General features: G+C 46.6%; 54 protein-coding genes (2 of these 54 only partly in view). 8 read left to right on the forward strand and 46 right to left on the reverse strand.

The features are described 5' to 3' along the window. From AC0YN3_RS06110 to AC0YN3_RS06130, 5 genes are all read right to left on the reverse strand, one after another. Nucleotides 1-523 carry the start of a Ger(x)C family spore germination protein gene (locus AC0YN3_RS06110; RefSeq protein ID WP_475774173.1) on the reverse strand. Its footprint begins 560 nt before the window's first position, so the window shows 523 of its 1083 coding nt (coding positions 1-523); its start codon is at nt 521-523; its stop codon lies beyond the left edge, outside the window. Further along, nucleotides 516-2036: a spore germination protein gene (locus AC0YN3_RS06115; RefSeq protein ID WP_475774174.1), complete on the reverse strand. Its 1521-nt coding sequence runs from the start codon at nt 2034-2036 to the stop codon at nt 516-518. The genes AC0YN3_RS06110 and AC0YN3_RS06115 overlap by 8 nt, the downstream gene beginning before the upstream one ends. Nucleotides 2037-2351: 315 nt before the next feature. Further along, nucleotides 2352-3098 carry an SDR family NAD(P)-dependent oxidoreductase gene (locus AC0YN3_RS06120; protein WP_475774175.1) on the reverse strand — a complete coding sequence of 249 codons (747 nt, stop codon included), beginning with the start codon at nt 3096-3098 and terminating at the stop codon, nt 2352-2354. Nucleotides 3099-3357: 259 nt separating this feature from the next. After that, nucleotides 3358-4110 (reverse strand): YjjG family noncanonical pyrimidine nucleotidase, encoded by a 753-nt coding sequence (locus tag AC0YN3_RS06125; RefSeq protein WP_475774176.1) that lies wholly within the window; start codon nt 4108-4110, stop codon nt 3358-3360. A gap of 108 nt (nt 4111-4218) precedes the next feature. Further along, a complete protein-coding gene (locus tag AC0YN3_RS06130; protein ID WP_475774177.1) occupies nt 4219-4662 on the reverse strand; it encodes a carboxymuconolactone decarboxylase family protein in 444 nt (147 codons plus the stop codon). A 228-nt stretch (nt 4663-4890) separates the two neighbouring features. Between AC0YN3_RS06130 and AC0YN3_RS06135 the strand changes: the two genes are divergently transcribed. After that, on the forward strand, nt 4891-5397 hold the full coding sequence (locus AC0YN3_RS06135) for an Rrf2 family transcriptional regulator (protein WP_475774178.1): 507 nt from the start codon (nt 4891-4893) through the stop codon (nt 5395-5397). Between the two features lie 129 nt (nt 5398-5526). On the opposite strand, the gene AC0YN3_RS06140 is transcribed toward AC0YN3_RS06135, so the two are convergent. The 6 genes from AC0YN3_RS06140 to AC0YN3_RS06165 form a co-directional block, all read right to left on the reverse strand. Next, a complete protein-coding gene (locus AC0YN3_RS06140; protein WP_475774179.1) occupies nt 5527-6510 on the reverse strand; it encodes a glycoside hydrolase family 43 protein in 984 nt (327 codons plus the stop codon). Between the two features lie 151 nt (nt 6511-6661). After that, nucleotides 6662-7432, reverse strand: a complete 771-nt coding sequence (locus AC0YN3_RS06145) for an arylamine N-acetyltransferase family protein (RefSeq protein WP_475774180.1) — start codon at nt 7430-7432, stop codon at nt 6662-6664. A gap of 462 nt (nt 7433-7894) precedes the next feature. After that, nucleotides 7895-8503 carry a DUF3221 domain-containing protein gene (locus tag AC0YN3_RS06150; RefSeq protein ID WP_475774181.1) on the reverse strand — a complete coding sequence of 203 codons (609 nt, stop codon included), beginning with the start codon at nt 8501-8503 and terminating at the stop codon, nt 7895-7897. A 262-nt stretch (nt 8504-8765) separates the two neighbouring features. After that, nucleotides 8766-10124: a hypothetical protein gene (locus AC0YN3_RS06155; RefSeq protein ID WP_475774182.1), complete on the reverse strand. Its 1359-nt coding sequence runs from the start codon at nt 10122-10124 to the stop codon at nt 8766-8768. Nucleotides 10125-10147: 23 nt separating this feature from the next. Continuing rightward, nucleotides 10148-10918, reverse strand: coding sequence for a dioxygenase family protein (locus AC0YN3_RS06160; protein WP_475774183.1), 771 nt, complete (start codon nt 10916-10918; stop codon nt 10148-10150). A 6-nt stretch (nt 10919-10924) separates the two neighbouring features. Then, nucleotides 10925-11584 carry an alpha/beta hydrolase gene (locus tag AC0YN3_RS06165; RefSeq protein WP_475774184.1) on the reverse strand — a complete coding sequence of 220 codons (660 nt, stop codon included), beginning with the start codon at nt 11582-11584 and terminating at the stop codon, nt 10925-10927. A gap of 163 nt (nt 11585-11747) precedes the next feature. Here AC0YN3_RS06165 and AC0YN3_RS06170 point away from each other — a divergent pair, with 163 nt between their 5' ends. From AC0YN3_RS06170 to AC0YN3_RS06180, 3 genes are all read left to right on the forward strand, one after another. Next, nucleotides 11748-12299: a helix-turn-helix domain-containing protein gene (locus AC0YN3_RS06170; protein WP_475774185.1), complete on the forward strand. Its 552-nt coding sequence runs from the start codon at nt 11748-11750 to the stop codon at nt 12297-12299. Between the two features lie 20 nt (nt 12300-12319). Continuing rightward, nucleotides 12320-13174 carry a helix-turn-helix domain-containing protein gene (locus tag AC0YN3_RS06175; protein WP_475774186.1) on the forward strand — a complete coding sequence of 285 codons (855 nt, stop codon included), beginning with the start codon at nt 12320-12322 and terminating at the stop codon, nt 13172-13174. 136 nt (nt 13175-13310) lie between these two features. After that, on the forward strand, nt 13311-14234 hold the full coding sequence (locus AC0YN3_RS06180) for a haloalkane dehalogenase (protein ID WP_475774187.1): 924 nt from the start codon (nt 13311-13313) through the stop codon (nt 14232-14234). A gap of 125 nt (nt 14235-14359) precedes the next feature. Here AC0YN3_RS06180 and AC0YN3_RS06185 read toward each other — a convergent pair whose 3' ends face one another. Continuing rightward, entirely contained in the window at nt 14360-14641 is a 282-nt protein-coding gene (locus AC0YN3_RS06185; protein WP_475774188.1) for a hypothetical protein, read from the reverse strand. Nucleotides 14642-14875: 234 nt separating this feature from the next. Then, the gene (locus AC0YN3_RS06190; RefSeq protein ID WP_475774189.1) at nt 14876-16843 is read right to left on the reverse strand and encodes an alpha-amylase family protein; all 1968 of its coding nucleotides are present in this window, start codon (nt 16841-16843) and stop codon (nt 14876-14878) included. Between the two features lie 162 nt (nt 16844-17005). Between AC0YN3_RS06190 and AC0YN3_RS06195 the strand changes: the two genes are divergently transcribed. Further along, nucleotides 17006-17875 (forward strand): helix-turn-helix transcriptional regulator, encoded by an 870-nt coding sequence (locus tag AC0YN3_RS06195; RefSeq protein WP_475774190.1) that lies wholly within the window; start codon nt 17006-17008, stop codon nt 17873-17875. 188 nt (nt 17876-18063) lie between these two features. On the opposite strand, the gene AC0YN3_RS06200 is transcribed toward AC0YN3_RS06195, so the two are convergent. The 4 genes from AC0YN3_RS06200 to AC0YN3_RS06215 all read right to left on the reverse strand — a co-directional run bounded on the left by AC0YN3_RS06200 (nt 18064) and on the right by AC0YN3_RS06215 (nt 22833). Further along, the gene (locus AC0YN3_RS06200) at nt 18064-18831 is read right to left on the reverse strand and encodes an IucA/IucC family C-terminal-domain containing protein (protein WP_475774191.1); all 768 of its coding nucleotides are present in this window, start codon (nt 18829-18831) and stop codon (nt 18064-18066) included. Nucleotides 18832-18866: 35 nt separating this feature from the next. After that, nucleotides 18867-19880, reverse strand: a complete 1014-nt coding sequence (locus AC0YN3_RS06205; protein ID WP_475774192.1) for an ABC transporter substrate-binding protein — start codon at nt 19878-19880, stop codon at nt 18867-18869. A 224-nt stretch (nt 19881-20104) separates the two neighbouring features. Continuing rightward, on the reverse strand, nt 20105-21886 hold the full coding sequence (locus AC0YN3_RS06210; RefSeq protein ID WP_475774193.1) for a helix-turn-helix domain-containing protein: 1782 nt from the start codon (nt 21884-21886) through the stop codon (nt 20105-20107). A 308-nt stretch (nt 21887-22194) separates the two neighbouring features. Beyond that, entirely contained in the window at nt 22195-22833 is a 639-nt protein-coding gene (locus AC0YN3_RS06215) for a nitroreductase family protein (protein ID WP_475774194.1), read from the reverse strand. A 116-nt stretch (nt 22834-22949) separates the two neighbouring features. Here AC0YN3_RS06215 and AC0YN3_RS06220 point away from each other — a divergent pair, with 116 nt between their 5' ends. Further along, entirely contained in the window at nt 22950-23309 is a 360-nt protein-coding gene (locus AC0YN3_RS06220) for a MerR family transcriptional regulator (RefSeq protein WP_475774195.1), read from the forward strand. A 233-nt stretch (nt 23310-23542) separates the two neighbouring features. Continuing rightward, nucleotides 23543-24643, forward strand: a complete 1101-nt coding sequence (locus AC0YN3_RS06225) for a GerAB/ArcD/ProY family transporter (RefSeq protein WP_475774196.1) — start codon at nt 23543-23545, stop codon at nt 24641-24643. 230 nt (nt 24644-24873) lie between these two features. On the opposite strand, the gene AC0YN3_RS06230 is transcribed toward AC0YN3_RS06225, so the two are convergent. The 20 genes from AC0YN3_RS06230 to AC0YN3_RS06325 form a co-directional block, all read right to left on the reverse strand. Beyond that, entirely contained in the window at nt 24874-26028 is a 1155-nt protein-coding gene (locus tag AC0YN3_RS06230) for a Ger(x)C family spore germination protein (protein ID WP_475774308.1), read from the reverse strand. Between the two features lie 58 nt (nt 26029-26086). Further along, the gene (locus tag AC0YN3_RS06235) at nt 26087-27607 is read right to left on the reverse strand and encodes a spore germination protein (protein WP_475774197.1); all 1521 of its coding nucleotides are present in this window, start codon (nt 27605-27607) and stop codon (nt 26087-26089) included. Between the two features lie 137 nt (nt 27608-27744). Then, nucleotides 27745-28248 carry a MarR family winged helix-turn-helix transcriptional regulator gene (locus tag AC0YN3_RS06240; RefSeq protein WP_475774198.1) on the reverse strand — a complete coding sequence of 168 codons (504 nt, stop codon included), beginning with the start codon at nt 28246-28248 and terminating at the stop codon, nt 27745-27747. A gap of 541 nt (nt 28249-28789) precedes the next feature. Further along, a complete protein-coding gene (locus AC0YN3_RS06245; protein ID WP_475774199.1) occupies nt 28790-29029 on the reverse strand; it encodes a tautomerase family protein in 240 nt (79 codons plus the stop codon). A 58-nt stretch (nt 29030-29087) separates the two neighbouring features. Further along, nucleotides 29088-29825 carry an SDR family NAD(P)-dependent oxidoreductase gene (locus AC0YN3_RS06250; RefSeq protein ID WP_475774200.1) on the reverse strand — a complete coding sequence of 246 codons (738 nt, stop codon included), beginning with the start codon at nt 29823-29825 and terminating at the stop codon, nt 29088-29090. A gap of 42 nt (nt 29826-29867) precedes the next feature. Continuing rightward, the gene (locus AC0YN3_RS06255; RefSeq protein ID WP_475774201.1) at nt 29868-30503 is read right to left on the reverse strand and encodes a DsbA family oxidoreductase; all 636 of its coding nucleotides are present in this window, start codon (nt 30501-30503) and stop codon (nt 29868-29870) included. Continuing rightward, the gene (locus AC0YN3_RS06260; RefSeq protein ID WP_475774202.1) at nt 30503-31042 is read right to left on the reverse strand and encodes an NAD(P)H-dependent oxidoreductase; all 540 of its coding nucleotides are present in this window, start codon (nt 31040-31042) and stop codon (nt 30503-30505) included. Before AC0YN3_RS06260 ends, AC0YN3_RS06255 begins: the two co-directional genes overlap by 1 nt. A 59-nt stretch (nt 31043-31101) precedes the next feature. Beyond that, the gene (locus AC0YN3_RS06265) at nt 31102-31425 is read right to left on the reverse strand and encodes an NIPSNAP family protein (protein WP_475774203.1); all 324 of its coding nucleotides are present in this window, start codon (nt 31423-31425) and stop codon (nt 31102-31104) included. A gap of 422 nt (nt 31426-31847) precedes the next feature. Further along, a complete protein-coding gene (locus tag AC0YN3_RS06270; protein WP_475774204.1) occupies nt 31848-32417 on the reverse strand; it encodes a TetR/AcrR family transcriptional regulator in 570 nt (189 codons plus the stop codon). Between the two features lie 135 nt (nt 32418-32552). Continuing rightward, entirely contained in the window at nt 32553-33326 is a 774-nt protein-coding gene (locus tag AC0YN3_RS06275; protein ID WP_475774205.1) for an SDR family NAD(P)-dependent oxidoreductase, read from the reverse strand. 152 nt (nt 33327-33478) lie between these two features. After that, the gene (locus AC0YN3_RS06280) at nt 33479-34246 is read right to left on the reverse strand and encodes an SDR family NAD(P)-dependent oxidoreductase (protein ID WP_475774206.1); all 768 of its coding nucleotides are present in this window, start codon (nt 34244-34246) and stop codon (nt 33479-33481) included. 124 nt (nt 34247-34370) lie between these two features. Beyond that, complete coding sequence (locus AC0YN3_RS06285; protein WP_475774207.1) at nt 34371-35435, reverse strand: Atu2307/SP_0267 family LLM class monooxygenase; 1065 nt, start codon at nt 35433-35435, stop codon at nt 34371-34373. A 36-nt stretch (nt 35436-35471) separates the two neighbouring features. Then, entirely contained in the window at nt 35472-35957 is a 486-nt protein-coding gene (locus AC0YN3_RS06290; RefSeq protein ID WP_475774208.1) for a MarR family winged helix-turn-helix transcriptional regulator, read from the reverse strand. A gap of 204 nt (nt 35958-36161) precedes the next feature. Continuing rightward, on the reverse strand, nt 36162-36515 hold the full coding sequence (locus AC0YN3_RS06295) for a DoxX family protein (RefSeq protein WP_475774209.1): 354 nt from the start codon (nt 36513-36515) through the stop codon (nt 36162-36164). Between the two features lie 486 nt (nt 36516-37001). Then, nucleotides 37002-40088 (reverse strand): glycosyl hydrolase, encoded by a 3087-nt coding sequence (locus tag AC0YN3_RS06300; RefSeq protein WP_475774210.1) that lies wholly within the window; start codon nt 40086-40088, stop codon nt 37002-37004. A gap of 500 nt (nt 40089-40588) precedes the next feature. Then, nucleotides 40589-44125 carry a GH36 C-terminal domain-containing protein gene (locus tag AC0YN3_RS06305; RefSeq protein WP_475774211.1) on the reverse strand — a complete coding sequence of 1179 codons (3537 nt, stop codon included), beginning with the start codon at nt 44123-44125 and terminating at the stop codon, nt 40589-40591. A gap of 359 nt (nt 44126-44484) precedes the next feature. After that, nucleotides 44485-46095: an extracellular solute-binding protein gene (locus AC0YN3_RS06310; protein WP_475774212.1), complete on the reverse strand. Its 1611-nt coding sequence runs from the start codon at nt 46093-46095 to the stop codon at nt 44485-44487. A gap of 168 nt (nt 46096-46263) precedes the next feature. Continuing rightward, nucleotides 46264-47136: a carbohydrate ABC transporter permease gene (locus AC0YN3_RS06315; protein ID WP_475774213.1), complete on the reverse strand. Its 873-nt coding sequence runs from the start codon at nt 47134-47136 to the stop codon at nt 46264-46266. A 46-nt stretch (nt 47137-47182) separates the two neighbouring features. Then, entirely contained in the window at nt 47183-48103 is a 921-nt protein-coding gene (locus tag AC0YN3_RS06320; protein WP_475774214.1) for an ABC transporter permease, read from the reverse strand. A 31-nt stretch (nt 48104-48134) separates the two neighbouring features. Beyond that, nucleotides 48135-49142: a glycoside hydrolase family 130 protein gene (locus AC0YN3_RS06325; protein ID WP_475774215.1), complete on the reverse strand. Its 1008-nt coding sequence runs from the start codon at nt 49140-49142 to the stop codon at nt 48135-48137. 145 nt (nt 49143-49287) lie between these two features. Here AC0YN3_RS06325 and AC0YN3_RS06330 point away from each other — a divergent pair, with 145 nt between their 5' ends. Then, the gene (locus AC0YN3_RS06330) at nt 49288-50148 is read left to right on the forward strand and encodes a helix-turn-helix domain-containing protein (RefSeq protein WP_475774216.1); all 861 of its coding nucleotides are present in this window, start codon (nt 49288-49290) and stop codon (nt 50146-50148) included. A 72-nt stretch (nt 50149-50220) separates the two neighbouring features. Here the strand turns inward: AC0YN3_RS06330 and AC0YN3_RS06335 are convergent, their stop codons facing one another. The 9 genes from AC0YN3_RS06335 to AC0YN3_RS06375 all read right to left on the reverse strand — a co-directional run. Continuing rightward, nucleotides 50221-50661: a GNAT family N-acetyltransferase gene (locus AC0YN3_RS06335; protein WP_475774217.1), complete on the reverse strand. Its 441-nt coding sequence runs from the start codon at nt 50659-50661 to the stop codon at nt 50221-50223. A gap of 422 nt (nt 50662-51083) precedes the next feature. Then, nucleotides 51084-52004 carry a sensor histidine kinase gene (locus tag AC0YN3_RS06340; protein ID WP_475774218.1) on the reverse strand — a complete coding sequence of 307 codons (921 nt, stop codon included), beginning with the start codon at nt 52002-52004 and terminating at the stop codon, nt 51084-51086. Between the two features lie 11 nt (nt 52005-52015). Beyond that, nucleotides 52016-52699, reverse strand: a complete 684-nt coding sequence (locus AC0YN3_RS06345) for a response regulator transcription factor (RefSeq protein ID WP_475774219.1) — start codon at nt 52697-52699, stop codon at nt 52016-52018. An 18-nt stretch (nt 52700-52717) separates the two neighbouring features. Continuing rightward, entirely contained in the window at nt 52718-53461 is a 744-nt protein-coding gene (locus AC0YN3_RS06350) for an ABC transporter permease (protein WP_475774220.1), read from the reverse strand. After that, nucleotides 53458-54378, reverse strand: a complete 921-nt coding sequence (locus AC0YN3_RS06355) for an ATP-binding cassette domain-containing protein (protein ID WP_475774221.1) — start codon at nt 54376-54378, stop codon at nt 53458-53460. The genes AC0YN3_RS06350 and AC0YN3_RS06355 overlap by 4 nt, the downstream gene beginning before the upstream one ends. A 353-nt stretch (nt 54379-54731) precedes the next feature. Continuing rightward, entirely contained in the window at nt 54732-55328 is a 597-nt protein-coding gene (locus AC0YN3_RS06360; RefSeq protein WP_475774222.1) for a YdeI/OmpD-associated family protein, read from the reverse strand. A gap of 138 nt (nt 55329-55466) precedes the next feature. Further along, entirely contained in the window at nt 55467-55799 is a 333-nt protein-coding gene (locus AC0YN3_RS06365; protein WP_475774223.1) for an ArsR/SmtB family transcription factor, read from the reverse strand. A 325-nt stretch (nt 55800-56124) separates the two neighbouring features. Next, on the reverse strand, nt 56125-57039 hold the full coding sequence (locus tag AC0YN3_RS06370; RefSeq protein WP_475774224.1) for a glycoside hydrolase family 43 protein: 915 nt from the start codon (nt 57037-57039) through the stop codon (nt 56125-56127). Nucleotides 57040-57058: 19 nt separating this feature from the next. Then, nucleotides 57059-57671, reverse strand: the 3' end of a protein-coding gene (locus AC0YN3_RS06375; protein ID WP_475774225.1) for a glycoside hydrolase family 127 protein. The gene runs 1226 nt beyond the window's last position; the window shows 613 of its 1839 coding nt (coding positions 1227-1839); the start codon falls outside the window, past its right edge; its stop codon occupies nt 57059-57061.

Consider the following 57671-nt stretch of genomic DNA (forward strand, 5'->3'; position numbering starts at 1 on the left):
GTCCCGTTCCGTAAAAATCAAACAGTACGGTTGACAGATTCGAATATGGAATCATTTTTTCCTTCATATTTTGTTCGATTAATTGATAGGGGTAATTTTGACTCCCTTTCCCTGCAAGGCTTTCCGCTACAGTAGCAAATGGTTCGTCAAAAACAGCCAGGATCACATAGTTGCTGATGACAGGGTCCCGGCAGATCGTTTTAAGGAAATTAGTAATTCCTCCTTCGGCTACCTCCCTGCTGAAAGCTAGCATTTTCAGCTTCTCCATCCGGACCGGCTGCGCGGATTCGAAAGCCATTTCGTTGAAGATTTCCCGTGATTGCTTCCCTTTTCCATAAAGCACCTTTATTTTCCCTTTGTCCTCATAATCTGAATATAAAGCCGATCCCGTATAACCGGAATCATTTTTGTCAATCCCAAGTACGGTTAAGCTGCGTATATGGTCGACAACGCCATCACTGCCGCATCCGGCAAGAAAACACAATGCTAACCAAGGAACCAACAGACGCTTAACGTTACTCATCGTTAATATCCTCCTTGTCTTCCTTTGGATGATACCTTGTAAGCACCTTTGGCTTTAAATACTTGCTTCTGCTTGTCATATAGGCATACGATGCCCGTATGATACTGTCTGAGAAGTTGCCCGTACGGAACGGGAATATCGGCACCAAATAAGGCGTCCCTAACGATTTTAATCGCAATAAATGCCCGATTAACAATAGAAACCCAGCGGTTATGCCAAGCCCTCCCCATAAAGCGGCAAGCAGGATAAAAGGAAACCGCAGTAACCTAATCGTGTTAGCCATTTTGAATATAGGAGTCGTAAACGAGGCTAGCGCCGTTAATGCGACAATGATTAACAAAATATTGCTCGTCAGCGCTGCGTGAACCGTTGCCTGCCCGATTACGATACCGCCAACGATGCCTAATGTTTGTCCAATTTTCGTAGGGAGCCTCGCACCAGCCTCTCTCAGCAGCTCAATCGTGATTTCCAGAAAAATGGCTTCTATTACTGGAGGAAAAGGAACATGGCTCCGAGACATGATCAGCGGTTCAAGCAAGGCTTCAGGCAGCACTGCGAAATGATAGGTTAATATGGCGACATAAAGCGGGGTCGCGAATACTGAGAAAAAAACACTCATTATCCGAATGATGCGAAAGAACGAACCGACGATCCATGGTACGTAATAATCTTCGGGCGATATAAAAAAGTCCAAAAAAGTAGACGGCCCGGTAATGACATAAGGCGAGCCGTCGGAGAATACGGCGACTTGCCCGGATGAAATGGCATAGATGACGCGATCCACTCTTTCGGTGGAAAGAAACAACGGAAAAGGCGTATTGGTGTTGTCTGATATGATTTGATCAAGAAATGAACTGTCATATATAATATCAACGTCTATCGCCTGAAGCCGCTGCCGCGCAGTCTGCACATGCTGATCGTTCGTCACTCCATCCAGGTACACAATCATCACCTTTGTGTTGGACATAGAACCGACTGTTACTTCTTCAAACACTAACTCCGGTACCGCCATTTGTTGCCTAAGCAAATGAATGTTGAGGTCAATGTTTTCCACGAAGCCGACTTTTGGCCCGACGACGCTAAATTCATTTTCGGTGTCATTGCTCAAGCGATGGCCGCGTTCCGATATATTTACATTTACTAGTATGAATGCCTCAACCGTTTCGTTTAGCTGAATGAGCACATAACCTTTAATCAGCTTTTTCTCCACTTCTGCGGCATCATGCGTCACTTTTATTTCTTCAAAGGGGATGATATTCTTCATATCCTCGATGCCATTTATATGTTCGATATTTTTTTGGATTTCCGAAACGAGATAATGGTTTATTTTCAAATTGTCCACTAGACTTTGAAAATAACTGATTTGAATTCGAACGGGAAAATCGCCCTCAACCGGGGAAAATTGATGAAAGTCACTAGATTTGCACGCCAACCGAAAAACCTCAGTGATCGTTTTGCGAGCATCTTTATTGGGTTTAGTTGAATCCTTCGCAGGTTCATTATTCCTCTGCATGGTCTACTCCTTGCCTGCACCTGTAGTATGAGTTAACACCATTATGTTCGGTGATCCCCAAAACTATACATTTCCAGTGGCGCAACGCTTGAGTTAGGATCGAGCAGACCTGTTTGCAATAAAAGCATTAGGATGCTTCCGGTTTTACCTTCCCCAATTATTTTTTTCGCAATAAATCCCCTTCAAGCCTACTCTCACCTTGTGCGATCACAAGGCGATTTTTGAGTAGTTACTTGAAGAGGATTATATGAATGGATCAATCTGCCTAGAGCATGAGACCATCTTTTTCAGGCGTCGCAGCCGTATATTTTAACTTTAAATTTGTACGACTCCGCCATCTACGAACAATTCAATTCCATTAATATAGCTGCTCTCGTTGGAGGCAAGGAATATGGCAGCGTTAGCGATTTCTTCGACTTCTCCTATTCTTCCTAGCGGCGTGACTTGCTTAGCATACTCAAGGAAGCTATCTAAATTAGCGCCGAATAAATCATCGTAAGCCGGCGTATGAACGGTTCCGGGACTAAGAACATTAACTCGAATTTCAGTGCCTTTTAAATCAAGAATCCAGCTGCGAACCAGCTGTCTTATCGCTGCCTTTGATGCGCCATAAATGCTAAACGCTGGATTACCCATTGCGCCTGCCGTAGAACCAGTCACAATAATCGATCCTACCTTATTCGGAAATAATGGTAACGCCTTCTGCACCGTGAATATCGTTCCTTTTACATTAACGTCGAATGTTTTGTAGTAGTGCTCTTCTGTAACTTCACCCAGTGGAAGCAACGATCCCAGACCGGCATTGGCAAAGAGGATGTCCAAATGTCCTTTCTCCTGCTTCACGGTTTCGTAGAGCCTGTCCAAATCTTCCAGATTGGAAATATCGCCTTGAACGCCCGTTACATTTTTTCCAATTAAAGCAACTGCTTCATCCAGTTCATTTTGCCTGCGGCCCGTAATAAAAACATAGGCGCCTTCCTTTACAAATTGCTGTGCGGTCGCTAGACCAATTCCGCTGGTTCCTCCCGTTACGACTGCTACTTTACCATCAAATTTACCCATATAATGACTCTCCTTTAACCATTATTTTAGTTTGGCATTGGAAGCTCATTCTACCCTTTTCGTTCGTAAAGAGTGAAGAACATCTTATACACGCTAGTATGGATGAATGGTAACAATAATAATAGTACGCACTATTTTGTTATTTAGTCACCAAGAAGTAATAATTGTGATGGAATAAGACATTTTATTAAGAAAATCTTTTGGCATTACTAGCTATTTATCGTATGCGCATGTGGATGAGAAATGAGATGTAGTTTTTTCAAGAAAGCGGATTGCATTTTCCTTTATTGCCCGGGCCGCAAATATCCATTATTTCCATCAGGCTAGCAATCGTGTAAGTACTTTGAATTTCAGCAAAGCTTTCTTGTGAATGCCTGTTAATCCAACACGTATCAATCCCTGACAAAATGCCGCCTTTGATATCGGTATTTAACGAATCTCCTATTATGAGTGCTTTCTGCTTGTTAAAATCCTTAATATGGTTCATCACATAATCAAAAAACTTTGGAGAGGGCTTTTGAAACCCAATGCTTTGCGAATCAAAGATTTGTTCGAAATATTCATATAAGCCTGCTTGCTTTAAGCGCCTTATCTGCGTTTGAGTAATGCCATTGGTGACGACAAATAATCTATGGGATGCTGATAACTTTTGACAAACTTCCAAAGCACCTTCAATCATAAGCTGGTTTCCGCTGCCCAATAGTTCCCTGTACGCATTCTCCCATTCTATTCCGTCTACGACTTTTCCAAGCTTTAGCATCGTATCAGAAAACCGTGCGTTTAGCACATCATTCAAAATGATATTTCCGTTTTCGTATTCCGCCCATAACTGTTTGTTGACGGCACGATATACTTGAAATATTTCATCCGAAAACATATAGCCTTGTTGCTGAAACAGTTTATTTAACGACTCCGTTTCATTCGCGCCAAAATCTAGCAACGTATCGTCTAAATCGAATAGCAGTATATTATAGCTCATATTTACTCTCCCAACGTTTTCATCTTCTTTCATGCGTATCATCTTACCAACGTTAATACAACTCAACAAAGTACGTCAATCCCCGTGCATCGTGGATGCACGGGGATTGACGTACGGCATATGGCAGTGAAATACGCAGCTTTATTCCTTTTCAGGGAACATTCCTGTTGAGATCGCAATTCGGTTCCAAGCATTAATGGTGTTGATCGCCATAATAATCGTTACATATTCTGCTTCATCCACATATGCCCGAACTCTTTCATACAATTCATCCGGTACGCCTTGCTCTGAAATTCGCGTAACAGCTTCCGTAAGCTCAAGCACGGCTCTTTCTTTGTCGGTATATATAGGGGCTTCGCGCCATGCGCTAATCAAATAAATACGCTGCTCCGTCTCGCCCATTTTTCGAGAATCCCGAGTATGCATATCCATACAATAAGCACAACCGTTTATCTGAGATGCTCTAATCTTAATGAGTTCATATAGATTTGCATTCAACCCGCTTGTCTTAATAAACCCTTCCAGCTTCATCATCACTTGCAAAGCACCAGGGTTTGCGCTCATATGGTTTAATCGAACTTTCATCGTAAATTCCTCCGTTATCGCTATATTTTAACCTACACCATCAAATTAATCGTCGACAACACTAATCGTCGATTAACCTTGTCACCAATATAAACCTTAACTATAAGTCTGTCAACTCCCTATATGGATCATTTCAGCAAAATGACCCAACACCCTCATTTGACAAGGGTTTTAAATCCACCTAAGATGATTAATAGCGATCTTTTTATCTAGAAAGCAGGTGTTTGCATGCAGTATAGCATTGGCGTTGAATATGGCCTGCATTGCTTGGTATATTTAATTGATATTCCAAAAGATTCGACAATTGGGATTAAAGAGCTCTCCGCTTTTCAAGGCGTTTCGGAAACCTATCTTTCGAAAATTTTCGGTAAATTATCAAAAGCCGGTATCGTAAGCTCGGTTCCTGGCGTAAAAGGCGGTTATAAATTAGCAAAACCTCCCGCGGACATTTCTTTTTGGGATGTGGTCGAAGCTGTCGAAGGTGCTTCCCCCATTTTTCAATGTAAAAATATTAAAAATAACAGTTATCTTTGTCGCGATGAAGAATATGCGGCTTGCACGCAAGCTTCTTCCTGTGTGATTAACTTAGCTATGCTGGATGCCGAGGATAGCATGCGCAATCTTCTGCGCAACAAAACGCTTACTTGGTTAAATGAAGAGCTTGATCGCGTACTAACTCCACAATCACGCAAAGAAACCCGTGAATTTTTCGAAAATAGCAACCAGAATCCTTAACGCCACATGCTGTGCTTCAAAGTACGGAAGGTGGAAAAATACAAAAGCTCCTGCAGGTTGCAGGAGCTTTTGTATTTTTGTATAGTAATCAGTCTTGACCTTTTTTAAATGAGGTTTAATTCTAATTGATTATAGGTCGTTGTAGTAAATGGTCTGGATCGTACCATCCTCGTTATAGTGCAGCTCCGTGTATTTTACGCATCGCTTATGATTCACGCCATCGGACAAAGAGCAGTCATGGTAGAACAAATACCATTTATCTTCGAATTCCACAATCGAATGATGGGTCGTCCAGCCTACCACCGGAGTTAGAATCGTCCCTTTGAATGTAAATGGGCCAAGTGGATTCTGGCTGACCGCGTACACCAGCTTATGTGTCGTACCTGTCGAATACGACAGATAATACCACCCATTATGCTTGTGTACCCATGGTCCTTCAAAGTAACGGCGATCCTCATCACCGGCTGCAATTGGATTGCCATTCTCATCGACAATCGAAATTCCCTTCGGAGCGCCTTGGATAGACAGCATATCCTCACTCAGCAACGCAACCTGGGGACCAAGCGCTGGCGCTTCAGGCTCCGGCCCTGTTTCATCTGGCTTGAAGACGCCTGTCTGCCATTTTTCCAACTGACCGCCCCATAGGCCACCGAAATAAATGAATGCTTGATTGTCATCATCCATGAAAACGGCAGGATCGATGCTGAAGCTGCCCTCCATGTAAGTAGGCTCCGGGGTAAACGGCCCAGCCGGAGAAGCGCTTGTCGCTACGCCAATTCTGAATATACCGTCATGATCCCGGGCAGGGTAATACAAGAAGTAAGTTTCGTTTTTATAGGCAGCATCTGGTGCCCAAAGCTGCTTAGAAGCCCAAGGAATATCCTTCAGATGCAATGCCTCGCCATGATCTACGACCGGAGAATCGAAATGATCTAATGATAATACATGATAATCCTCCATCGCATATTGATCGCCATTGTCATTATCCGGGCCATCGTGATCAAGATCATGTGATGGGTAAATATAAATTTTCCCCTCGAATACATGCGCGGAGGGATCCGCCGTATAAATATGGGTGACAAGCGGCTGATTAGGCGTTGGTTTATTATTCATTTGAAAACTCCTTTTTCGGTAGAGGTTAACGAATAAATAAAGTGTAGTGCTTGCCATTGTCGGAGACAACCCTTCATTCCATAGTAAAACCCCGAAAAACTATAGATTGTAGGCTTTAACCGGTTTGAGTAATTTTCAATTCATCGAGCATTCAATGCTCGATGCCGAAATAGGTGGACAAAGCTGATTTAAATTCATCGTCTGTCTCCGGCGTGAACGTATTTACTCCGGCAGAGGTAAAAATGCGGAACTCGCGGTCGGATACCGTACGCCGCCCATCAGGCGTCCGAATTGCAACGATCGGGTATTTATTAAAGATGGAATCAGCGGCATTTTCGCACCAAAAGCTCGCAAATATATAATCTTTTGGCAGCTGCGGCTCCTCCGTGAAGGAGTAAATGCGATTCCAACCACTATGTTTCTGCTCGCAAAGCACCCAACCAAAATTAGCATCCTTCTCGAGCCGGTAGTAGTCATTTCCTTGCTGCTGTACTACCCCTTCATTTAACGAAACGGGTCTGCATGGTACGCTCCCACCAACGCCAACATCGCACAGGTAGTCGCTACCTTCGGCTTCTACTATGAGGACATGATGGCGCCTTTTTGGCGGGAGCTGCTGCTCGTCTCGCCAGAATCGGGCAACCAAGTCCGTTACTTTATAACCGAGCTCCCGCAGCAGCCATCCGAATAACGCGTTTAACTCGAAACAGTAGCCTCCGCGCCGATTCACTACAATTTTCTGGTAAAGATCCTGTGGATCTAGCGATAATGGCTTGCTTGCCAGAATATCCAAATTCTCATAGGGAATCGCGTACAAATGTCGTTCTTGCAGGTCTCCCAGCGTCTTTGCGCTGCCATCCAGCGATCCTATAAAACCGATCCGATCCAAGTAGCTCTGAATGGAAGGATGAATAGTTGTCACTACAAAAACACCGTCCTTTGATCGTTTACTTGCTCTAACTGCAATCCCTTTTGCTTCAATGTGTATTCCCATTCCAATAACATATTGTTCTATCTGATGGTACCACCTATGTGGAAGCTTTTGCTATACAAATAAATGAAAGGGGATACACGATCAGTATTGCAGCGAGTTACTCATAAATAACTAAAAGTGCCCGATAACCATCCGGTTAATAGGCATTATTATGGATTAGAGACGATTCATTCACGCAACGGTGTTACTAATGATCTGTAGAGCGGAACCAATATACGATTATCTTTTATGTACGGTTTTGCATCAAGCAGCATTTTCTAGCCATTTTTCTCCACGTACAGCTGTTAAGTGTTAAAACAACTTTTATGCCGCTTTTTCCTAGAATGACCTCATAGTTGGAACAAAAGCACCTAAAACGTTGTTTTCATAATTGGAAGCTCTTTTTTCTTGTCAATTTTGCACCTGAACTTCGATATTATTTTCAACGTCGTTCCGGCCGATAGTGATTTTCCATATCAAATTAGATGCATCGTAATTAACGTCTTTAATGATCGGATATTCCCAGTTTCCAACGGTTATAGAGAAAAGCGCTTGGCGGATAGCCTCTGCTTCGCTCATCACTGCTCCTTCAGGCTGCAAACCAGACTTGATCACTAGCTGTTCTGCCTCACCCTGTTGCGGATAGGAATCCAGTAATTCGTCATACTTGATCCATACTTTCACTTGCTGACCGATCTCTACGTTAGCAGTCGCATTGGTAAACCAGATCGCTGAATAGGAATTGCTCAGTCCGCCCTTTTCACTATAAGTTGTGTGGTAACGCCCGGCGACGAGAATCTTGCTATTCGCTTTTTTCACGATATATCCTTCAAACTCATGCTGATTTGATAGCTTCGATTCGTCAGTTTCAAAAGGGCTTGGCACATTATCAACTGTCGGCTTCGGACTTTCACTTACTTCAGAATCGGCTGGAGCTGATTTCGAATTTGAACCGCATCCGGACAAACACAGCAGCAGAACACACAAACATTTCATCAGAATCAAATGTTTTACACTCAAATTTAATAGCCCCTCGCTGCAATGTTTTTCATTTAGACGAGGAAGACTGGCCCAATGTTTCATAAATAAACCAAATAATCAATTCTGTTCCGATCGAATGAAAAGGTTGCGGTATACACCTTAGCTTTCACTCGCGCATACTAAAATCGCAATGGGATCGTAACCGATCAAATCTGAATAAAACGTGTTATTGGTTACGATGTTGCTTTTACAAGGAAAGCTCAAAAAAAACCACCTATAAAGGTGGTGAACTCATCAATATCTAAAACCTCGCCAAAACCATTAAAAAAATCAATAATCCCACTGCCATACAGGCAGCAAATTTGTAATTCGGCATCGCAACCTCGAATACCGACTTCTTGAGCAATCCAGCAAGCAAATTGTTAACGGCTGATGCGGGCGAAATAGGATTAGACAATGCCCAGCTTCCAAGCAGCAGCACCGCGAAATAGACGGGGCTAACCTGAACATTCATAGGATCAATGCTTCCGGCAAGTATGGTCACAGGCACGATTGGATGAAGGCCGATTAAAGAGGTACCCGCAATTAATGCCACCGTGAAAATCGAAAATGTGAAAGCTACAGGCAGCGGAATGTGCTCCAGCAAGCTCGGAACAACCGCTCCAAATTTCGTTACGCCGATTGACCCGCTGAAGAAGCCAGCAGCTAGAAACAGCGTGATCTCTTTCCGCAAAGCAGGTAAAGTGACCGTCACATGATTTTTGAATCCTTCTTTGTATACGGTCATTTCACCCTTTACAAAACACCACAACAACGGGTAAGCCAGTGCGGCCAAACAGATTAATAAAACCATGGGCAACTCGATTAAACGTTCCATAGCTAAGATGACGATGATAGCCGCCACCAAATACATGCCTAGTCCGATCGGAAAAACCGCTCTCTCCTTACTTTCCGCTGCCTGGCTAGAATCCGCTAAGTCAGCATGAAGCAATTCCCGAAAATCAACTAACCAGCTAATCACGAGGCTTAGGACCGCTAACCCAAGCATATAAGGCAGTATTGACGACCATGGCAGTCCTAGCGCCGCTGTCACAAGGGTCATCGCTGCGAAATACGGGGACCATAAAATCGCTCCGGCAAAACCGCGGTTTAGCGCATTGGCAAGCAGAAGATTCATGCCCGGCTGTGGCTTCACATAGACCAGTTGATAAACGACAGGAATCGATCCGACGTTGATAAATACACCCATGAGCTGGGTTAGAAGCTGCGTTCCTAGAAATAAAGCGGTCTTGCTTCGCAGGTTAACTTCATAAAACTTCTTCAATGCCTTGACGTATTCTGGAAGGCGAACCGGAATCCCGAATAACGGAGCAAATAAGAATAAAGTAACGATGGTCACATTTATCCCAGCCGATTCAAACCATATTCTAGCATCTGCTTTCTGAAGCCATAATAGGACAACTCCGGTAAGCATGAAGGAAACCGTTAGCCATAATGTCATTCCCTTAAGCTTCGGCAGCAGCAAAGTGATTGCAACAAACACTAAGCCTCCCAGAAAATAGATCAGCGGCTCGAACTGTGTCAATTGCAGAGCAATATATGACGCAGCAATTGAGAATATAAGCATTCTCTCCATTGCCGTCTTAACTGCGGGTGCCATCTGATCTGTCCTCTTTTCCCCTCTTAATTAAATTGCCAGCAGCTTAAGCTTAGGTTGCCGTATTGATAGCTGCGGTGAAGAAGCGTTGCTTTACGATTGGAATCCCCCGTCCCCATTGCAAGCAGAAGCGGAATAAAATGTTCATTCGTCGGTACGGCCTCTTGGGCAAATGGAGCAAGTTCGCGATATCGGAATAATGCTTCTGTCTCCCACGATTCAAGCTTGCTCTGCAGCCAATCGTCGAACTGCTCTGCCCATGCCTCATTGCCTTTGGACTGCCAGTTCAATTTCCTTAAATTATGGACTGTCCCTCCGCTTCCAATGATAAGTATATCCTGCTCGCGGAGTTCAGCCAACGCTTTTCCGATTTGGTACTGCTCCTCATTAGGCAAATTGCGATTTACGGATAGTGCAATGACCGGAATATCTGCATCCGGATAAAGCAGCTTAAGTACGGCCCACGCGCCGTGATCCAAGCCTCTTTGTTCATCCAGAACGCTTTGGACGCCTTGCTTGGCAAACAAAGTTTGAATCTGCTCAGCTAGTGAGTGATCGCTTTTTGCAGGGTAGGTCATCTTGTAAAGCTCATCTTGAAACCCGCCAAAATCATAAATCGTTTCATAAGATTCAGCAGCGCTTACCGCCTGTACCGTCTCTTCCCAGTGAGCGGAGAAGAGTACGATCGCTTTTGGTTTAGGCATTTGATTCTTAAACGTTTTAAGCAGATCCGTATATCGGTTATCCTCAAGCACGATTGACGGGGCGCCATGCGCGAAAAAATAGGAAGGCATCATCTGTCCTCACTCCTTATTGGTGTTTATTTTTGCATCTTTTTTCAGCCAGTTCATAAAATCAAGTTGGTTCTCTTCCGATACGCCATGGTCGGTCGGATATATTTTGAAGGACAAACGATTCATCTTATCCTTCATATATGCGGCGGTTTCATGGCCAATCCGTACCGGGAATACCGAATCATACTCTCCGTGAGAAATAAAACCCGCGACATTCCTCATGCTTTGAACGGGATATTCCGTCTTCACAAAGTCAGGAATGTATCCGTTTAGCGCAACGATTCCCTTTAACCGTTCACCCATCACGAAGGCAAGCGTCATTGATAAAATTGCGCCTTGGCTAAAGCCGAGCAAATACCTTCTGTCTGGATCTACCGGATACTTATCCGTCGCATAATGAATGAATGATTCAAGCGCTGTGACCGCTTCATCAAACATTCCCCGAATGGGATTACCCAGGCTTATTAAATCGTAATACTGATAGCCAGCGCCAAGCGGCAAATTGCCGCGTATGCCAATGATGATGAAATCTTCGGCTAACGGAGCAACAAGACCGAACATATGCCTTTCGTTCGAGCCTTTGCCATGCAAGGTGAAAACGGTTGGATAGGTTTTGCCAGGTTCGAGGTTGGCAGGCAGGTGAACATCATATTGATATTTCGGAATCATATAAACTCTCCTTATTTGGCAAGCGATGCCACACAATAAATATTAGTGATAATGAATTAAATTTTATATGAGTAATTTAACGCAAGGATTATTGACTTGTCAATACTCAAATTGTTAATATGTATTTATAATTCATATTACTAATATTCGAGAGGTGAATGCGATGGATATCGGATCCACGATACGGACAATTCGGAAGCGCAAAACTATCACCATCGCTCAAATATGCGAAACAACCGGACTCTCCCAAGGATTCATGAGTCAGGTTGAAACCAATAAAACGTCCCCTTCCATAGCGACACTGGAAAACATAGCGCAAGCCCTGAACGTACCCTTAGCCTACTTGCTATTAAAGAAAGAAGAACGGATGAGTTTTGTTCGGAAGAATGAGAGAAAAATGACCACAAGCGGTCCGGAACATTTAAAAGTCGAACACCTTAGCTCTACGAAGAACGTTAAAATGATGCTCGTGGAATTTCCTCCTGGCGCTTCTACGGGAGCTGCACCTCACGCGCATGAAGGCGAAGAAGTCCATATCGTCATCAAAGGAAGAGTATACTCGGTGCAGGGCGAGGATGCGGCTGAGTTCGAAGAAGGCGATTCTTTCAGCTGGAACGCATGCACACCGCATTTAGTAAGAAACATAGGCGAGGATACTGCAATTGTTTTGATATCCATCTATACAGAAAATGAGAACGGACAAGATCTGATTTAACTTTGCAGAGGAGAGTCTTCATGCTGCTACAACGTTTCTCTCCAATACAGGAGCTGTCTCCATATCTAGACGCTTTGCTTTTGCAAGAGGATTTCAACCGGACAAACTTCGCTAACCGTCAGCCTGTCAAAGTATTGCCTTCAGCCATGACCGTTATAGGCATTCAATATGGACAGCCCATGAAACGATTGGAGAACGGCAAGGTTTTCGAAATGGGATCGAGTGGATTAACGGGATTGCAAGCATCCGTTAAGGAATATCTGGGCACGGGAGCCATCGGTACCATTATCGTTCAATTCAAGCCCGGAGGCTTAGCGAAGTTTACGGCATATCCCATTCACGAATTTCAAAATGCGAATATACCTCTCGAACTTATTTTTCCGAGCAAAGAAGTACATGAAATGGAAGATAGATTAAGATATGCGACCCATGCAGCTGATCGGATTGGTATCGTGCAGCGATTCCTGGTTTGTAGGCTTCGGAACAACCTTGAAGAACATTCCATTATGCTCGCGGCTCAGCATATCATGAAGCGTCAAGGTGACGTATCGATAGAGCGGCTCGCCACTCTGTCTCACATGAGCAAGCGTACCTTGGAACGCAAGTTCAACTCCTTGATCGGGGCATCTCCCAAACATTTCGCGAGCATTGTGCGTTTCCAACACGCGATTCGGCTTCGTAATGCAGGCTATGATTATCTGGATATCGTTCAGGCATGCGGTTACACCGATCACGCACACTTTGCCAAAAGCTTTAAATCGTTCGCAGGCAGCACGCCTGCGCAGTTTTTCAATAGCGAGTTTCAACCAGAGCTCAAAAAGTCTTTTAACAAAAGCGATACCTCTTTCTCCACAGGCCAACATTTGTATTATTGAGAGAATAGCCTTCCCGCATACAGCGGGAAGGCTATTCTAATCCGCAATAACTTGTCGCATTTTTACAATGAGCCGACTTCGACGGGATGATAAGATCGGGATATAATACTTATTCATGACAAGGAGTTGTATCTAAGTGCCCAATAAAGACACGAAAACAATCGGGAAAGATTATCCGTACGAATCGAAATATGCGACGGTCAACGGACATCGACTCCACTACATTGATGAAGGAAGCGGTGCCCCGGTCGTTTTCTTACACGGGAATCCAACCTGGTCATACGCGTTCCGCAATGTTATCCCCTACGCGCACAATTCCAATCGCTGCATTGCGGTCGATTTGATCGGTATGGGAAGATCAGACAAACCGGATATTGGTTACACGTTTCTTGAGCAAGTCGATTATGTGACCCAATTCATCGAACAAATGGATCTTGATCCCTTCGTACTGGTCGGGCATGACTGGGGTGCGGCAATCGGGCTGCATTATGCGATGAATAACCCCAGCTGCATTAAATCGGTGGTCATGCTCGAACCGCAAGCATTGTATCCCAATCAGGCATGGGCCGACTTCTCCCCTCCTGATTCGCATGCTCTGTTCCAGACTTTACGCGACTCCGAGCAGGGATGGCCGTTCATGCGAGATCAAAGCGTGTTTATCGAGGGCATGACGAAAACGATCATTAACCGGCAAATCACGGTAGAGGAACTCGAGTATTACCGCGAGCCCTTCCGCAATCCCGAGGATCGGAAACCGATGTGGGCTTTCCCGAACCAGATTCCAATCGAAGGACAGCCGGCAGAAGTCGTGGCTGCCGTCGAAGCGCGTAACCAGTGGTTCAAAGCATCCGCCATTCCCAAGCTATTGTTCTATGCTACTCCTGGCTGCACGATACGCGAGCCCCAGCTCGCCTGGTGCCGGAGCCATCTACAAAACCTTACGCTCTTCGATATCGGGAAAGGCTTCCACCATCTTTTGGAGGAGAATCCTCATGCGATTGGCCGTGAATTGCAGCGCTGGCTGCAGCGAATGAATGAAAACAAGGCCCATTCGCTATAACATGAATCCGGTCCATTCCTTGATGCAAACGGCAGATCTGATGTGCAATTAAACAGATTTGGGCACAAAAATAAGGCAGACGCCCCAGCGGGGCGTCTGCCTGTTAAATTCTCAATCAATAGCGCTCACAAACAACCATACACGACATTTCTTAACCGCGGGTGCACGTAGGGCTCTTGGTTGTTCAGCAAATGCTGCGCATACATGACAGTCAGCTGCGACTCTGGATCGATGATGGCCATGCAGCCTGCGGCACCGCTCCAGCCGAATTCGCCGAGCGGGCTCAGTGATCCGCTCACCGGTTTGGCGGTATGCGTACGCACGCCTAAGCCGTAGCCATAGCCTTTCAATTGATCCCAGCAGTAATCGCCCTGCATACATTCGTCCAGATGGTCCGTCCGCATCAAATCGACCATCGCCGGCGATAGAATTGAAGATCATTCCTTCCTCAACCGGCGTCCCCTCTTCCAGGTTGGCATACCCTCTCCGGTAACGGAATACCGTCTCGTTACGATGGATGACCAGCACCTCTGCCCACGGGATACGCCAGGAAGTTATTCGGTCAATAAAAGAAGCTAGCGGTTTAAAGTCCATCAACGTTCATCCTTTAATCGTAAAGTAATGATGCAAATTCCGTTCCTTTATTCGTAGTCGATGACAACCATTTGATGACATTCCAGCACGGGTACCTTGTAGGCAACGGTTTCTTTCTCGTAGCTGTACGGCAGCGGTGTCAGTTGCGGTGCCAGATATACCTGCTTCACGGGCTTGGCCGTCCGAACGGAAACTTCCACATCGTATAGCGGGACGATATCCTCAATCACTTCGATCCCTTCGCCTCGACGCACCGGAGACGCGTAGAGCAGGTGATTAACCAACCGTTTCTCATCCATCTGCTCTTGAAGCGTGACCACGCCCTGCGCAGGCAAGCTCGTTAGAAGCGTCTTGGCTGGAAGCAGCCGATTCAGCGCGTACATAACCGCTTCTTTCAGGATCAAGCTGCCTTTGGTCGCATAATCTTCAAACACGTTCCAGGCGATATAGATGCCGTTGCCGCTCTCTACCATCCCAGGTCCACCATAAGTATAGCTGCTCGGCGTATGTTGATGCGAGCAGAACGTAAATACGTCGCGGTTGAAGTACGGATCTTCGCGTTGTCCCAGCTCGGTTCCGCCGGCTAGCTCGACCTTTTGCCCCTGGGAGTAGAAAATGTAGGAGGCCGGCCCCAAGCTGCCAGGCTTAAAGGATGGACGGAAATAATCGGGTTGGAACGGATTCATCCCTACATGACGTACTCCGAGATCGATGACGAATCGGTTGCCTTCCGGATCAAGCCCCGACCAGCCCGTCGCAACTATTTTACCTCCCTGCTGCAAATAAGACTCCAATTGTCCTTGCAGCTCGTCATCCACCGCCACGTAATCCGGAAGAATCAGCACTTTATAAGCGGTAAAGTCTTGCTCCTTATCGATAACATCAAACAGTACTTTACCCTCAAGCAGCATCCGTACCGCCCCGGCATCCGAATGCGTATTCCGAGAATCCGCCTTCGCATGTACGCCGGTTGCTTCTAACGACAGAAGCGCTACGTCCGCAACGTTCGTCGTCTTCACGCACCATGCTTCCTTGCTCTTAATGTCGCCATAAGCCGCGCCGATCAATGCGTAGGTTGCCTCATCCATGCAGCCGTCGGGATGCAGCTGATCGCCAATGGAGCAGCGTGCGCCATTGGCAATGCTGAGCGCCGTTTCATAACGCAGCGCGTTCGGGTGCTTGAAGCCGCCGAATTCTCCCCAAGACGTATGGAACTTACCGGTCATGCCGAGAAAATCGACGTCAAGCGTCTGAGCATACCTGGCCGAAAGCGGGAAATGGTCATAGCCCCAGCCGCCAGTCGGCAGCGATTCCAGCTCCAAATGGCTGTTCATGGCAGCTAAGTCGCGGCGGCCCCGGGCAATATGTCCCCCATTATGGAAGATCGGCAGTCCCGGCTTCACCGATTCAACCGTTTCTTTCACCTTTGCCGTATAATTCGCATACGTTTTCTCCCATAGGCGGCGCATCGCAGCCGTTTCCCGAGGATCGTTTCCTTCTTGCAGCACGCTTTCGACACAGCTATGGCAGTAGCATTCGCGCACTCCGACAATATCGAGAAACAAGCCGTCTGCGTCATACCGGGACAACATTTCGCGAATTTGCTCGAGCAGAATATCCAGGTAAGGAGAATTCATGCAAAACTGGTGATAGCCCGGTTCCATAAAGCCCTTAACCCAATTCGTATGATCATTCCCGTCGCGGACCAGCCATTCCGGATGGCGCCTCGCCAGCTTCTCGTCCAGTCCGGCCGATAAGTAAACAGGCGTCTTAACGTCAATTTCATGTGCCGCCTCAATTGCGGACCCTAACAAATCGAACCCTAGTCCCGGATGAATCTCGTTTGCTTCCGACGGATGGTAAGCCCAGCCATGATGGCATTTGGAGAATAGCGTGATGGAATCGACATGGCCAAGCTGCAGCATCGCCTGAAACTGTTTCTTGTCAAAGCGGGCCCCGATCGGCGCAATTGCTTCGGAAGTGTGAAAATCTAAATGGACCTGACGGAATCGCATAGGTTGTATCTTCCTTTCCGGTTCGTATAGCTTAACTATATAAGCTGCACGTTCCGCCGGACAGGTTCATAAGCGACTTTTTATAGCACATTTTCTACCTTCCAAGCAATGAGTATGTGATACAATAAGAAAACGCTTACCAAGAATAGGAGATGCCCAGCCATGCGTTGTCTGGAACTAACGATCCCCCCTCTCCCCCAATTATTAACGATTGGCCACTCTTGCTGGCCGCCGGGACAACAGCACTTCGTCCGTTCGTTCAACGTTTACGATATGTTATTCGTCCTGCAAGGAACCTTGTACATAACGGAAGAGGATGTCCAATACGAGATCAAGGAAGGCTCCATGCTTGTGCTTGAACCGAACCTCACTCATGTCGGGCATCGCCCCTGCGAAGAAACGACTGAAATTTATTGGATCCATTTTGTCCATCCGGCACCCGTGCGAAATATCGACAGCGGGCAAATTCCGTGGTCCGTTCCTTTTGCCAAAGGAACCGATCACGATGTCGCGCCGCACCGGCAGGTTATGTATATTCCGAAATTCACCAGCGTTCACGCTCCTGACGTTGTCCCGTTCCTGCAACGGATGCTGGAGCTTCATCATTCCTTGTCGCCTCAAAGCTCCTTGCCGCTTCAGACGCAGCTCGCCGGCCTGTTCGTCGAGCTGCAAACGGCATTGCGAACGCAATATGTACCACGCTCCAGACTGCTCTGCGATCAAGCGATCGCCTATCTGCAGCAGCATTTGACAACACCCTTTGACGCCAAGCATATGGAGCAGTCCCTTCACTTCCATTTCGACTATCTCTCCCGCTGCCTCAAGAAATATACAGGAATGAGCCCGCTTCAGTATATGCACGATCTGCAGGTCAGGACGGCCAAATCGCTGCTTGAGAACACGGATCTTTCCGTGTCCGAAATCGGTCTGCGGGTAGGCATCGAGAATGCCAACTATTTCATTCGACTATTTCGCAAGCTTACCGGAATGACGCCGGGTCAATACCGGACTGCCCGAATAGGCATGGCCTGACAAACAGCCATTCACCGCTTGGCGGAACGGTGCAGCGCCGACCTGTATGCCCGCGGGAGCTCCTCACGGGAAATGACCGACAGCTGCGCATGGTATAGCAAGGAGATTTGAAGCGAAATCCCCGCTTCTCCTGATCCTCGCCTGGCCAATACCGGCAATTATTCTTGAACGAACAAGCCTAATATCCGTTAGCACTTCAATTTAGGACAGTTCGTGCAGTATTCTTTAACACGGGAAACTTCATAGTAGAAGCAGCAGGTTTTGCGGATCCGAAGAGATGGATCAGAATCAAATGAACATGTCGGTTTCCCGTAAAAGCGTCCTAGCGGATTTTGTTTTTCCCCGAATAGCGCACCGGGAGCCTCATGAATCAAATAGTGAAAATCAACACGACCTTGGGCTTGCTCATGCCTTTCTCCCGTTACCCCGATTCTTTTCTCGTATAGCGAGAATACGCGGACTGCAACATTTTCCCATAAAATCGGTTTGGGCACATTGGCTACTCTGGACATAACCGCAACTAACTTCCCTATATTCCCAGCAAAAAGGCATTGAATGACCGAATCGCGCCATTCATGTCGTTTAGCAGCTTCGGGCATAACCGCATCCACAAGTGCTAAGCTTACATGCGCTAACCCGGAATGGCTCCGTGACGATTCAATCAAGCAATTTTCGGCTGATAAATCCAGTCCTTTGTTGTACGCCGTCATCGCATACAACAAAGGAACAGCCGTTATGAAGGCGTATCGTTTGAAAAACTGCGAGGCCGTGGTCATCCGAGACGGAGATTGCAAAAGCGCTGACAATCTATCCAGATACGCAGAGCATTTCTCTCCGTCGAGCAATTCCGAAGCTCTCACCGAAGAATCGGAACGGCTTGCATCATATTCGCGCAAGCCCCACTGCTCGTTTAAGTAATCCCATTCATCCTGTGCAATTCGTGGTAGCTTGTTCATTCAAGAACCTCCTAGGACTCTACGCTCGAACTGAATTATTGCAGCGCATCAGCGATCTGGTCTACGATTAAATCGATTGCAATGGGACCATAATAGCCAATCCACTGCGCCGTATTTTCTGCATATACCCGTTTTTCCATAACCGCGTTCAAATTTTTCCAAATCGCCGTGTTCTGGAATTCAGTCGTTAGCTCCAAGTTCGTATCGTCCTGAAGAAGAAACATATGATCGGCAGCCAATTCAGGAAGCACTTCAAGCGAAATCATCATACTTGAATCCTTGCTGTTCACGGCCATATCCGGTGGAGTCAAGCCTAGATCATCGTATAAAATCTGTGAAGTTCGATGTGCGGTTGTTTGAAGCCTTATCATTGCATCCCTAGGCCGGATCAATGCAACCGTTTGATCCTTCATTTTATCTGCCAATGCAGCTTTTAGCTCGCTTATTTTTTGTTTGTATCCATCAACTAGTTGTTGCGCCTCTTGCGGCTTATTCAAAATTTGTCCGAATTTCAGCAGTACGGTCCGCCAATCCTCGTTGCGCTCTAGTGAAATCGTTGGCGCGATTTTGAGAAGCTCATCGTAAATCTCGTCATGGAATTCAGTGGCAATGATTAGATCCGGTTCGATTGCTATGATTCCTTCAAGATTCGGCTCGACATACGTTCCGAGCAGTGGAATATTCCCCATCTTATCGCCCAAGTATGGTGGAAGCCCGTTGTCGGTTTCAGCTATTACGCTGCCCGCCGGCTGAAATCCGAGCGCTAGCATTTGATCCGCGTATTGAACGTCCAAAACCACGATTTTCTCCGGTACCTTCTCGAGCGTCATTTCGCCCTTCAGATGCTGAATGGTAACCGGTGAAGGAATAACAGGCTCCGTTCCGGAGTTGCTATTTGCGTTCTGCTCATTTGTCGCTTGCGCTTGATTCGTCGTTCCTGCCCCAGCATTATTGATTCCTGGATTTGGGTTGTCTGAGCATGCGCCCAGAATCATGACTATGCTAACTAACAAGAAAAAGGTACACGCTAATTTGCTTCTTGGATACATATGTATAATTCCTCCGCTTCTTAATTGAGAATGACACTCATCGTCACTTACAACACTATATCGACTCGCCTTAAGATCTTCAATGGATATTAGCGCCAACCGCAATAGATTATGGCGTCAAAAAAAACACTGCTGCTCAAATCGACAGATCTGAATGCAACAGTGTTTTTTTAAGGGATAGATCATCAAGCGCTATTTCATTCATGATCTTGCGCTATACTAGCTTATTTTGCATCCAAGAAAACTTCCGCCACTTGATCAACGACCTGATTCATTGCGATAGGACCGTAATACGCTATCCAGATGCTTGCTTTGGCCTGGTAAACATGATGATGCTGCACCGCGCGCAGATTTTTCCATGTAGCCGTAGTCTGGATCTCATCGGACCAAGACTGATATTTGTTGTCAGTCAATACGAAATAATGGTCTGCATCCAGCTCCGGCAAACCCTCCAAAGGAAGAATGGAGCTAGTTCTTTTACGGTCAAGTGCCAGCTTCGGCGGATAAAGCCCCAAATCTTTGTAAAGAATCGCCGCCGTACGATGCGCGCATGTATGCAGCCTAATGCTATTGTCCTGCGGCCGGATAAACGTCACCGACTGCCGGTGCAGCTTAGCTGTGAGTGCCGATTTCAAAGTAATGATTTTGTTTTTGTACTGCTGCAAAACTTGTTCCGCCTCACGTTTTTTGCCCGTAATCCGTCCAATGATTCGCAGCGTATCCCTCCAATCACGGTTTCGCTCAAGCATGATGGTCGGCGCTATACGCGAGAGACTTTCATAAATGTTATTCTGAAACTCCGTACAGATGATCAGATCGGGCGCCAAAGCACGCAATGCATCGAAATCAGGCGCAGCCAACGTTCCCAAAGGCTTGATCATGCGCAGACCCTCAATTAGATGCTGCGGAAAGCTGCTCCTATCATTCGTCACCATGGCGCTGCCGGCCGGCAGCTCGCCAAGTGCCAGCATATGATCCATAAACTGGGGATCCAGTACGGCAATTTTCTTTGGCTGCCACTGGAGCAGCAGCTCCCCCTTCAGATGAATGATCGTCCGCTGTGATCTTCGGATAGCAACTTTCAATGGATCGTACTGTCCCATCTTTTCGCTGCATGCTGCTCCCGGACAAGACGTAATTAAAGCAATTTCCTCCGGTTCGGCACTTTTGGCTTGCAGCATTGATTCTCGATAAGCGCTGGGGGAAACGCCCGTATACCGCTTGAATAACCGGCTGAAATAGTAGCTGTCTGCATAACCGACTGCCTCTGCGATATCCTTAAGCCCCGCATTCGTACGACATAGTAACGCCTTGGCCTTTTCTATACGGACCTGTACGAGGTAGTCAATCGGACCAAGAGCAAGCCGCTTGTTGAACATTCTCTGCAGGGTGCGAGGGCTGGAATGCAATAGCGTTGCAAGCGTATCAGCTGTGATCGGCTCGGCAAAATGTTCATCGATATACCTTGCTGCCTGCAGTACGATATCTGGCGTCTCATGTTCCTGTTGCTGGTGCTGAAGTTGTCCCAATAGCTCACAAATGAATTGATAAAATAACGATTTCACCTGTAGCTTCGCCATCGCCCCAGGCTGCTTCCATTCCTGCTCCATTCGGGACAAGGTCATGAGCAGCGGAGCAGCATGGCCGACAGCAGATCCATAATGAACATCAAACGGTTCCGTACGGTTCATCAATTGAAGCAACTCATGGCTGCACGGCTGAGACAAGCATGCCGAATATTGAATCATGTAATATTCAATAGGGTCGGTGACGTCCATGATCGTAAAAACCGTACCTTTGCCGGCGTGGAAAACATATCCGCTTTCTGCTAGGTGCTCGTTCCCGTCCAATAGGAGCCGCGCACGGCCTTGTATCGCGTATAGCAGAACACTCGACGAAAGCCGGGACGATTGCGAATGCTCGCCAACCGGAAGCTTGGTACGCTGCACATCAACCATCTTCAGCGAAACATGATTCCAAAGTATGAGGTGGTCCTCTACAATCATAATATGATGTCAACTCCTAAGAAGGGTCTTTAATCGGTTTAGAGTCGTTAAGTCTTAAGTAGATGTTACCACACACTCCCTGGTTAAAAACCTTTATATTTAATTAAACGAATCTGATCGTTTGCATTCCGGTTTTAACCGTATCCGTTTTATATCACAGACTTTAGCGAACAGCTCTTTAACAAGCAAAAAAGCCACCTAGAAGGTGGCCTGTACGCTAATTGAGCACGAATGTTTAGGAAAGATTGCAGAGTCTTGTCCCCGTACTGCTTTTATAAAAAAAACGTTTATAGCTTACCGATAAATCGTTACCTCCAAAAGGTAATCTTGCCTGAATCTAACCGAACGGTCTCATACCCTACTTCTTTTGCTTTTCCTATTGAGACAATCATGACTGGGGCATAACGTTCTTCATCCAAATCGAATGCTTTTGCCAACTGATCAACCTCAAAACCTGCCATTGGATTCGTATCATACCCGTGTGCACGGGCTACTAACATTAACTGCATAGCAAAGAGGCTGCTATCTACTTTTGCAACTTCAACTTTCAATTCCTTCGATAGCGTCGGAAACATGGTTAGAATGGTTTCGAGTTGGCTATCTCGTACATCAGCCGGCATTTTCCCTTGATCCACCGCAGTATTGTAAATTTCCTCCGCATATAAGTAGCTTTGGGTATCGCCGAAAATTAATAGCATGGCTGCTGAAGTATCATTTTGCAATGTATTAAAGCGTACAAGCGGTCTTAGTTTTTCTTTTCCTTCCGGCGTATTCACCACAACGACGCGCCAAGGCTGCATATTGGCAGATGATGGAGACAAACTGGCTTCCTTAATAATCTCGCTGATCTCTTCTTTCGAGATTTTAACGGTCTCATCATAATGGCGCACAGAACGTCGTCCCTTGACTATATCGGCGAAATCGTTATTCAGAATATGGTTAAACATAAAAACTCTCCTTTTGATAACAATAGATTTTTTGACATCGTGTATGTCATTCGTTATCATATTCGTATTATGAACTATAAACTTAGGTTTATAGCAACAAGCAAAGAGGACATGCGATGAAAATAAATGACGTTTCAAAATTAACGGGTCTGCCCATCTCAACATTGAGATTCTATGAACGCAAAAACCTAATTCCGGACTCCTTCGTGAAAAGAGATGCGAATAATTACCGAATTTATTCCGAAGAAATTGTTGATTTTCTAGATGACGTGAAGTCTCTTTTATCCGTAGACTTTTCGATAGACGAGTTAAGTTTGCTAATAAACCAACAACTTCATTTATCTTACGAGGCAAAGAAGAAGATGGTAGAACATAAAATCAATGAAATTGAAGAGATTCAAAAACGATTGAGCAAGTCGAAAAAGTTTCTGCTTGCAAGCTTGGAAGGCAAAGCGAATTTTCGAACGAAGTGTTAAGGACCTTATTTGCCGTGATCTCCGGTGAGCCGCAATAATCTGATCGAAAAAAACAGGAAAATGCGTCCTTCGGGATCGTATTTTCCTGTTTTTGGTTTCTCTAGCCTTCGCGATTTCGAACAACGAAGCTGTGCTATTTTTCGGCTGAACTTGTCTCGCTAAACCTGCTGCCTGTTTACGTTAAGTTAAGAAAGGCAATAATTGGTGTATATCGATTCTGAAGGAGAACACCAATGAAACCTGCTGAAAAAATATCGGCAACGCAATTAAGTTTTTTGCTATTTTCCTTCATAGCGCCAACCGTCATTCTAATCATACCAAGTTTGATGATCAAGATTTCCAAACAGGACGCATGGCTAACGATTTTCCCTGCCGTCTTGATCGGGTTTATCAATATTTGGGTAATGACCCTATTATCCAATCGCTACCCGGGCCAAACCATTATTCAGTATAGCTCGCAAATATTGGGCAAATGGCTTGGAAAATGTCTGGCACTGTATATCATTTATTATTGGATTAACTTTGACTTCATCATTTTAAACCAACATATACAGTTCATAAATACGGTTCTGCTCCACAAAAGCCCACCATTCATGGTTAGTTTATCGTTGGCCCTTCTATGCGGCATAGCTGTCTATATGGGAATCGAATCCATAGCTAGGTCTAACGAGTTCCTTGCCTTAGTCATGTTTGTTTTGTTGATTCCGCTCTTGATGCTGATGCTCGCTGAATATGATCCTGAGCGCCTTCGACCTGTGCTCAGTAACGGTATGTTCCCGGTTCTTCAGGGTGCAATATTTCCTGCCGCATATTTAAGTCAATTTTTCATTCTAGGTTGGCTTCTTCCTTATTTAAACCAACCAAAAAAAGCATTCAAAGCTTCGATTATCGGGTTATGTTTGATCTCAGGACTTTTAGCCATTACGGTTTTACCTTTGATTATGATATTTGGCCCTTTGACTGATAAATTGACTTTCCCTTTATTAAGCGTTATTCAGTATATCGGTTTTCAAGGTAGCTTTGAACGTTTGGAAGCTTTAGCTGTAGCGATATGGGTAATGGGTTGCTTTATTAAAATATCCGTCACATTCTTCATTATCTGTCTAAGTATTTGTCATCTATTCAGCCTTAAAAACTATAGGGATTTCGTAATCCCTATAACGATCTTATCCGTGTTAGGATCGGTTTCTGTATTAGTCAATTACTCCACCGATTTGAGCCATTATCTCAAGTATACGTATCCAAGCCATGCCTTATTTACTCAGATGATATTACCTATATTCCTCCTGATGGTTGATTCGGTAAAAAGGGCATGGAAAAAACCGACGCTTTAGATTTCATTGTTTTAAAATGATTTTCCCGATGGGCTCGAATATCGTTTTCAAAGGCGTTATTGTACTTGGAACAAGTATCTTGGCAAATATGAATGAGCCCAAGACCATGCATATCCCCATCAAAGCACTATATAATATAGCCGCTCTAGCTTGTTGTTTTTTCATCAAATGCTGAACGTAGTAAACCGTCATGCCTAACATGACTAGTATAAAAGCTGCGATTTGCAAGATCATTTCCCGTCACCCTCATCTTCCTTTCCGAAAGAAGAATGTACCATTCCGGCTCCTTTTACAGTTAGGTTAATTTCAATCGCTATCGGTGTCTCCGGAAACAGCGTATCCCAATTCGGCTTTAAAATAGCCCACTTTTTAGGATAATTCTTATAAATTTCTTGGCCGAACCCGACGCTATCCACTTTATATTTCTTTTGGATTTTAAACAGGAAATCTTGAACCTGTTTCTTCACAGCGTTTTCCAACTCTTTTTTTATAACTTTCAAATTTTCCGGCTCGTTAATATCCAAATTCGACGTGTTCTCTGCCAAACTGCCTTGGCCTTCAAGATGAATCTTAAATTGTACGGATTGGTCTGAAATCTCTGTTATGATTTTGCTATGTGCATGGCTTATGACCAAACCGACTTCCCCGCCTCTGGGCAAATTCGTCGTGATACGGCCGGTCTTCAGCTTATTGGTTACCCACAACAGCCCCAATGTATCTTTATCATTTAATAAACCATTTAGTTTGAAGTCTTTAAAGACGCCGGCGCCAGCAAAATTAAAAATTTCCTTATCTGTATCTTTGGAATGGACATCAGGTTCAATTGTCCCTACAACGGGATGAATCCCCTCACTTGCATGCGCCATAAAAAAATCACGTAAGGTGACTGCCACATCCTCCCCTGAAATTTCCATCTCCTTCACCGCTTCGCTTGATACTTGCTTCAAAGGATAATTCATTTTCAGAATGTTCCGTCCTTCTCCTCCTTTCACTACCATGATATAGGTCTTTAGGCGATTCCTTGGGTCATGTGTGAAAATATCCAGGACATCGCCGATTCCCTGCTTAGCTAAACGTTCGCTAACGAAAATAACGCTGCGATGCGAGAGAAATAATATACGAGAACTCTTCTTCTGAAGCTTTCGGTGAATCTCATTTCCATCTTTGCCTTCTGCGGATATAATGAAAAATTGATTATCTTCTCCGCCACCGCGACTGCCACCTTCAATAGATGCGGGTATGGCGACTTGAAGGGAACATAACACGGCGCCTTCATCCGAGAGATCCAACGCTGTAGCTGTTACGAATGCAAGATCATTAATTTCCGTACGGTCCCAACAGCCGCAAAGGATAACAAATACAAGAAATATCATGCCTTTTGCCATTCTCACCTTTAAAATCCTCCAATCCTTCTATACCTCGCCATCCTACTATCGAAGGCTGCTAATTTCGTCCTTCTCGTGATTTGGGCTTCATGGAATGCCGAAATTTCATCCATATCGGTATCCTTACGAAAACATCCTTCAAGGCAGTAAATTTAAGCGGAGTGACTGGAGAAAAATAAAGAACACCGAACGAACGAAGAGAGGTCACGTGTAGAATGATGCCTAGAAAGCCTAAAACAATGCCATAGAGTCCCAAAGTCCCCGCCAAAAACAGCATCGGAAAACGAAGGAGCCGGATTCCGTTTGCAAAACTATATCGAGGAATCGTAAACATGGAAATGCCAGTGATCGACACGATAATAACAACCGGTGCAGATATTAAGCCTGCTTGGACTGCTGCCTGGCCAATGACTAATCCACCGACAATGCTTATCGCTTGGCCAATCTGTTTAGGCAGCCGAATTCCGGCTTCCCGTAGTGCTTCGAATATGATTTCAATGAGCAATGCCTCAATCATTGCAGGGAATGGTACAGCTTCCCTCGCCGCTGCAATACTTAGCACGAGATTAGTAGGGATCATCTCCTGATGGAAGGTCGTAATCGCTACATATAAAGGCGGGGCAAATATCGCAAAATTAATAAATAGGATTCGAACCCATCGAACAAAGGTAGCAACTGGCCAACGAATATAATAATCTTCGCTTGCTTGAAGTCCCGTCCAGAATGTCATCGGAACAATAAGGACAAAAGGAGTTGTATCAACCAGGATGGCTATTTTTCCTTCTAGCAATTCAGCAGCGACCACATCCGGGCGTTCCGTGCTATGAACTTGAGGAAATGGTGAATAAGGTTGATCCTCGATAAATTCTTCAATATACCCAGAGTCAAGCACACCGTCCAATTGAATCGGCTGCAATCTTGTTCTCACTTCTTCAACTAATGTATCCTCCGCAATGCCCTTTAGGTATGAAATGGCTATTTTAGTTTGGGAGAGCTCACCTAACGTAATATACTCAATCTTTAATTTTGACGTTTTGAGTCTTGCACGTATCAGACTTATGTTTGTGGATATGTGTTCGATAAAGCCGTCTCTAGGTCCGCGGATGACTGGCTCTGAGGATGGTTCATCCAAACTTCTTTTGGATGCACCGGGAATGGAAACCGTCAGCACCTTGCTGCTCCCTTCTATTAAAACAGCGGCGTGACCCTCTAATAAATTACGCACCGTATCTGATAATTTTGTAGAGCTATTCGTGGTACCAATAGAAATCAGGTTATTTTTAAGCTCGCCTGATTCATTTGGAATATCTCTAATTAGCAATGGTTTAATGACATGCTCATCAAGCATTTTTTCATCAATCAAATTATCGATATAAACAATGAGACATTTCATATGTGATTTATCTTCTATCCATCGGTACTCCAAGTCTGAACAATGCAGAAAGGTATCCTTTAATATCTTTTCGTTTTGCTCAATTTCCGCAGTAAACTCTATTTCATGTTTCTCCTCCAGATGAGTGCCTTTCATTTTAAGTTTTTCTTCGTATTTCTTGGATATAGCTCTTTTAAACCCTCTCATGAAAGGACCTCCGGATTGTTAAATTCATGCTGTTATTATTCCAATTGAAGAAAAACATATTCGAATATCCATAAAGGCGAATGCTGAGATGTGGCCGATGGCGTACTATTCGACGCTTCAAAAGAAAACCCTGCAGATCATTTATGATCTGCAGGGCTAGAAGAATCAGTTTCCTCTTCAATTGGATAACCTTGGCGATTCTTGATGCCGTACCCGATTTTTTTAAGCACTTCAATCAGCTCCAACTTCTCCTCGTCTGTCGCAAATGACAGATTTTCAGAGATTGTCTGAACATGTTGCGGGAAAATATTGTCAAAGTAATTCCTACCTACCTCCGTCATATTCACATTTGTTTTCCGTCGGTCACCCGGGATAGGTAAACGTTCCACGAACCCCTTTTTTTCCAGCTTATCAACCACGTAAGTAATGCTCCCGCTCGGGATCGAGAAGGCTTCGCTTATTTTCTGAATAGGCTGTGGGCCCTTATTGTACAGGAATTCTAAAATTTGAAAGGTCTCCATACTTAGCCCGTAGCTTTCAATGTCACGCTCTAAGCTACCGTAAAGCGTTGCCACCATGTTTTTTATTACGCGGATTAGCCTCAAATCGAGAGCTTTTCTCTCGTCTGTGCGTTCAGTCATGTTCCACCAACCTTATCTCATTTTTTTACGCCGATTTTTATCCTATAATTATTTATTCTATTGATATTTAATATAATTCGATCATTTGCATATGTCAAATTGCAGAAGAAATATAATCAGCTATGACATGTGATTCCGGATTGGTAAAATTCTTCGCACATAAAAGGAGCTGTCCCATATGTCAGTAGTTTGACGATGTAATATCTTTGTTGTTCAGGTTAAACGGCAAACTGCACATTTAAATATTCTTCCGATCGCCATTGCTAAAGGATTCCTATGAATCAACTAGGATAGGTTGGAATCCCTTCAAAAAAACGACCGCTAACGCTTCTCCAGAATCATTTAAATGCTCCGTTTACCGTCTTTTGCTAAAGAAATCAGCAAGAGACCAAAATAAAAAACAAGCGTTGCAGAATAGCCCTCTGCAACGCTTGTTTAATTTGAGTTTTTTCTTATTTTCGATTGTGCGAGCTGCTTCTTCAGGGAGCGACCCCCTTTTGAGTCAGCCCCTATATAGTATTCGTTTATTGTCCCAGTACGATCAGTCTTTAGCCTTTGCAGCAAGCTTCTGGCGATACTCCAACACAGGTAGTCCGCCCCAACCCCAATTTTCGGTATCGACTTCTTCGATAACTACGAAAGTAGACTCTAACGGCTTGTTCAGTACGTTGAGCAGGAGCTCACTGACACCTTTAATGAGTGCCGCCTTCTCTTCTGCTGTCACAGACTGACGATCTGATGCTGAGCCCTCGCGGGTCACTTGAATCGTAACGACCGGCATAAGTTAATCCCCTCTCCCTTTGATATGCTAAGCTGTTTTAAGCTGCTTATTGATTGGTTTAATGGCCAGCATTTTGTCCACCATCAACATAAAGGGTTTCACCCGTTACGAAGTTGGCTGAATCCAGATATAGGACGGCATCAACGATTTCATGCGATTCGCCCATGCGTCCCATTGGATGAAGCTTAGCAAGAGCTTCATGAGACTCTACAGGATGCATCGGAGTTTTAATGACTCCCGGTGCGACTGCATTCACGCGGATACCTCGGGAAGCATACTCAATGGCCAAAGATTTGGTTGCGGATTTGAGTCCGCCTTTCGTTAATGAAGCGAGTACGGAAGGAACGGAAGTGGATGGTTGATCTACCAGACTCGTAGTGATCGTAACAATATGCCCCGCACCTTGCTTAAGCATTTCCGCCACCGCATGTTGGGTCACATGGAAAAACCCGACGACGTTAGTCGATAAATACGTTTCAAAGTCCTCAATTGAGTATTCCGTAAATGGCTTGGAGATGAAGATTCCTGCATTATTAACCAGCGTATCGATGCGTCCAAAGTGAGCAACGCTCTCATCGATTAAACGCTTCGCGGTATTAGGGTCTGCAACATCGCCAGCAACAAACCAGATATGTTTGCCAGTTGGATCGATCTCTTTCGCAGCCTCTGCTAACTCCTGCTCTCGGCGTCCATTGATAACGACATTCGCTCCCCGATTTACCATTTCAACGGCCATCGCTTTCCCGAGCCCGCTGCTTCCGCCAGTTATGACAAACACCTTTCCGTTAATACTCATTTATATTTCTCCTTTTCTCTAGATGTAATCCATGGCAGCTGTTTAATTGGTTTCAAATACGTTAATAAATTCATTTGGGGATCGTAGACCGGATATGCTAATCTCGTCATTAATGACGAAGAATGGTACGCCTCTAATTCCCAGCTTTTGCGCGTTCCGTTGTCCCTCTTCAACTTTTTCAAGCCCATCGCCTTTAATCAGGCGCATTTTGAGTTCAGCGGCATCCTCATTGATACCGCTGGCTTTTGCTATTTCCACGAGTTCATCCACATCACCGATATTAATCCCTTTTTCAAAATAGGACGTATAGATATTGTCTATTAATTGCTCTTGCAAGCCTTCGGGAGCAGTCGCAATTAATTGATGGGATAACGTCGTATTCGGAGTATATTTTACAATATCCATATTGAATGCAAGGCCGAATTGAGCACCGGTATCGTTATACTGCTTCATTCTTACTTCGAATTGGGATTGACCGCCTAATCTGCCTATCATAACCTGGCGATAATCTTCTCCCTCAGGGCGAATACCGGGGTTAAGCTGGAAAGCATGCCAACGCACGGTTGTCTTAGTCCCAACAGGCAGCAGTTTCAAAGCCTGTCTCAGACTGGTCGTTCCCATTCGGCACCAGGGGCAAATCGTATCCATGTAAACGTCTATGGTTAAATTTTTCTTCATTATTCACCAGCAACCGGTTTTACCGTTTTAATATGTTGTACGTAATCGATGCTGCTCTGCGCTAGGCGTTCCTCCGTTACATTAGACGTGTCGCTTAGTGAGAAATGCGGCAAGTAAGTAGCACTTATGAAACGCGCCAGCGCTTGTATTGGATTTAATATTTCTTCCAATGTGAGACGATTGGATCCCGTTGCTTGATAGGATTCCTTCGTACCATAAGTCGAGATCGCAACTCCGATTTCTTTTCCTTTTGTTTTTGTAGCATCCGGCCCGTAAGCCCAACCATATAGCAAAACTGAATCAAACCATTTTTTCAATAAAGGCGGCGTACTGTACCAATATAGCGGATATTGAAAAATAATCCGGTCATGCGCCTCAATGAGCTGCTGCTCTCTGGAAACATCGATATTTTCATCTGGATATTCTTTATATAATTCATGAATCGTGATCTCATCATGCTTTTTCAATTCTTCGACCCAAGATTTATTCCATTGGGATGCTTCGATGTTCGGGTGAGTAACGATTACTAGTGTTTTCATTTTAGTTGCTCCGTCTCATTTATATTTTTGTAAATCCGGACAAATGGCCTGCATCATGTTTAGTTATTGTCGAAAAAATCTGTATTTTTCATATATATACTTTCTTGTTTATGAACTAATGGTCCATCAAGTTCAGAGATCCGCTTGACTTCAATCCATTCAGGATCGTTGCGGAAACGATCATAATTCAAGTTTCGCGACTCCATATTGGCATGCTCAACGACATAATAAAGACGGTTGTTTGCTTCATCCGCATCTTCCCAAAAACGCAGCACCTTCATGCCGTGATTCGTAAATAATCGAATGACATGGTTTCTGAATCTATCCTGTATAGCTTGCATTTTGCCTGGATACACATCATATATTCGCAGTTCGTATAACATCTGTTGCCACCTCCTTTAAGTAAATCAGTTTCTGCTCTGGTTCAATGAAGATTTGATGCTTGCCTCCGCTTCCACCTGAGGGCAACCATATTATCTTGCCAAATCATCTTTTCATCCCTCTAATTCTACCTATTAAAAGATAGAATATGTTGATTAAAAATTCTGGTCCCTTCATAAGATATGAATCCAACTGATCTTTCCCTTCTGTACTCGTTAAGCAAATAGCATAATGCCATAATTGGTGAATGGCTGAGCAATCGCAGACTAAGAAGTGTCTAAAATAAATATTCGCTTTGTCTTAATTTTGTTCATGTTTGTATTCTACCTTTTAGTAGGTAGAGTGTCAACTCTTAATCATCATATTTCTTTTCCCTAATTCTACCTATAAGAAGATAGAATTCAAACATAAATATCCGCCTGCTTTATGTTAAAGCGGATATCAAACCTTTAGCTATCATATCAAAACGATTTAAATCGCGAAAACTTCTTGCCAGTAATTGCGCGCCTTGAAGCGATGCAAGAAACTGATGAGCGAGCACATTCGAATCGCCTTTAAAGCTGAGCTGCCCTTCGCGGCGTCCCTGTTCCAATACTCGTTCCAACCAGGTCAGATTCGCGGTAAATAACTCTGCAATCCCTTCTCTCGTTTGGTTAGATAAGGTAGCCAGGTCAGTAGAAAGCATGACACCCATGCAAATACAATAATCTTGAACAGGTCCACCGTATAACGATATGAATTTGCGCAGTTTATCTAGATTGTTCTCCGTTACGCTATCAATCTCAGCAATTCCAGAAATGAAGTTTTTGTAATACCTCGCAATCAAAGCATTTCCTAGATCCTCCTTGTTAGGGAAATAATAATGGATGCTAGCCGTGCGTATTCCTACTTTTTCTGCAATGTGCGCATAGCTGAAACCATTAAATCCGAATTCTTGTACGATCGACTGGGCAGTGTCCAATATGAGTTCTGCTGTATTTTTGTTTTTGTTCATGAAGCAATTCTACCTTTCAATAGATAACCTGTCAACTTGCAGGCGAACGGTAATTCGCAGTCAAGCGCAAATCGCTTCCGTAATTCATGGACGCTCCAAAACCTGTCATAGGAGCTAATGTTATTGCATTCATCCCTATGTCTGTCGATATATCGGTGCCCCTAGAGGTGCTGCGCTCGCTCCCCCGTCAACGGCAATTTCTGCTCCTTGCACGAATGAAGAATCATTAGAAGCAAGGAATAAGGCAGCCTGGGCTACTTCTTCCGGATCGCCCATGCGGTTAAGAGGGATTGTACGAGCATGTGCGGACTCCAGCTTTGCTATTTCTCCGGGTGTTGACTGTTTCCATATGGGAGTGCGTGTTGCTCCCGGCACTAAAGTGTTTACGCGTATGCCACGTGGCGATAACTCGGATACTAGCACTCTTGCCATACTGCTAATGGCCCCTTTACTCGCCGCATAGGCTGCTCTTTCCGGAGCTCCGTCCATTGCTCGCGTGGAGCCAGTCAAGATGATCGATGCTCCTTCCTTCAGGTGGGGCAGAGCGGCTTGTATGGTAAAAAAAACGCCAGTTACGTTAACCTTAAGCACTTCTTCAAAAACGGAGACCTCGGTCTTTCCCAAAGGCGTGGGAGCCGCGATACCGGCATTAGCGAATACGATGTCAAGCTTGCTGAAGGCTGCTACTGCCTTGTTTACCACATTTTCCATGCTGGCTTGATCGGCAGCATCCGCCTGAATTGCAAGGACATTCGGTCCAATTTCCTCTGCTACCGAGCTTAACGTATTCGGATTCCGTCCGGTAATCACGACTTTCGCACCTTCTGCAATGAACAATTTTGCTGTCGCCAGTCCGATTCCGCTATTGCCACCTGTAATTAATGCTACTTTCCCATCAAGTCTCCCCATTATGGTTAACCCCTTCGAAGATGCATTCTTTAGCAATTTGCAACACGATTACGTTCGCAGCTTCCCTTGAATCATTGATTTCAACATTTTTATGTTCTCCCGATGCCGTTTATTTATGAATAACCGTCAAGGATCGAACCGTAAAACTAGCTTTACCAAGCGGTCGCGCCCCCATCGACAACGTAGTTTGCGCCTGTAATGTAGGATGCCCGGTCTGAAGCAATGAATACCGCAAGCTCCACGAGCTCTTCGGGTTGACCGAAGCGTTTGAGAAGCGTCTTTTTGGTTATCGCGTCCCTAGCTGCTTGGTTGTCGCCGAGGTCCCGGTCGCTTGCCGGGGTCAGGAAAGGCCCTGGACTGATCGCCACCGCACGGATACCGTGGCGCGCGCCTTCAAGCGCGAATTGCCGCGTCATAGCGATAACTCCAGCTTTAGCCGCGCTGTGACCAACCATCGGAGGGGTTTCTCCAGCAATCAAGCCTGCCATGGATGCGACATTGATAATAACGCCGCCACCGCGCGCCACCAGATGTGGCCATGTGAATTTCGACACAAAGAAGGGAATGTCGAGCTCGCCGGTGATGGTTTTCCGCCAGTCTTCAATGGAGAATTCGGGCATCGGGCCGAAATATTGTATGGCTGCGTTATTGTACACGACATCAAGCCCGCCATAAGCGGATACGGCATCCTCAACCATTTTCTGAACCTGTTCCGGATCGGTGAGATCAACCGGCGCAATGCCTGTCATTTCACCGCCAGAGCGCCGCACGAGTTCGGCCGTCTCATCGTTGGCTTCAAGATTGATATCACACCCGACCACCTTTGCGCCTTCGCGTGCAAACGTCATCGCCGCGACGCGTCCCAGACCTCCGCCTGTACCGGTTATCAGCACAACCTTATTATCAAGAATTCCCATCATTATTCCTCCTGTCAGCGGTTAATCAAAACGATTACTACATGCATTCCCCGCCTGTATTTGGTCTTTAATTGTAAGTTAATATTGTAAAAAGATCGCCAAACCATTCATTGGAGAAATGAAATGGTTATGATTTCGATATCCCTTCCTCCGCTTCCCATTTTGCTACCTCTTCCCGAACCCGCGGTGCGACTTCCTTGCCCAATAGTTCAATAGCTTTCATAACATCCTCATGCGGCATCGTGCCGACGGGTAAATGCAAGAAAAATCGTGTGAAACCCAAATGTTTGCGCATGTCAATGATTTTGTTGGCGACTGTTTCGGGATCGCCTACGTAAAGTGCACCTTCCAGGCTGCGGGATACATCAAAGTTTGAACGGGTATATGGCGCCCAACCGCGCTCTTTACCAAAATAGTTAAACGATGCTTGAGTAGGCGGGAAATATTTGTCGACCGCAAGCGAGGTACTCTCTGCAACGAACCCAAGTGAGTGTACGGCTATCTTTAGTTTCGAAGCATCATGTCCTGCACGAGCCGCGGCATTCTTATAAAGCGGTATAAGTGGAGCAAATTGCAATGGGCTTCCACCAATAATTGCCAATACAAGCGGCAATCCTAGTACCCCTGCCCGCATGACCGATTCCGCATTCCCCCCACTGCCGAGCCATACCGGCAAAGGAGTCTGAACCGGGCGCGGGTACACGCCAAGATTCGTAAAGGCAGGCCGATGTCCTCCTTTCCAAGATACTTTCTCTGAATCCCTTAATTTTAATAATAGTTCTAACTTTTCCTCGAAAAGTTCATCATAGTCCTGCAAATCATATCCAAACAATGGAAACGCATCGACCATTGAGCCTCGGCCCGCGATAATCTCGGCACGTCCATTTGATAAACCATCGAGCGTGGCGAATTGCTGAAACAAACGTACCGGATCAACGGCAGAGAGCACCGAAACCGAGCTGGTCAAGCGTATCCTTTTCGTTACGGACGCCGCTGCCGCCAGTACAACAGCCGTAGCGGAATCCGCGAATTCCTTACGGTGATGCTCGCCTACCCCAAATACATCCAACCCTACCTGATCGGCAAGGACAATTTCTTCCACAACCTCGCGCAGCCGCTGCGCATGACTGATCGTCTCGCCCGTTAGGACATCCGGCATTGTTTCGACAAACGTATCTACACCTATTTCCATTTTCAAAACCCCTTCCTATCGAATAAAATCCATATTTCAGAGAAAGCCCGATCCATCATTTTTATCATTGCTTCCACGTTTCTTGATTCCGTAACCGATTTTCTTCAGCACATGAATGAGTTTTAGCTTCTCCTCGTCTGTTGCAAAAGACAAGTTGTCCGAGATGAAATGAGCATGCTTAGGAAAAATATTGTCGAAGTAGCTTCGTCCTTCCCCGGTCAAGGCTACATTTGTTTTGCGTCGATCATCAGTTGCCGCAAGCCGTTCCACGAACCTCTTTTTCTCTAATTTATCTACCACATAGGTGATACTCCCGCTTGGAATCGAATTGGCTTCGCTAATTTTCTTGATGAGATGCGGTCCTTTGTTGTAAAGAAGCTCGAGAATTAGGAAGGTTTCCCTATCCAGGTTATAGCTGTCCATGTTCCGTTCCAAGCTCACGAACAGAGCTTTTACCATCTTGCTCATCACCCTTGAAAGCTTCAGATCAAGAGCCTTACCCTCAGCATCGCGTTCCGTCATTCTTCTACCACCTTATCTGGCTCACTTGAACAAAGAATAATCAAACTCTGCAGGAACCTCGGCTTCAACCATGCGATGCCTTTCTCCTTTAGAGAGGATGTACGTATGAACGACGAGTCTAATATCCTTTTCAAACCATTGCAGCAACCTGACGTGTCTGAAGGGATTCGCTCTTCCTTAAGCTTTCTATCCAACAAATTTTTCTTAAAGTGTGTTCCAGTTCAAACAGATTACGACTAAGGCAAGGACAAACAGAATGATAGGCATCATTGCTTTTGCTGCTGGATCTTTGACACGAACCAGATGGACAAGAACCGCAAAAAACATCGTAACTGCCATTAATACCCCACCAAATACAGCGTATGAATCGTTCCAAATGCCAATAAATATAATAGCTGCGGCGATGACTTCTACTAATCCCGTAAAGATCCGCATCGCTGAAGACAGCTTGTATCTCTTGAATTCATCCACCATCTGTTTGCTTCCAAACTTACTAAGACCAAACATCAGAAACCCAATTGCTAAAATACTTTGAAGCACGATTGAAAAAATATGCATACTCTCACTCCTCTGATTTTTGTACTAGAATTATTTATCCTAAAATTATTTATTCTAGTAATATATAATATAATAATATCTTTTAATTCTGTCAACACAAAAAAAGACAGAGATGCTTCCGAAGAAGAACCTTGCCTTTCATCTGCATAATTAAGTCCATATTCTATTGACGAGCGGTAAAGGGTGCTGGTGACTATATCTGTACATCACCTGAAACAACTGGCAAAGAGGATACTAGCCCCATGTATGAAACTGTATTGTGGGACGGGCTTCCTGCCGTGAAGAATAACCGGGTATTTTATCTAGACAAAAACTCTTCAGCGTTCAATGATCCCATGACTTTGGATGCTCTACTGCCTATAATTTTCATTTGAGATCTTTTAGACGGACAATAAAAAAACCACCTGGAAAGGTGGTCAGCGCTCATGAACAAGCGTTAAAATATTTTGTATCTGCGGTATTATCCCCTTGCCTTTCTTCGACTCCCTATCTCCTAGCCGTCATCGTCATTTTCGGAGCTGCGGACAATCCGAACTTCACGAAAGCATAACGCTCTTGGTACACCCGTGTTTCAGGAGGCAAATCACGATCCGTCCATCCGACCTTATTCGTGAAGCTGTCAGGTCCGATTTTAAGCGGCTCACCCTTTATATGGTGATGAGGACCGAGCAGATTACGGCAGCTTCCTGCGAGCTCCAGCTCGATTCGATTATCTCCCGCCGCGAGAAATTTCCCGATATCCGCCGCGTACGGCTCCCACAAGAAGCTCTTCACCTCGTGGCCGTTGACCCGAAGCTTCGTTACGATTGCATCAGGCTGCGAATCGAATGACCATACGGTCTCTGAGCCAAGCAAGCCTTCCTCTACGTATACCGTCTGTTCAACCGTCAATCGCCCAGCAAAAAAAGGAAATCCTTGCCTAACCAAGTCGTCGCCATCAAGGATTTCTGGACTTTCCGTCAATGTGAAAGGACCTTTGGCTAGCAACGTTCTGCCTTCTCCGTCAACGAATGGCGTAAGAGACTTTACGCCAAAATCGCCTAGCAAATAAACGCTCTCCAGCTCCGTATCATAGGTTAGCTTATTGCCCTCCGACTCGAACGTCTTTGCACGCTCCATCGCTTCGTACGTTTCCGGCGCATTATAAAACTCTGATTCAATGACCAGTTTGTTGTCCCCCGCAAGCAGCCTACCGCTTAAATCGAGCTTCCTGAACGCGGTATCGAGCCACCAGCCGCAGTCTTTATTTGAAATCGCAAATCCGTTTAACATTATACGCGCCTTGTCCGGACGTTCCATGACCAGATAAAGCTGCCGTTCAAGGTCCGTATCGAACGTGACGTGAAAATGAAATTCGCATGCGATTCGTACGGAACGGCCTAGCAGCAGCAGCTTTTCCTGCAAATAAATAACAGGCATCGGCTCGCTCCAATTCCCACCTTCAACGCTCAGACGGCATGTGTCAAGTGTTACGCTATTGAGATCGGCATGCTTTACTTGCCAAGACTCAGTCAATATTACTTCTGTCTGCCGAGCAGCCTCTATACCCATCTCCTTCAGTTCCTCTTCCTGCCCGGTAACACCGATAGGAAGGTTTGCCTGCTTCAGCATATACGATTGAGAAGCCGCGATCGGCAGGACCAGACGCACGAAACCGCCCCCCTCCTCCTGAATAAGCATTTCTTCATTCCCTGTTTCCAGATTAAGCAGCGTTACAAGCCCTTCCCGGCATAACTCAATTTCCACTTCACCGCAGCTCGTCTCTCCCGAATTCACAATATAGTATAGCCAGGAATCGCCAAGCTTCAGCGTTTGAACGTTCATGTTGTCAGAAGCGAGGACCTCTCCCGACGTCGATTTCATGCGCACGAATGGCGCTGCGGTCCGCGATATATCTTCAGCTAGATCAGGATGACTGGCGGGAACCTTATTTGCTAGCGCCAACAGCTGCTCCAGGAGCGCATCTTTTTTTCCTTCCAGCAACGTTGGATACGGATCAACGACAAATACACTGCCGCCTTGCGTCGCCATCTCAACCAACAGCTCCACCGTTGACCGGCTCCATGTCACGCTTGGAGGCATGATTACGGACGAGTAGACCGCTTCACCGACGATTAGCATCCCGTCCTCCACTCTGCCATGCCTCTCTAAAATGCTCTCGCTGCCGTAATCATGTTCCAGCAAGGAGCGACACAGCAGTCTTGAAAGTCCCGCGAATCCGGCATGATAAGGCTCAATGGCCGAGCTGTCAAAGCCCTTCTGCTCTACCCAAGCCGTGCGGATCGGATGCAACAGCAGGATGTTAGCCTGTCTCTCCCCATCCGACAAGAGCATGGAGAGTCTGGCGAAATAGTCGTTATATGGCTTGTAATCTGCCCACCAAGGCTGTTGATAAAATAGGGATGGCGGATAATCCCTTTTGCGCAGCCCTTTAAGGCTGTAGCTCTGTAAATGCTGGCACATCATGTTAATGCCATGCACGAACTGCCATTCGCCAATCCTCTTCAAATCCTGCATGCTGACGTTCCAGCCGGAGCAGCCGTAACTTTCCGTAATCGTCCGCTTCTTGCCAAGCTGCCTCGCGACCGACCCGACCTGCTTCGGAACGAGCGGCTCATCCCCAACAAAGCGCCCCAGCCAGTCGCAACCCGGAATTTGCATATATTCATAAAAGGACATCAAATCTCCGACAGACGTCGCTTGCCCCATAAGCGTCTGCTCATCGACAACATGACCCGCGAGAGACCAACCTTTCTCCTCGCACCAATCGCCGATCTGTTTGGCATAGCTATCCACAAACAACTCCGTTACGCAAGACCAATACCGGTAGCGATGCTCCTTCGCATCCGCGGCATCCAGGAACAAGCTCGGAAGCATATCGAGCACGTTCCTGCCGTTTCGATCGCGATAAGCGTCTTCCAGGTCGAACGACCAAGGAATTTCTCCCCTTCCGAACTGGGGTTCATCCGTGAACACTCCCTTCAGCACATGCTTGAACGACTCGCCGAAGCTATTCCAGTAAGCTTCATAAGTACTGTCGATGAATGCCCGAACTGCCTGACGGCTTAATGTGTCGATATAATAAGGATTAACCTCCCAATAGATTCGAATTTCCGCCTGCCCGGCTTGCTGCTCAGGCACACGTGCCCAGCCTGTCCCATCAGGGACATAATAACCGAGAGTATGCAACCGGTCATCCTCACGGAAAGGCGCCTTTTCGATGCCAAGCTTCTTTTGCTGATAAGAAATTCCAAGCGCCGGCACGCTGCCGCCGCCGAAGCCGCTAGGCCAGCCGTTCTCGTCGTAGAACCATGGCTCCATGCCCAGCGATTCCACTTTCACGATACATGCACGGACTGCGTTCATCCATTCCTCGCCCATATACGGCGTTTGAAGTCCGCCCCTTGCATGCATGAAGAAACCGCCAATGCCGACTCGATTCATTTCCTCTATCTGGCGCTCCATCTCGGCAATCTCCAGCTTGTCGTTCCACGACCATAACGGAACCGATCTGTAGCTGCTGTCAGGTTCGCGCAGCTTGCCCCAATCCCAAATGCCATCTTTTATGTTCATAACCCCGTATCCTCTCCAACGAGTCATTTTTATTCTACCTGCTTCTTTCCTCTCCATGATTCCGCCGTCAGCTTCTTACATGATTAATAGGCCATAAGCAAGCTACAGGTATCCGAAAGAGGACAAGCATGCTCCAGCTACCATATCATGCTTCGCTATCCGCGATGACTCGCCAAAAAATAGCCGATCACGCTGCAATGACTAAGCTGATGTTCACACTCTTTATTATAGAGGCGTACGCTCTACTGCGTAATGCGGTAAACCGCATATGAAGGGCAGATTTCTTCCTCTCTTTCCATGGTCACACACGTCCTTACTCCGTTGCACTCTGTGAGTTCAAATCATATCTGGCACGCAGTCCTCACAACCGCTTCCGTTGTACGTCGATCAGCAGCAAATATCACGGCTAGCTAATCCGTCGGATACTTTATCTTGAATGAAATACTAATCGTCTCTTCTAAAAGAAAAACTGGGAGGCATCCGCCTCCCAGTCTTCCATGTTAATTCAACTTCGTAAGCATGAATGCATCATGAGCAAGCGTATAGGAATTACTGCCCGGGTCTTTGCCCGTAACCTGGAATCGGAACGTCTTGTTGCCTGCCGAGCCGAACGTTACCGAACCAAGGCCGACAGTTTCATAGCCCTGCGGATTGCCGTAATGATCGATAGGAAATCCTTGCAATGCCCCGTCGATATACAATTGAGCCGTTCCGCGGTCAGGGTGCTTCTTGATTCGCGTGCTGATAGCGTACGTACCCGCTGCCGGAACGGGAATCGTATAATCAATCCATTGGCCTACTCCGCCGAAGCCGCTGTAGCTCAAAGAACCGCCGCTCGCCGCAGAATCCGATCCGGCCGTCACCGTCGCTCCTGCCGAAAGGTTTGTAGTCAAGCTTTCGCTTTCGTAGGTCAGCGGCTTCTTCGTCAAAGCGATATAGTCCGTAGCTAGCGTATAAACGCTGCTGCTTGCGTTCTTGCCTGTAATCTGGAATCGGAACGCCTTCGTGCCTGCGGAACTGAACGTCACGTCTCCCAGATCGACCGATGCATACCCTTGCGCGCTTTGGTATTGATCGACAGGCGCTCCTTGCGCAGCCCCATCGATGTAAAGCTGAGCCGTTCCGCGATCCGGATGCTTCTTCACCTGCACCTTGACGTTATACGTACCGGCTGCAGGAACATTAAGCGCATATTGAACCCAGCCGCCGACGCTGCCCGGATTGGCGTAATTTAATGACCCGCCGCTTGCGGACGTATCCGCCCCGTCCGTATTCGTACCACCGGAAGAAACCGTCGTAGTTGCCGTTTCTGCCTCGTATTTCACCGGCTCGTAAATCCGCGGCTGCAAATACTTGTCAGGAGACCGGTATGTTAACCGGATCGTATCCGTGGCGAGTGTATATTGCGAGCTGGCCGGATTTTTGCCCGTAAGCTGGAATCGGAACGTCTTGTCTCCCGCTGAGGCAAATGCGTAATTCCCGAGATTCACTTCGACAAAGCCTTGCGTGCTCGCATATTGATCCATCGGCACGCCTACCGCGACCCCGTCGATATAAAGCTGCGCAATTCCCCGGTCCGGATGCTTCTTCACCCCTACCTTCACGTTGTACGTGCCGGAGCTTGGAACATTAAGCATATAGTCTGCATATCCGCCTGCTGCATTGCCATTCGCATAGCTGAGCGACCCACCGCTTGCAGCCGCGTCGCTTCCGTTCGAGGAAGACCCTCCGCTGGACATCGTCAGCGGCAGGCTCTCCGCCTCGTTCTTGAAGCCGGACTCTACCGTTACGCTGCCGTTGCCTCCCGCGCCTATGACGACATCAGCGATAATCGTTTTGTTCGCCGTGCGGTCATAAATAACCGCTTTACCGGTCGAACCAGCCGTACCTGTCACATTGATCGTAAGGCTGGACGTGCCAGCGCTTTGCGTGAATGCTGTGATATTCTCATCGGCATACAGCACCTGCATATCGGAGCCGTTGTCCTCTTGTATCCAGAAGGCTTTGCCTCTGGACGTATTTTCCTTGAAGTTAACGGTCAGACCGGTCGACTTCAAGTCGGCTCCCGTGAATCTGCCTTTGTACTTATAGCCGATAACGCCGCTGTCGTTCATCGTGACGTCTTCCACCAAATACGTTTTGTTGCCGTCAAGCCAGCGAAGGTCGAGCGTGAATTCGTCCGGAGCGGCAGTCTCGTTGCCGGCCGTTGCGATAACAAGTGCCTTGCTTTTGTCGTCTGGTGCGTACATCCAAGCATATGGCCCGGCCGTATCATAGTTCGGACCGGCGTAGAGCGGACGGATGATTCCGTCAGTAAGCGCCTTGATACGCGGATTTTTCCGCCAATCGTTGAATTTTTTTAGCGTGCTGATGCCTGCCGCGCTCCATGTTCCAGGATCCTTCGCGAATTTGATAACGCGAGCCGGCATGTACGAGTAATAATCCTCTACTTTGCCGGTCGTAAGTCCGCCGTAGTAAACCGAGTTGAGCGGCAAATAACCGAAGCTATTCGTTTGAATCAGCATGCTCTTATCTACATTTCCTTTTGAGGAGACGAAGCCGTTGTCCCCGATATGAAGAAGGCCGATATTACGGTCACCTTGCGTCGGATAAATATCGACCTCGCTCGTCAGCTTCGTCAAGAAGTCGGGATGGCGCGAGACGATATCGTTGTTGTAGTCGCGTACGAGCACGTTTTTGCGGTATACGCTATCGCTTGGATGTGACGTCGACGTCGCCGCCGAGTTCGGCCAGAACTCGGTCAGGTCGATCATCTGATGGGACAGATGGTAATTCGGAATCATGAAATCTTCCACTTGGCCGCGCTTAAATTCGATGTTGGCGGGTTCAGCCAAATCGCGTCCGGCGTTATGGTTGTCACCGGTCATGCTGAACCAGATGCCAAAGCGCATGCCAGCCGCGACGATCGTATCGGTAAGCGCCGCGAGATTCGTCGTGAAGGAGCTGGCTGCCGTCGTCGTGTCCCGCGTCGTATTCCAGAAGTCGTCGACCATGACCATGTCCATGCCAGCTTGCGTCGCCTTTGGAATAACGGTATTGCGATAGTAAGACTCATTCCGGTTCCCTAACCATTCCCAGTCATTGGTCGTGAAGACAGAGGTCGTATCGTGATACTTGAATCTTTTGCGGAAATGCTCTTCGACCGCCATCTTACCGTCCATAATATCACCCTTGAACGCGGTCATATTGACGGAAATGTATTCGAACTTCTCGTTCGGAAACAACACGAGCTGCAGTGATCCGGGATTCGTCGAAACCTTAACGCCTGATATGCCGCTCCAAGCGTTAATGCCGGCGAACGGAAGGTTGTCCGCTGCGCCTTGCGTCTTCCAGTTCATCTCCGGCTGCAGCATCCAGCCATCGCCGGTATTGTAAGTCGTAATCGCATTTTTGCCCGTGTTCATCGGCAGAGCACCCGTCGTGCTGCTCCATGTCATATTCGGAACGTAATGCAGCGTATGGGCATCGTTCGGGAAATTGAGCGCGATTATGTCCGAAGCGGTAATCGTCTTGTTGGTCGTGCTGTTGTTCTTAATGAAATTGGAATATTTAAGTCCCGCCCTATCGTTATACATTTCGAATCGAAGCGTGATCGTGACATTTTGAGGCGAAGTTCTCGTAATCGGAATTTCGAGCCTCTTGCCCCAAGTTGTGCTGAATAACGAAATATTGTTAATGGTGTCGGAACCGATCGTCCAGCCCCCATCATTGGAATAAAGGTCGCTGCCTCCGTAATTGTAGTAGAACAAATGATTGCTGCCGCTTCCGGTCAAATATTCCTTGCCTGCCTCCTTGTTATAGAAGCTGGTCATCTGAATACTGCCGCTGGCAAAGGACAGAACGACCCTTAACACGTCATTTTCCAGCGTCCATTCATTACCGCTTTTCGTGATCGTCGAACCTGCTGCTTCTGCCGTCTGAACCGATCCATTCGGAACGAACGGAATACTCGTCATGCTTAACACGACTGCGAGAATCAAACAAAACAAACTGCGGAAACCAATTTTCAGCATCATTGAAACCCCTTTCATGAGTGGACAAGATGAAACCGTTGTCGCCGTCTTCTAGCGGCAAAGCTTACGTTTCGCGTAGAAATATAGAGAAAGTATGTGAAACGATATACTTTCCTATATTTCAAGCGTAAACGGCTGAAGCCAGCTTCTAGCGGCAAAGTTTACGTTTCGCGTAGAAATATAGAGAAAGTATGTGAAACGATATACTTTCCTATATTTAAAAATAAACCCGCAAACCACAGCGCAATTGGATTCCCTTAGATGAGAGTTTCTCGCTGTGATTTGCGGGTATGAAGCCATTTTTGTTGATGGACCGTTAATGCTTGGCCTATTATTACTTGCCCGTTGTTGCTTACCTATAATTATTTGCCTAACGAATTCATGAAATCTACGTATTCAGCCTCAGCATCAGCGGTACCAGGGTACCATTCCTTCTCCAGAAAATCCTTGAACTGCTGCTCCGTGATCGTGCCCGTAATAAATTTGATTTCGTTATCGTCCTTCTTCTTCACGAGATCCGGAATCGCGCTGTTCAGGCTTGCGATCTTAGGGGCTCTGACGGCAGGAACGTTCACGATAGTCATTTGGCCAAGCGCCGCATCGAGCTGGGATTTGTACAGATCAATCCGTTCTGTTGTCGTGGCATTGACGATCGATGCGCCTTCACCGTTAATCGCATTGGCTGGCGTCATATAGCTGCTCGTAAGCGTCGAAAGCTTCGTCGTCTGTTCGTCGGTACGCGAGATCGCTTTCGTTGCCGGATCGTAGCTGTCGAACGTTACGCCTTTAACGCCTAACTGGAACAGTGCGTTTGCTTCAGCCGTGTTGCCCCAATCGAGGAATGCGAGTACGTCGTCCACGTTTTTCGAGTCTTTCGGAATCATCCAGCCGCCCCACATTGCCGGCGTTACCCAGTCAGCGGCAACGCCATTGGCATCCTTCAATACACCGTGGTACGTATATTTTTTATCCGATTCAGGGTCTTTGCTGATATTGCCAAGCACCGTGCTTTGATGCGCGTAAATGATGCCCACGCGGTTCTGGTTCAGCTTCTCTTGGTCGACGTAAATTTTGTTGATCAAAAATTCGGGATCGATCAGCTTCTCGTCGTTCAGCTTCTTCAAGTATGTCAAATAAGGAAGGTATCCTGACATTTTCTCCCTGATTTTATACGTTCCGTCTGCATCCTTTACGCCATCCACGACTGGAAGGCCAAAAGCAGCAGTCAAAAAGTTCGACGCGTTCCAAATGGTATTGCGACCGAGGTCCGGTCCGGAGAAGCTTAGGCAATACGTGTCTTTCTGGCCATTGCCATCCGGATCCTGCTCCGTGAACGCCTCGCATACGTTCGTCAGCTCGTCCAGCGTCGTCGGCGCTTGCAGGCTCACCTTGTCCAGCCACTGCTGGTTGATCATATAGCCCCAATGATTGACGGCGTTCGTTCTCGGAATAATGTACGTTTTGCCGTCGGTAACCGATTTGACCGCGTTCCACATGTCCGGCGTAATGTTTTTCATCAAGTTCGGATAGTTCGCGATTTTTTCGTCAAGCGGCTCCAGCAAGCCGTTCTGCGCCCACTTCTCCATGTTCGCATCGGCGCCGTTTCCTGCCGTTCCCCAGTTGTAGATGACGTCGGGCAGATCGCCGGATGCCATCAGTACCTGCAGCTTGTCCACGTAGTTGTTGATCGGCGGAGCTTCGATTTCAAGCTTCACGTTAGCGATTTTCTCGACCTCGGCTACGACCGGGTTATCCTTGAGGACGATTTCCGCGTTGACCCGGTTGAACATTTTGATCGTAACCGGTTTCTTAACCTCTGGCGCATCAGTCCCCTTATTCGTCGATTGCGGCGCGTTCGTGCTGCCCTCACCCGTATTGCCTTCTTTGTTGCCCGAGCTGCAGGCAGCTAGCGCCGTTGCCAGAATCAACAAGGAAATGAGCGTTTTAGCTGTGCGGTGCTTTTTTGTAACCATGTCCTTCTCCCCTTTGATCATCGATTTATATTAAACCGCAGCTAACCGCAGATTTAACCGATCCAAGCGTAAACGGCTTTCGCCGTCCTATGTGCAAAAGCAGTCGATTCGCGGAGATATATAAGCGCATTTGTATGTGAAAAATATATAAACGCTTTCATATAACCTCTAGCCTTTGATAGAGCCGACAAGTATGCCCTTCATGAAATATTTCTGCATAAAAGGGTAGACCAGGATGATCGGCAGCGTGGAGAAAATGATAATCGCCATCTTGATCGTGAATTCGGTCACGCCGGAGGTTCCCGCATCCATCACGTCCTTGGCGACGCCGCCGCTGTCGACGACCATGTCCCTGACAATGAGCATGAGCGGCCATAGGTCTCGCTTGGACGTGTAGATGATTGCGTTAAAGAACGTATTCCATTGCGTTACCGCATGGAAGATCACGAATGTGGCGATCGCCGGTTTCGACAGCGGCACGATGATCCGGAACAAAATCCGCAGCTCGTTCGCGCCATCAATAGAGGCCGACTCCTCCAGGCTCGGCGGAATGTTGCCGATAAAATTTTTCATCAGCAGCAGGTTATAGGCACCTAGCGCGTTCGGAAGCACGAGGCTCCAAAGCGTATTGTACAGATCGAGCGATTTGATCAAATAAAAGTTCGGAATGAGCCCGCCGTTAAAAAACATCGTAAACGTTATGAGTACGAGGGCGAAGCCTCTGCCCTTCAAGTCCCGCTTCGAGAGCGGGTAAGCCGTAATAATCATGAGAAAAATGTTGATGCACACGCCGAGCACCGTAATGATGATCGTATTGCGATAACCGATCCATAGCTGATCCATCTTGAATATTTGCGTGTAAGCGCTGAACTCCAATTTATTAGGAATCAGCTTCAGCGGATTCGCTAAGTATTCGTTGTACGGCGTAACCGAGAAAGCGGCTACATAAAAGAATGGGAAGAGGCAAGCAATCGCGAACAACGTCAGGCATGCGTAATTGATGATGTCGAATAGCTTATCCCCGTTGGATCTGATATTCATGAGAAATGACCTCCTGTCGATATGCCGCAGGCAACGCTTGTCCGCATCACCATATCCCGTCTTCCTTCATGAGCTTCGCGATTCGGTTGCTTGCCAGCAGGAAGATGAGGCCGATGACGGAAGTGAACAGGCCGACGGTGGCGCCGAAGGAAAACCTTCCGCCGAGTATGCCTACCCGGTACGCGTACGTTTCGAACACTTCGGAGACGCCGAGGTTCATCGGATTTTGGAGCACGAATATTTGCTCGAAGCCGTTGTTCATAATGTGGCCAAGCCGCAAGATGAGCAGGATAATAATCGTTGATTTGATGCTAGGTATCGTAATGGACCATAGTCTTTGCAGTCGGCTTGCTCCGTCGATGCTTGCCGCTTCGTACAATTCCGAATTGATGGAGGCGATCGCGGCTAGGTAAATGATGCTCTCCCAGCCCGAGTCCTTCCAGATGCTGCTTAGCACGACAAGCGGCCGGAAATAATCGTTATCGGCAAGGAAGAAGACCGGCTCGATACCGAGCGATTTCAAAAACAGATTGAGCACGCCCCAGGACGGTGACAGGAAGTTGACCAGGATGCCGCCGATGACGACCCAAGATATGAAATGAGGCAGGTAGATGATCGTTTGCGTTATTTTCTGATAGGTCCGATTTCTCATTTCATTCAGGAATAGAGCAAGAATGATAGGAAACGGAAATCCGATGACCAGCTTCAGAAAGCTTAAATATAGCGAATTCCAAAATACGGTATAGAAGTCGCTCAGCCCGAACATATATCTGAAGTTCTCGAAGCCGATCCACGCGCTGTTCCAGATGCCCTTGGCGAAGTTGAAATCTTTGAAGGCGATAATGACGCCGTACATCGGCACGTAATTGAATACGAGGAAATAGATAATGCCGGGCAGCAGCAGCAGATACAGGTATTTCTTTTTGTTCAGATAACGAAACGTTTTTTTAGAGCTTGTCGCGAACATGGCGCACACCTCCATCCTTTGAATCCATTGTCTATTTCAGGACTAGGCTGAGCAGATCGTCCACGTGAGCGGTTGCCAAGCATTCGTATGCGTCTCCTGCCCCGTAATAGATCTTCACCTCTCCCGATTGTTCCAAAATCATTCCTCCGGGAAATATGACGTGATCGCGGAATCCGCCAGCCTTCTCGTAAGGAGCATCCGGCGCCATCAGCGGCTCTTCGTATAAACCGATTATTTTCTTGGGATTTTCCAAGTCAAGCAGCATGAGTCCTGCCGAGTAACGCTTCTTCCAGCTATCCTCCCAGCCGTTCTTCCCGCGGGACGGGTCGATATCGACCGCATGGAACGTCGTCAGCCAGCCTTTCTTCGTCTTGATCGGCGGCGCTGCCGGACCAAGCTTCGCATTGGCGAAAGGTACGCGTTCGACAGGAAGCAGCAGATCGGAGTTGCCCCAATCCTTCAAATCGGCTGAATCCGAAATCCATATGTCGAACCGCTCCTTCCCTTCCCGGCTATAGATCGTGAACGGCCTCTCGAGACGGACATAACGGCCGGCAATCTTCTCCGGAAACAGCACCATGTTGCGGTTGTCCGGCGCGCTCATGCTAAGCACTTCAAAATGCTCCAAATCGTCGGTTACCGCGATCCCGCCGCGAATGCCGTGCAGCGTATCGACCGCGAAGCACATGTAACAACGACCTTCGATCACGGTCAGCCTCGGATCATAAGTCCGTATAATCTCTTCATTCCTCAGATCGAAGATCGGTTCGGGTTTCACTTCCCAATTGATGCCGTCGGGGCTGAACGCGATACCGAGGTTCGTCGTACTGGAGGGGGATAGCGTCTGCTTTTCCGGTTGACCGTAATCGTTGCGGAACACCATCACGTATTGGCCTTGGAATTTGGTTACGCCGGCGTTGAATACGAGCGCGGGATTGTAAGGAACGTCCTCTCTCGTAAGAATGGGATTGTTCGGGTGACGCAGGATGACCGAGCTTGACGCAAGCTCTCCGATCAGTCCAATTGACGGTAATATCATGTAAATCCTCCTTGATGTTCGTAAATTGATTAGCGCTTACAAACACAGTTTATGGTATAATCGCTCAGTCAATGGTGCAAAAATTATTGTCAACACACTAATTTTTACTACAATTTTAGGAGGGGTCATCCTGACGATTTTTCCAATGAACAAAGATTTATCCGATTATGAAATGATTGCGGCGGACTTCCCCTTCTACGTATCGATCAACGAGGTTCGCCATTCCTTCCCCGCGCATCGGCATGATTTTCTGGAATGCTCGCTCGTTATCGCAGGCGAAGGACATGAAACGATCAACGGAATCCGCCATCCGATGAGCCGAGGCACCTTCACCTTTCTGCTACCTTATCAGGTACATGACATTGTTACGTATTCCGCGACTCCGATTCGGCTTTTCAACTGCATGTTCGCCATGGAGCTGCTCGTCTCGTCGGTTAAGACCGGATCCCCATACCTGCAAGCGCTGCTAGCGGAAAACCAGCGGCCATTCTTCCATCTGGACGGCGAAGAGTTGGTGAAGTTCGAAGAAATGATGCACAGTCTGCATAATGAATACAACCAAACGTCTCCGTTCCGCAACGAGCTCCTTACCATGAAGCTCCATGAAATCCTATTGCAGTTTCAACGGACTCGGGTATCCCGGCAAGGCATGAGCGCGCAGGAAAAGGCTTATCCCACAGGCAACGGCTCGATTTGGCCGGTTATCGAATACATTCACTATCACTACCGCGACGATCTATCCCTTTCCGGCTTAGCCGACCATTTCCGCATTCCGCCAACGAGACTTAGCATCGAAATTAAAAAACATGCAGGCATCAACTTCCTACATCTGCTCCACAAAATTAGAATTCGCCATGCCTGCAGCTTGCTTAGCGCAACCGACATGAGCATTCTGGACATTGCGCTTGAAGTCGGTTTCAGCTCGTACAACGTGTTCGGACGCCTATTCCGCGAATACAAAGGAATTACGCCAACCGAATATCGGCTGGCCAATCTCCATGCCTAACAACCAAAAAAGCTCGCCTGCTGTATGAGCAAGTCGAGCTTTTTTGGTATTGTTTTAATTGCTAATTGCCATCTACACCACGGTATACTTGGCAATTATTTCTCCCCACGGGGATAGCCCTTCCTCCCTAAACCCTAATTTCGCATAAAATCTTCTGGCTTGTTCGTTTTCAGGTTTATATCCCAGCATAATCATTTCAGTTCTATTGCCGCATTTTCTTATCTCATCGATAACGAGCAACATCGCATGGTAGCCGTAACCTTGTTGTTGAAACCTTCCATCAATCATAAAACGATAAATCCAGTCGTTACCGTCATCGGGGTCTAGCCCAAACATGGTAAATCCGATCATTGCCTCCTCATCGTAAATCGCCTTAATGACAAATGACTCCAAATATTGTGCTTCAGCAATTGAATATAGGTTTGAAGCCATAAACTGTTCTTGTTCTGGTTTCGGTTTAAGAAGGACAACTTCTGCCCAATTATCCTTAGTTACTGCTTTTAGCGTAAGCAATGGTGGATTCCTCCTCGTTTTTGAGAACCCGTACAATGAATTCCCTTACTTGATAGGTCTCTTTGACGCAACAGCTATTAGGCATTGATCATTTTTCATAATCCATCACTCCTTCAATTAAGCTTGCCGTATATATCGATCTTCGTGAACGGCAAGGGACTCCCTATAATAATAAAACGAAACGCTCCAAGGTTGATCATAAAGTTCACGTATAATTAATAATTACTGCCCAGCTTATTAACGCTACGTAATTCGGTTGACGAGCAGCTCGTTTAAAGCCAACGATTCATTTAATAGCAATATTCCAAAAGTTAACCAATTGCAGATTAGTATAGTAATAAGCAAAAAAAACACCCCTAAGGGTGTTTTTTTCACGATGAGAATGAAGTGAGATCGATCTAAAATCATTCAAGCCTGTCACTTTACATTATTTCCTGCATGCTGTGATCCATCTGCAGTTTAACTGTAATGAACAGCATTTGCTTGTCTTTTTCAGCGCTGATCATGCCACCCATGCCTTGCACAAGCTTACGGGAAATGTAGAGTCCGAGACCCGTGCCCTGACTGCTGCGGCTAGGATCCGCGGTATGAAAGCGGTCAAAAATGCTGTCAATGTCATCTGGCAAAGGAATCTCGGTTTCATTGCCAACCTTCACGGCATGAAACCCGCCTTCTTCATAAAAGGATATGGTTACCGTTCCATGGGCATACCTTAGCAGATTTTGAATCAAGTTATACATCACCCGCTGTAAAGCCATTGGATCAGCGCGGACTCCGGGAGGAATCGCTGCATCCTGGATATCCAGCTCCATGTTTTCCCGATCAAATTGTTCATAAAACCTTAGAAAACATTCGCAAACGGCATGTTCCAAATTCAAGCTCTGAATGTCATAACTATTCTCATTCAACTCAAGGAGCGTCAATTCATAGAAGCGTTCGGTCAAACCCTGCAGCACCTTGACCGAGTCCAAAATGATCGCTAAATATTCCTGTTGTTTTTCCGGCGACGTGGCCTTTTCCAATAGCTGCAAATAACCTGCTAAGGACGTGAGCGGCGTTCGCAAGTCATGCGACAAGCCGGTAATGGACAGCCGGATATTCCGCTCTAGGTCGTCTACGCGCCTGAGCTGATTTTCATAAACGTCCACCATCCCGTTGATCTCAAGGATGGCTTTTGCCAGCGCGGAATCATGTTCTTCCAGATATAGTCTTTGCCCATAACGCGCGCTCGCGGCAAGATCCGGCATTTGAACAGCCAACCGTTTTATTTCCCGCCGTAACAGATAGAAACGAGTAGCGAAAATCAGGCACATAGATGCCAATACGCCGATCAGCCAGTACATGCCAGCACCCCCTATTCCGCGAGCCGGAACCCTACGCCCCAGATTGTTTTAATATGCTTATGGGAGGATACGGCATTCAGCTTTGCCCTAAGATTGCTCACGTGCACATTAATGGTCTTTTCATCTCCGAAAAATTCCTCGTTCCATATGCTTTCGTAGATGTTCATCCGGCTGTAAACCTTGTGCGGATGACGCAGCAGGAGCTCTAATATTTCAAATTCGCGCTGGGTGAGCTGAATCGCACAATCGCCTGCCGCTACTTCATGTGTCTCTAAATTCAAATGGATATCAAGAAAGGTTAGCATTGTTGCGGACTCGTTATCTGTATATACGGTAAATCGCCTGAGTTGCGCCGCAACCCTCGCCATCAATTCATCAATGTCAAAGGGCTTCGTCATGTAATCGTCCGCACCTTGGGAGAGCAGCTTCAATTTGCTTTCTTTCTCTACTTTAGCAGACAGTACAATCACCGGCATATTCTCCGCTTTTCGCAGTTCGGCAAGAACCTCTTCGCCGGTTTTGCCCGGAAGCATCAGGTCAAGAATGACGCATTTCCATGGCTTCATTGGAATCAACAGGATTGCCTCGCTGCCGGAATATGCGCTTTCGGGACAGTAGCCCGCTCCGGTTAGTGCCTCGTACAAGAGACTGTTGATTGACGGATCATCTTCGATGACAAGAATTGGTTCGTTCATTCGGCATTAACTCCATCTTTATTTGATGTCCGATTTGTTAAATATGATACAGCCTATTATACAAGTGATCAAGAAATAGGAAGCGCTGACGATAATACCTTTGGCGACAAAAGCAGGGTCGCCGCTTAATTGACCAAACCCAGAAATATAATAGCCAGGCAAATACTCCTCCATATCCGCCAACCCCACCCTGCTTAAAAATCCTGGGAAAAACAACATGACAAGCATATATCCGAAGCCCAATATAATCGTCATTCCGAGACTCCTGCTAACGAAGGCAAACATTGTAATGATGGCCGCATAGGTTAAATGGTACAGAATCTGCATGAGAAAATTCCAGGTAAAAAAGCGCGCAAATTCATTAACCGCCATGTCTCCAAAACCGAATACCGCACTGAAGCCAACTGTCGCAACAATCGTGATCATCGTATAAATAGCAATTATGGCCACACATGCGGAAAACAGCTTGGACAAATAGACATTCGTTCTGTTTTTGCCAAGAGCAACAATATTTCTCATCGTACCGTTTTGAAATTCTGAAGCGACGAAATATCCCACAAAAGCCGAGAGCCACACTTGCAAGAGAAACGACCCATTGGCAGCCACCAACACTCCCAATTGACCTGGAAATGACGGTTCTCCCGTAGTCGTGTACTGCCCTAAGACTTGAATTACGGTCTGCGCGGTGACGCACGCAAGGATGATGGCGAGCACTTTGCCGCGGAGTAATTTGTACCATTCAGCATAAATCAGCGTCGTCATGCGTTCATCCCTCCCGTCAAATTCAAGAAATACTCTTCCAGCTTTTGTTCCGAAACAGCAATGCTTTCCACCACAATCCCAAGGCGGACTAGCAATGTATTCATCTCGCCCGTCCGTTCAATCTGCTCACGAACCCATAGCTCGTTAGCGGATATGGCTTGGCAGTCTGTTACACCGAAGTTTTCCTTTAATAGAGCCATGGCTTTCGCTGCATCCTTCGTTACAATTCGGATGTGCTGACGGGATTCAAGCGCCAATTCCTCCGCGGAAAGCTGCTTGATAAGCCTGCCCTTATCGATTATTCCGTAATGGGTGGCAACCTGCGCCAGCTCGTCCAGCAGATGGCTGGATACGAGCAGGGTGAGCCCTCTTTCCCGCGCGAGGCGTCGCAGCAATTCCCTTGTCTCGATGATGCCTTTGGGATCAAGGCCGTTAGCGGGTTCGTCCAGAATCAAAAACTCGGGGTTGGGAATCAGGGCAATTGCCAGCGCCAGCCGCTGCCTCATGCCGAGTGAAAAGTTTTTCGCTTTCTTGTTGCCCGTATCGGCCAGTCCGACAATTTCAAGCGTCTTTGTGATGGCGCTTTTGTCTGGAACGCCGGAGATGATTCGCTGGATTTCAAGATTTTGCACGGCGGTCAAGTTCGGATAGATAGCTGGTGTTTCAATTGATTGCCCAATTCGTCGCCTGCCGCGCTGCAACGCGTTCTCTCCCGTTTGCCCGAACAATTCCAACTCGCCGCTGGAGGGAGAAACAAGTCCGCAGACAACCCTCATAAAGCTTGTTTTCCCCGCGCCGTTCAAGCCGATCAGCCCGTAAATCTGGCCTCGCTTGATTTCCATGCTCACGTTATTTATGGCGTAAGCGGCGCCGTATTTCTTGCTTATGTCTCTCGTCCGCAATACATATTCACTCATACCGTTTCTCCTTTTAAATGAAGTATGAGCATAGAATAATACACAAAAACCAAGAAATAGATTAGCAAAGATAAAGAAAATATAAAGATTGCTAGATTTCGATTCCCTATCGAGATCGAATATCTATCATGCGTAGCATGGTTTGACCATTTTCTTCTCATTTTTACGGTTTCCAAGCTGTTTTTCTGTAAGAATGCTCTTTTCCTTTTTAACATATCGTAAAGCCCATGTACAATTCCTCTCGGCATTTATCCACATGAACCTACTTCTAGCCAGTTCGGCAAATCAAAAACTCCGCGCTAAGCGCGGAGTTTAGTCCATATATGTTCTATTGCTCCTTATCGTTTAAAACGCTAATCATCTATTCCTTTTCCATTAAGAATATGCACGAAATATTTTTCAATCCTCGACTCCCGGGTTTTGGATTGCTTGGCCGATGAGAAATAAAGAAGGTATGCTCGTTGCCGTCCCGGCGTCAGTGCTTCAAAAGCCGTTTTTAAGTCGGGAATTTCAACGAATTTATTTTCCAGCTCCTCAGGCATGCTGTATTCCGTATTCTTCTTATACTCCACCTGCAAGCCGGCTTTCTCTACCGCAATGGCTTCATCGATATATGACTTCAAAATAAGCTGCATCTCATCTATGGCTTGAACGTTGGTGAACCGGATTTGACGAGCAGCCTGAACATTTTCCGTTTGTTGGATTAGAATGCCATGGGGATCTTTTAACAGCGCGCCTTTGTGAAACAGAAGCGCACAGTAATCCTTAAAGCCATGAATCAAAACAATGTTTTTATCGTCGCCGTACGTGTAACAAGGATGCATCCATTTAAACTCCTCGGTCAAACCGCAGTCAAGCACGATTTCTCTCAACAGCTCGAATTCTTCCTTCCATTTCTTAAGCTTTCTAAAATAGGGATCAATCTTAGAATTCTTTTCACCTTTTGCCATCAAGGCACCACCTTTTTTTTGTTTTGCTTGCTCAAAAACTACATTGCCCGCTCAGGCTTGCCGCGCCATTTGCGCCACCCGAATTCAGCTCCGTTTCGTCCTTGTGCATTTGAAAATCCGGCATGCCCGAGAAGGAGGTTAACCTTCTTCCTCTTCTTCTAATAGTTGCTTTAAATGCAGCATATTCGCACTCCAGAACCTGCTGTAGTAAGCTACCCAATCTTGAATTTCTTTGAGAGGAGCCGTATTTAGCTGAAATCTCGTTTCCCTGCCGACTTTTCGGTCAAGGACCAGTCCGGCTTCTTTTAGAATGGTCAAATGCTTGGAAACCGCTGTACGGCCCATTTCAAACTGTATCGTTAATTCATATAGCGGTATCTCCTCCGCCTCTGCTAACAGATGAATGAGTCGGCGCCGAGTTGGATCTGCAATGGCATCGAACACATCACGCTTCACATTGTTCACGCTCACTGCAATCCCTCCAATTTTCTATTGTAGACATACGAATGCTCCAAGCTATCTTTGCCTGAATAGTCGTTGATTGGACACCATTTAGTGACATTTCAATTATGTATACCTTTCAATGTCATGTCAAGGGCAATAACATTTTTGATATAGCCGCTGTACGATAGCACATAGGCTTTATGATCATTTTTAAAATGTTTTGAAGGTACATGAAGGTATGCAACTAAACGGGTACCCCTACTCTCGGCACTTTAAAAAGTGGCAAGCATAAGGGTACCCGTATAAAAACCATGTTACATGTATTAAAGCTGCTGCTTGGATAAAACAAAATTCAGGTCATCGTGACTGGCAATATGGTTCCGTCTTCGCCGAATCTCATGCGGTCGACGCATAATACCCGGTGGTTTCGGTCCGTTTCCGTGAGCGGCCTTCGATGGTATGCGATGTACCACTCATCCGCGCCTGCGCCTTGAAATACGCCATGGTGGCCAGCTCCCGTGGCAACATGGGGGTCCTGCTGCAGTATTTTTCCGACTCTTTCAAACGGACCCAGCGGGGAAGGCGAACATGCGTAGGCCACAGAATAATCCGGTCCGCCCCATCCCCCCTCAGCCCACATGAAGTAATAAAAACCGTCTCGCTTCAACATGCACGGGCCTTCGACGTATTGTTCAGGCGTGATTTCTTTATAGGTTAATCCGTCCTCGAGCCGATCAAGACTGACCATATCTTCGTTAAGCTTTACCACGTTGCAATGGCCCCAACCTCCATAATACAAATAGGCGGTACCGTCATCGTCAATGAAGACATGCGGATCGATGGGCTGAGCCCCGAATTGGAATCGATCAATGAGCGGTTTGCCTATCGCATCGTGGAAAGGACCTTCAGGCCGAGAGGAGACCGCTACTCCGATACCGCCATATTCATGATCGCTTTGAATGTCATTCGCGCAGAAATAGAGGTAATATCGGCCGTTCTTCTCAATCGTCGACGGTGCCCACAAAGCTCGCTTCGCCCACTCAATTCGTTTGATATCCAAAATATTTTCTGCCTTTGTCCACGTAATCAAATCGTCGGAATAAAAAGCATCAAAAAAAGTTTGTTCGTCATATTCCGCTGAATAAGTCGGATAAATCCAATAACGTCCTTCAAAATTTCTTGCTTCCGGATCCGCATACCAGCCAGGTACGATCGGATTAATCGCAGACCGCTCTACTGCTTCTGCGGAATGTTCGTTCATTGTCATCTCCATCCCCCTTAACCCGCTAATGGCTATACAGCTGTTTGTTGTCTGCTTCAGTCATCCAGACCTGCATAAATCCAGGCTCCCGATTGTCCCACGCGTAATAAGGGATCAACCGGTATGGCTTTTCGCCAGGCTGCGTGCTATTGACTGTTAATGTCGTCAATCCTCCCAGCAGCTCAGGACGATTATCCACATAAATACCGCCGCCCGGTGAAATCGCGAAACGATCATATGACAAGTCCGGATTATCCTGCTGCTCTAAGCAATAAACGATTGGCCCACGCTGAAAAGCTACCCGGCCGCGATTAGCGTCGACTTCCGGCCTGGACCGAACCACCTCTACCGGCATGTCCAGCTCCAGCAGGACGGTGTCTCCTTGAGACCAATGACGACGCAGATCCAAATAGCCATGCTCTGAAAGAACTGCCGTCTGCTCGCCGCTGACAGTTATACGGTAACCTTTGCACCACCCAGGCAAACGAAGGCGTACGGAGAAATCTCCCTCTTGTTCCGGAGTAACCGTTAGCTCGATTGCCCCATCCCAAGGATAATTCGTTTTTTGCGTAACCTCAACCTTTTTCCCGCAGCCTGTCTCCAAATCCGCATGACCGCCAATGTATTGATTGACTGCG

This window comes from Paenibacillus sp. J22R232 (assembly GCF_056269165.1).

Bases quoted from the DNA above. Each gene is read 5' to 3' on its own strand.
- AC0YN3_RS06265 (WP_475774203.1), bottom strand. From the start codon at position 31,425: ATGTTATACGAACTGCGAATATATGATGTGTATCCAGGCAAAATGCAA.
- AC0YN3_RS06165 (WP_475774184.1), bottom strand. From the start codon at position 11,584: ATGATTCCGAAATATCAATATGATGTTCACCTGCCTGCCAACCTCGAA.
- AC0YN3_RS06250 (WP_475774200.1), bottom strand. From the start codon at position 29,825: ATGAGTATTAACGGAAAGGTGTTTGTCATAACTGGCGGAAGCAGCGGG.
- AC0YN3_RS06240 (WP_475774198.1), bottom strand. From the start codon at position 28,248: ATGACTGAACGCACAGACGAGAGAAAAGCTCTCGATTTGAGGCTAATC.
- AC0YN3_RS06290 (WP_475774208.1), bottom strand. From the start codon at position 35,957: ATGACGGAACGCGATGCTGAGGGTAAGGCTCTTGATCTGAAGCTTTCA.
- AC0YN3_RS06215 (WP_475774194.1), bottom strand. From the start codon at position 22,833: ATGTTTAACCATATTCTGAATAACGATTTCGCCGATATAGTCAAGGGA.
- AC0YN3_RS06140 (WP_475774179.1), bottom strand. From the start codon at position 6,510: ATGAATAATAAACCAACGCCTAATCAGCCGCTTGTCACCCATATTTAT.
- AC0YN3_RS06360 (WP_475774222.1), bottom strand. From the start codon at position 55,328: ATGGCAAAAGGTGAAAAGAATTCTAAGATTGATCCCTATTTTAGAAAG.
- AC0YN3_RS06245 (WP_475774199.1), bottom strand. From the start codon at position 29,029: ATGCCGGTCGTTACGATTCAAGTGACCCGCGAGGGCTCAGCATCAGAT.
- AC0YN3_RS06325 (WP_475774215.1), bottom strand. From the start codon at position 49,142: ATGATATTACCGTCAATTGGACTGATCGGAGAGCTTGCGTCAAGCTCG.
- AC0YN3_RS06275 (WP_475774205.1), bottom strand. From the start codon at position 33,326: ATGGGGAGACTTGATGGGAAAGTAGCATTAATTACAGGTGGCAATAGC.
- AC0YN3_RS06300 (WP_475774210.1), bottom strand. From the start codon at position 40,088: ATGAACATAAAAGATGGCATTTGGGATTGGGGCAAGCTGCGCGAACCT.
- AC0YN3_RS06170 (WP_475774185.1), top strand. From the start codon at position 11,748: ATGGATATCGGATCCACGATACGGACAATTCGGAAGCGCAAAACTATC.
- AC0YN3_RS06205 (WP_475774192.1), bottom strand. From the start codon at position 19,880: ATGTATCCAAGAAGCAAATTAGCGTGTACCTTTTTCTTGTTAGTTAGC.
- AC0YN3_RS06350 (WP_475774220.1), bottom strand. From the start codon at position 53,461: ATGACGACGCTGATTTATGCTGAATGGTACAAATTACTCCGCGGCAAA.
- AC0YN3_RS06230 (WP_475774308.1), bottom strand. From the start codon at position 26,028: ATGGCAAAAGGCATGATATTTCTTGTATTTGTTATCCTTTGCGGCTGT.
- AC0YN3_RS06220 (WP_475774195.1), top strand. From the start codon at position 22,950: ATGAAAATAAATGACGTTTCAAAATTAACGGGTCTGCCCATCTCAACA.
- AC0YN3_RS06305 (WP_475774211.1), bottom strand. From the start codon at position 44,125: ATGATGCTGAAAATTGGTTTCCGCAGTTTGTTTTGTTTGATTCTCGCA.
- AC0YN3_RS06135 (WP_475774178.1), top strand. From the start codon at position 4,891: ATGCAGTATAGCATTGGCGTTGAATATGGCCTGCATTGCTTGGTATAT.
- AC0YN3_RS06260 (WP_475774202.1), bottom strand. From the start codon at position 31,042: ATGAAAACACTAGTAATCGTTACTCACCCGAACATCGAAGCATCCCAA.
- AC0YN3_RS06235 (WP_475774197.1), bottom strand. From the start codon at position 27,607: ATGAGAGGGTTTAAAAGAGCTATATCCAAGAAATACGAAGAAAAACTT.
- AC0YN3_RS06340 (WP_475774218.1), bottom strand. From the start codon at position 52,004: ATGTACTGGCTGATCGGCGTATTGGCATCTATGTGCCTGATTTTCGCT.
- AC0YN3_RS06225 (WP_475774196.1), top strand. From the start codon at position 23,543: ATGAAACCTGCTGAAAAAATATCGGCAACGCAATTAAGTTTTTTGCTA.
- AC0YN3_RS06320 (WP_475774214.1), bottom strand. From the start codon at position 48,103: ATGTTCGCGACAAGCTCTAAAAAAACGTTTCGTTATCTGAACAAAAAG.
- AC0YN3_RS06270 (WP_475774204.1), bottom strand. From the start codon at position 32,417: ATGAACAAAAACAAAAATACAGCAGAACTCATATTGGACACTGCCCAG.
- AC0YN3_RS06130 (WP_475774177.1), bottom strand. From the start codon at position 4,662: ATGAAAGTTCGATTAAACCATATGAGCGCAAACCCTGGTGCTTTGCAA.
- AC0YN3_RS06210 (WP_475774193.1), bottom strand. From the start codon at position 21,886: ATGATTGTAGAGGACCACCTCATACTTTGGAATCATGTTTCGCTGAAG.
- AC0YN3_RS06315 (WP_475774213.1), bottom strand. From the start codon at position 47,136: ATGAATATCAGATCCAACGGGGATAAGCTATTCGACATCATCAATTAC.
- AC0YN3_RS06355 (WP_475774221.1), bottom strand. From the start codon at position 54,378: ATGAGTGAATATGTATTGCGGACGAGAGACATAAGCAAGAAATACGGC.
- AC0YN3_RS06285 (WP_475774207.1), bottom strand. From the start codon at position 35,435: ATGGAAATAGGTGTAGATACGTTTGTCGAAACAATGCCGGATGTCCTA.
- AC0YN3_RS06175 (WP_475774186.1), top strand. From the start codon at position 12,320: ATGCTGCTACAACGTTTCTCTCCAATACAGGAGCTGTCTCCATATCTA.
- AC0YN3_RS06310 (WP_475774212.1), bottom strand. From the start codon at position 46,095: ATGGTTACAAAAAAGCACCGCACAGCTAAAACGCTCATTTCCTTGTTG.
- AC0YN3_RS06195 (WP_475774190.1), top strand. From the start codon at position 17,006: ATGCGTTGTCTGGAACTAACGATCCCCCCTCTCCCCCAATTATTAACG.
- AC0YN3_RS06190 (WP_475774189.1), bottom strand. From the start codon at position 16,843: ATGCGATTCCGTCAGGTCCATTTAGATTTTCACACTTCCGAAGCAATT.
- AC0YN3_RS06155 (WP_475774182.1), bottom strand. From the start codon at position 10,124: ATGGCACCCGCAGTTAAGACGGCAATGGAGAGAATGCTTATATTCTCA.
- AC0YN3_RS06280 (WP_475774206.1), bottom strand. From the start codon at position 34,246: ATGATGGGAATTCTTGATAATAAGGTTGTGCTGATAACCGGTACAGGC.
- AC0YN3_RS06370 (WP_475774224.1), bottom strand. From the start codon at position 57,039: ATGACAATGAACGAACATTCCGCAGAAGCAGTAGAGCGGTCTGCGATT.
- AC0YN3_RS06295 (WP_475774209.1), bottom strand. From the start codon at position 36,515: ATGCATATTTTTTCAATCGTGCTTCAAAGTATTTTAGCAATTGGGTTT.
- AC0YN3_RS06115 (WP_475774174.1), bottom strand. From the start codon at position 2,036: ATGCAGAGGAATAATGAACCTGCGAAGGATTCAACTAAACCCAATAAA.
- AC0YN3_RS06120 (WP_475774175.1), bottom strand. From the start codon at position 3,098: ATGGGTAAATTTGATGGTAAAGTAGCAGTCGTAACGGGAGGAACCAGC.
- AC0YN3_RS06330 (WP_475774216.1), top strand. From the start codon at position 49,288: ATGAACAAAGATTTATCCGATTATGAAATGATTGCGGCGGACTTCCCC.
- AC0YN3_RS06345 (WP_475774219.1), bottom strand. From the start codon at position 52,699: ATGAACGAACCAATTCTTGTCATCGAAGATGATCCGTCAATCAACAGT.
- AC0YN3_RS06200 (WP_475774191.1), bottom strand. From the start codon at position 18,831: ATGAACAAGCTACCACGAATTGCACAGGATGAATGGGATTACTTAAAC.
- AC0YN3_RS06125 (WP_475774176.1), bottom strand. From the start codon at position 4,110: ATGAAAGAAGATGAAAACGTTGGGAGAGTAAATATGAGCTATAATATA.
- AC0YN3_RS06160 (WP_475774183.1), bottom strand. From the start codon at position 10,918: ATGATGCCTTCCTATTTTTTCGCGCATGGCGCCCCGTCAATCGTGCTT.
- AC0YN3_RS06255 (WP_475774201.1), bottom strand. From the start codon at position 30,503: ATGAAGAAAAATTTAACCATAGACGTTTACATGGATACGATTTGCCCC.